Genomic DNA, 55,512 nt, shown 5'->3' with positions numbered 1-55,512 from the left:
GCAAGGCCTTGCGCGCCAATGAAGCCAACAAGCTCAAATTTGAAAGCCAGCGCGCCCAGCTTGAGGCCCGCAATCTGGAGCGCAAGTCGGAAGCCCAAGCTGTTGCTGAAAAGCTTGACGGCACCACCTTCATCGTCGTGCGCTCGGCTGGTGAAACCGGCCAGCTTTATGGTTCGGTCTCGACCCGTGACATTGCCGACATCCTGACCGAAGAAGGTTTTAACCTTTCCCGCAATCAGGTTGAACTCAACCACCCGATCAAGACCATCGGCCTGACCAACATCGCCATTGCGCTCCACCCGGAAGTGGAAGTCACGATCACGCTCAATATTGCCCGTTCAACCGATGAAGCTGAACGTCAGCAACGCGGCGAGACGCTGACGACTGCCGAAGCCATTTATGGCGATGACATCAATGAAAACGCCCGCCCTGACAATTTCTTCGATCCGAATGAAGAGGGTGAGGAAGAGGCATAATTTTACCTCCTCTGCCCAAGCATTTTGTGAGTACAGATAGAATCATCTGACGTCGCAACAATGCGGCAAGAAAAAGAAGCTGGAGCAGCGGAAGCTGCGTTCGTCAGAACGCCCGCTGCTCAAGCATTTTGCACTTAGACGATCTATCTGCACTGACAAAACGCTCTCAAAAATCAGAACCCGGGCCAAGGCCCGGGTTTTTTATGTTAAAATGGAACTTTTCAAACCGTTCAGATTTCTGCAAGATTAGAGAATTTCCTGTTTATCGGGAAATAGCCAAAATGCTTTAAGCTCTTGTTTTAGCCGCATTTGTGCGACGCCGGATGATCCAGCTTTTGCGCACACAATGCTCCGGCCCTTATCCGGACCTGTGCAGGCACGAGGTTGATGATGAATATGTTACTGCAACATCTGATCGAAAAAATTATTCATACCGGCAATCTTACGGTGACAGGGCCGAAAGGCGCCACCCGCACTTTCGGCGACGGCAGCGGCGACAAAACCCATATTGTTATTCACACCAGCCGCGCGGAACGCGCCATTGCCCTGCACCCTTCACTGGCTATTCCCGAAGCCTTCATGGAACAGGAACTCGACTTTGTTGAAGGCGATGTGTTAAGTTTTCTGCATCTGGCCTATCAAAACATGGGCATTAGCTGGACCGATTCAAACTGGGGCAAGCTGCTCAACACCGCCCGCCTTGCCTTCAGACCCTTGCAGCAACTCAACACACATCGACGCTCAAAGAAGAACGTCGAGCATCACTATGACCTGTCTGGCGAATTGTACAAACTCTTCCTCGACGAGGACATGCAATATTCCTGCGCCTATTTCGAGCGCCCCGACATGGGGCTGGATGAAGCCCAGCTTGCCAAGAAGCGGCACATCGCGGCCAAGATGAATATCAGGCCCGGCCAGAATGTGCTCGATATTGGCTGTGGCTGGGGCGGCATGGCCCTTTATATTGCCCGGGCTTTTGAGGTTCACGTGCTGGGCGTGACCCTTTCCAGTGAACAGCATCAGCTTGCAAGCGAACGCGCCCAGGCAGAGGGGCTGGAACACAATGTCCACTTTGAAATCCGCGACTATCGCGACCTGTCAGAGCGCTTTGACCGCATTGTTTCGGTTGGCATGTTTGAGCATGTCGGCGTCACCCAATATCAGACTTTTTTCGACAAATGCGCCACGCTTTTGAAACCTGACGGGGTGATGCTGATGCACACAATTGGCCGCACAGCACCGCCCACCACCACCAATGCCTTCATCCGCAAGCATATTTTCCCCGGCGGTTATATTCCGGCCCTTTCAGAAATCATGCCCGCAATTGAAAAAGCCGGACTTGCCATCACCGATATCGAAATCCTGCGGCTGCATTACGCCGAAACGCTGAAACACTGGCGTGAACGCTTTCTGGCCAATCGCGACAAGGTCAAGGAAATCTATGATGAACGCTTCTGCCGCATGTGGGAATTTTACCTGTCAGGCTCGGAAGCCTCATTTCGCTGGCAGGATCTGGTGAATTTTCAAATACAGCTGACCCACAAGAACGACGCACTGCCAATCACCCGCGACTATATTTTTGAATGTGAGAAAAAACTGCAGGCCTCTGAAACTGCGCATGACCCAAAAAACCTGCAAGACCAGCCCGCGCCCATAAAAACATCCAAACCCCGACGCGGCAAAATTACCGGAAAATCATGACGCGCATTCTTGCAATCAGGCTTGCCAGCCCCGGACCATACGGGCTTTAAACCTCTCAGGGATCGGCAGGAAGCAAAAATGGTCTATCTGATTTACAGCGCAGCAGCCCTGGCTGAAATTGCCGGCTGCTTTGCCTTTTTTGCATGGTGGCGGCTTGGCAAATCAGCCCTGTGGCTGGTTCCGGGCCTGATGTCACTTATCCTGTTTGCCTGGCTGCTGGCGCAAGTGGACAGTGTTGCCGCAGGGCGCATCTATGCCGCCTATGGTGGCATTTATATTGTCGCCTCACTTGGCTGGCTGTGGTTTGCCGAAGGTCTGCGCCCCGATAAATGGGACCTTATGGGGGCTGCAATCTGTCTTGCCGGAGCATCCCTCATCCTGCTTGGGCCGCGTGGGGTTTAAAAAACTAAACCGATGCCTGAACCGGGACGATTTATTTTCTGAGTGAAGACAAACAATGTTCCTGATATGTTCAGCAAACATCATTGCGATTCGAGGCTGAATTTCAGGAGTCAATTCTGTTTGGCTAAAAAAGGCTCGCAACCATCATCCTCTTGTGGATGACATGAAGGGGCTGTGAATCATGGGTGCAGCGGGTACATTATAAGCGCAATACCTGCTCAAGATGCATGCGGTCTGCTAACCAAGGGTAGCGGAAATCCGAGGGAATCATGGCAGAGGCAGTACACAGGCTGGCAACGACAGAAACGCCGCTTTACCGCGAGGCGCCCAACAATATTGAGGCCGAGCAAGCGCTTCTGGGTGCATTGCTGGTCAATAATGACGCCTTTTACCGCGTTTCGGACTTCCTCAAGGCCAGTCATTTTTACGAGCCGCTGCATCGCAAGATTTTTGAAGTGGCTTCGGACCTCATCCGCATGGGCAAGATGGCCAATCCGGTCACCATGAAAACCTTTCTGCCTGCCGATGCCAAGGTGGGCGACATGACCGTGGGACAATATCTGGCCCGCCTTGCCGCAGAAGCTGTCACCGTCATCAATGCCGCCGATTATGGTCGCGCCATTTATGATCTGGCCACCCGCCGCTCCCTCATCACGGTTGGCGAGGATATGGTCAATGTCGCTTATGATGCACCCGTTGACATGTCACCATCAGCCCAGATTGAAGAGGCCGAGCGGCGGTTGTTCGAGTTGGCCGAGACGGGCCGCTACGATGGTGGGTTTGAAGATTTTTCAACCGCGCTGAAAACCGCCATCGACATGGCCAGTGCGGCCTATATGCGCGATGGCGGCCTGTCGGGCATTGCCACGGGCCTGCGCGATCTCGACAAGCGCATGGGCGGCCTGCAACAGTCTGACCTGATCGTGCTGGCTGGCCGTCCGGGCATGGGCAAGACCTCGCTTGTCACCAATATCGCTTTCAACATTGCCCACGCTTATGAGCCGGAACAACAGGCCGATGACACATTCAAGGCCAGAAATGGCGGTGTTATCGGCTTTTTCTCCCTTGAAATGTCGGCTGAACAGCTTGCAACCCGCATCATTTCCGAGCAGGCGGAAGTTCCCTCCTCAAAAATCCGGCGCGGCGATCTGACCGAAGCCGATTTCGACAAGCTCGTGCACTGCACCCAGACGCTGCAGCGCATTCCGCTGTTCATCGATTCCACTGGTGGCATTTCCATTGCCCAGCTTGCCGCACGCGCCCGTCGCCTCAAGCGCCAGCGCGGGCTTGATGTCATCATCATCGACTATATCCAGCTCATGCAGGGCTCTTCAGCCAAGGCCAGCCAGGGGCGTGTGCAGGAAATCACCGAAATCACCACCGGGCTGAAAGCGCTGGCAAAAGAACTGAACACACCCATCATCGCGCTGTCGCAGCTTTCACGTCAGGTTGAAAGCCGCGACGACAAGCGCCCGCAACTTTCCGACCTTCGCGAATCCGGCTCGATCGAGCAGGATGCCGACGTTGTGATTTTTGTGTATCGTGAAGAATATTACCTGAAAAATCAGGAGCCAAAGCCGGGTACGGACGACTATATCAAATGGGAAGGCATGATGAATGATGCACGCGGCAAGGCCGAAGTCATCATCGCCAAGCAGCGCCATGGCCCGACCGGCACCGTCCAACTCGGCTTTGAAGGGCAGTTCACCCGCTTTTACGATCTGGCCGAGGAAGGCCATTTGCCGGAAAGGTTTGAGTAAGCCCTTGTTGCACCTCCCCAGCCTGATCCTGTGCAGCCATGGCTAAGGCGCCTCGCACCCAGTTCATTTGCCAGAATTGCGGCGCAGCGCATCAGCGCTGGGCGGGAAAATGCGATTCCTGCGGTGAATGGAACACGCTGATTGAAGATGGCACGGCCAGCGGTATTGGCGCGGGCCCCGCCTCTTTGCGCAGTTCCCGCAAGGGCCGCGCCGTAGCGCTGACCTCGCTGGCTGGCGACATTGAAGATGCTCCGCGCATCATTTCCGGCATCAGCGAACTTGACCGCGCCACTGGCGGCGGCTTTGTGCGCGGCTCGGCCCTGCTGGTTGGCGGTGATCCGGGCATTGGCAAATCCACACTGCTGACACAGGCGGCCGCTGCCCTTGCCAGTCAGGGTCATCGCATCGTCTATGTCTCGGGCGAAGAGGCGGTGGCCCAGATCAGGCTGCGCGCCCAGCGGCTGGGGGTCGCCCATACACCGGTTGAACTGGCGGCTGAAACCAATGTCGAAGATATTTTGGCAACCATTGCCGATGGCAAACGGCCCGATCTGGTCATTCTCGATTCGATCCAGACCTTATGGACCGATCTTGCCGATTCTGCGCCGGGCACCGTCACACAGGTGCGCGCCTCCGCACAGGCGCTGATCCGCTATGCCAAATCCACAGGCGCGGCCATTGTTCTGGTTGGCCATGTCACCAAGGAAGGGCAGATTGCCGGGCCACGTGTGGTGGAACATATGGTCGATGGTGTGCTTTATTTTGAAGGCGAAGGCGGCCATCATTATCGAATTTTGCGCACCGTCAAAAACCGTTTTGGTCCCACCGACGAAATCGGCGTGTTTGAAATGTCGGACAAGGGCCTGCGCGAGGTCGACAATCCTTCAGAACTGTTTTTGGGCGAGCGCCATGCAAAGGCGCCCGGAGCCGCCGTCTTTGCCGGAATGGAAGGCACACGCCCCGTTCTGGTCGAAATTCAGGCGCTGGTTGCCCCCTCGCCGCTTGGCACCCCGCGGCGCGCGGTTGTCGGCTGGGACAATGCCCGGCTTTCCATGGTGCTGGCGGTATTGGAAGCCCATTGCGGTGTACGCTTTTCGCAGCATGATGTTTATCTCAATGTTGCCGGTGGCTACCGGATTTCCGAACCGGGTGCTGATCTTGCGGTTGCTGCTGCACTGGTTTCCTCTCTGACCGGCCTTGCCCTGCCCGCCGATTGCGTCTATTTCGGCGAAATCAGTCTTTCGGGAGCCATCAGGCCGGTTGCCCATGCACAGCAGCGCCTGAAGGAAGCCGAGAAGCTGGGCTTTTCAAAAGCGGCGCTGCCGCCAGCAGGAGCCAGAAACAGCGAGGACGCAGACAGTCCGGGCGAAAATTATTTTCGACCGTCTGAACTTGCCGATCTTGTGGCACGCATAGCCGGTACACGCCGCAGCCATGCACCGGACGACGGATGATAAAGCACATAAATTGGGGCAAAACAAACCATGCCTATAACACTGCTTGACGGAATTCTCATTGGCTTCACGCTGGTTTCAGCGATGCTGGCCATGGTGCGCGGCTTCTCACGCGAGGTTTTGTCAATCGCCTCCTGGGCTGCATCAGCGGCGGCTGCCTATTTCTTTTACAAGCCGGTCCTGCCCTTTGTGCAGCCTTATATCGACAATGAAAAACTGGCCATGGCAGCCGCAGCCGCTATCGTATTTCTGGTGGCGCTGGTGGTGGTGACCATCATCACCATGAAGATTGCAGATTTCATTATCGATTCCCGCATTGGCGCCCTCGACCGGACACTGGGCTTCCTTTACGGAGCCGCGCGCGGAATCCTGGTGGTTTCGGTTGGTCTTTTGTTTTTCAACTGGCTGGCCGGTGAGCGCAGCCCCGACTGGATTGCAGATGCCAAATCACGCCCGCTGCTGGAATCGGTGGGAGAAAAGCTGGAAAGCCTGCTGCCGGAAGACCCTGAAAACGCCATCTTGAAGCGGCTCCAGAATGAGCGTGAAGCACAAGGGGCCGCCCCTACGGACAGTGCCAACTGATCGGCCAGCGACCTAACGGACCAACTTCCACATTGCTCCGCAACTGCTGAGGCCCTATATAACCTTTTTAGAGCGCCACGGGCCTTGCAGGGCGCATAGAAGGCGCTCTAGAGCACTTTGAATGGGCATCACGATGATCTGAAAACCACCTCCGGTTTTTGATGTGATGCTTCAGGAGCTTGAATCTATGGCAAATGAACCCGGTGCGCTTATGGCTGAAGCCGACGACCATTTTCATGATGAATGTGGGGTGTTTGGCATATTCGGCCGGCAGGATGCGGCAGCCATCGTCACACTTGGCCTGCACGCCCTCCAGCATCGCGGACAGGAAGCTGCCGGCATTGTTTCTTTTGATGGCAAGCAATTTCATATCGAACGCCATGTCGGTCTGATCGGCGACACGTTTACCAAGCAAGATGTGCTGGACAGGCTCAAGGGCAGCCGCGCCATCGGCCATACGCGCTACCCCACCAGCGGCGGTGCGGGCCTGCGCAATATCCAGCCCTTTTTTGCTGAACTGGCGGATGGCGGCTTTGCAGTCGCCCATAATGGCAACCTCACCAACGCCATGACCGTGCAGCGGGTTTTGCAAAAGCAGGGTTCAATCTTTTCCTCGACCTCCGATACCGAGACCATCCTGCATCTGGTGGCCACCAGCAAGGAGCGCGATCTCAATTCACGCTTCATCGAAGCCATCCGCCAATTGGAAGGCGCATTTTCACTGGTGGCGCTGACCTCCAAGAAAATGATCGGCTGCCGCGACCCGCTGGGCATTCGCCCGCTGGTGCTGGGCGATCTCGACGGCGCATGGATTCTTGCCTCCGAAACCTGCGCACTCGACATTATTGGTGCGCGTTTTGTGCGTGACGTCAAACCGGGAGAAATGGTCGTCATCACCTCTTCCGGCGTTGAAAGCCTGTTTCCGTTCGAGCAACAGAAAAGCCGCTTCTGCATCTTTGAATATGTCTATTTTGCCCGCCCTGATTCCATTGTCGAGGGCCGCAACGTCTATGATATACGCAAGCGTATTGGCGTAGAGCTTGCCCGCGAAAATCTGGTCGAAGCAGATCTTGTCGTGCCGGTGCCTGATTCGGGCACACCGGCGGCCATCGGCTTCAGCCAGGAGGCGAACCTGCCCTTTGAACTGGGCATCATCCGCAACCATTATGTGGGCCGCACCTTCATTCAGCCCGGCGATTCCATCCGTCATATGGGCGTCAAGCTCAAGCACAACGCCAACCGCCAGATGATCGAGGGCAAGCGCGTCGTGCTGGTCGATGATTCCATTGTGCGCGGCACCACCAGCCAGAAGATCGTGCAGATGGTGCGCGATGCCGGCGCTAAAGAGGTTCATATGCGTATCGCCTCTCCGCCGACACGCTCATCCTGCTTTTATGGCGTGGATACGCCTGAAAAATCAAAGCTGCTGGCCTCGCGCATGTCGGTGGAAGAGATGGCGGATTTCATCCGTGTTGATTCGCTCAGCTTCCTGTCGATTGAAGGGCTTTATCGCGCCGTCGGCGAAGCAACCCGTAACTCTGAACAGCCGCAATTTTGCGATGCCTGTTTTACCGGCAACTATCCCACCCGCCTGACCGACTTTGAAGCTACCGATAATGTGCGCACACTTTCACTGCTGGCGGCAGGCGGCACCTGACATTTCTTGACTTATCGAAAGTTTTTTCATGACGCTCTCATCTGATCTGACCGGCCGCACAGCCGTGGTTACCGGCGCTTCGCGCGGCATTGGCTATCATATCGCCAAACACCTGGCAGCCAGCGGCGCCCATGTGATTGCTGTCGCCCGCACTGTTGGCGGACTTGAAGAGTTGGACGATGAGATCAGGGCCGAAAAAACACGCGGCGGCAAGGGCGAAGCAACACTGGTTCCGCTTGATCTGGCCGACATGGAAGGCATTGACCGTCTTGGCGGCGCCATTCATGAACGCTGGGGCAAACTCGACATCATGGTCGCCAATGCCGGTATTTTAGGAGTGATTTCGCCGATTGGTCATGTCGAGGCCAAGGTTTTTGAAAAAGTGATGACCATTAACGTCACCTCGACATGGCGTCTGATCCGTTCCCTCGACCCGCTTTTGCGCCAGTCCGATGCAGGCCGTGCGATTTTAATATCCTCAGGGGCAGCCCATTCAGCGCGCGCTTTCTGGGGGCCTTACGCCGCCTCCAAGGCAGCGCTGGAGGCCATGACCCGCTCATGGGCGGATGAGACACGCAACTATCCCTTGCGCATCAATGCCGTGGACCCCGGGGCAACCCGCACCGCCATGCGCGCCCTTGCCGTTCCCGGAGAAGACCCCGACACGCTGCCGCACCCTTCCGAGATTGCCGCCCGCATCACCGCTCTGGCCAGCCCGGAACTGACCCGCACCGGCGAAATTTATCAGGCCCGCCACGACCGCTGGGTTTCTTATCGGATGCCGGAATAGTTTTTTGACAACAGCTTGCCGTTCATAGAAGCATTTCCATCTGACTGCAAAATTGCTTATGTTAGCCGCATTTATACGACGTCAGACGATACCGTCTGACTGCAAAATGCTCTAACTTCCGGACCTGATCAGTCCCAATTTAAAAACATGGCGGGGGCACATGGTTTTCATTCTCGCGCTATTGGCTGCCATTGCATTGATCTGGTGCCTGAGCGCAATCACCGAGAAAATACGGCTGGGTCTCAGCCTCTCGCAAGCTCTTCTTTATGCACCCTTCAAACTGTTCTACCGCATTTGTGATTCACGCATTCAACTGGCCCGCAATGCGCAAGCACCGCTAATCTATGTGGTCACACATCAGTCACGCATCGATCCGGCCCTGATGCTGTCGCTGCTGCCTGACGATACGCTGCATATTCTGGACAGTGTTACCGCAAAATCCATCTGGATGGAGCCATGGCGGGAACTGGCGCGCACCATTGCCTTCAATGCCGAGCATGTTTTTGTCTCACGGCGTCTGGTGCGCGCGCTCAAAGGCAAAGGACGGCTGGCGGTCTATATTCCTGCCAATGTCGAGCCGGATTTGCGTTCATTCCGGCTCTACCGGGCGGTGATCCGCATCGCCATACAAGCCAATGCCCGTATTGTGCCGATCTTCATTGGCGGTGCACAAACGCTTCCCTTTCAGGCTTCCGGAAAAGCCCCGGCAACACGCCACTGGTTTCCCCGCCTGAAAATCTCGGTTCTGGAGCCGATGAATGCGGCTGAACTGCTGGCGCGCAATGGCAGCCCGGCCAACAGAAATGCCCATGCGCTGTTTGATCGCGTGGCTGAAGCCCGGCTGGCCGCCACAGATGAGGATCAAAGCCTGTTTCAGGCGGTCCGCAACGCCGCAGAAAATTTTGGTCCAGGCCGCATTGCTCTGGAAGACGCCACTGGCAGCAAGCTCAGCTATCGCAGATTGCTGACAGGGGCGCGTGTTCTTGGCCGCGATATTGCCGGGCGCACCCGACCCGGAGAATCGGTGGGCATCATGCTGCCCAACGCCAATGCCACGGTGCTGGCCCTGCTGGGTATTGCCTCGGCAGGCAGGGTTTCGGCACTGGTCAATTTTACCGCTGGCCCTGCCAATATCGAAGCGGCAATGAACACCGCAGTGGTGCGCATCATTGTCTCCTCACGCAGCTTTGTTGAAAAAGCCAGGCTTGAAGAGATCGTTCAGGCGCTGGAAGCTGTCGGCATGGAATTTTTGTGGCTGGAAGATTTTCGCGCCAGCGCCACATTGCGTGAAAAACTGTGTGCAGCGCTTTTATGGCGCTATCCTCTCATTCGGCAGGACGCACAAAAACCAGCCGTCATCCTGTTCACCTCAGGCTCGGAAGGCCTGCCCAAAGCCGCCATCCTGTCGCATCGCAATCTGATTGCCAACGCCATGCAGGCCGAAGCGCGCGTTACCATCAGCACCGATGATATTGCGCTTAATGTGCTGCCAATGTTTCATTCCTTTGGCCTGACTGCCGGAACGCTTTTGCCATTATTCAATGGGATCAGACTGTTTCTCTACCCCTCTCCGCTGCATTACAAGCTCATTGCGCAGCTTGCAGGGCGCATAAAACCAACCGTCATGTTCGGCACTGATACATTTCTTGCCCAATATGGCCGTGCGGCTTCTGACGGCGATTTTTCAAGCCTGCGCTTTGCCGTGGCCGGTGCCGAAGCTGTCAGGGATGAAACCCGCAAGCTCTGGCGCGAGCGTTTTGGAACAGCCATTATCGAAGGCTATGGCCTGACCGAGGCAGCCCCCGTGGTTGCGGTCAACACGGCCATTCATGGGCGCGAAGGCACCGTCGGCCGTCTTTTACCGGGCATGGCCATGCGTATTGAAAAGGTGGATGGTGTGGCCGAGGGCGGGCGGCTGTTTCTTGCCGGACCCAATGTCATGATGGGCTATATGACCGCTGAGCGACCGGGTGAATTGCAGCCGCTTGAGGAAGGCTGGCATGATACGGGCGACATTATCACAGTCGATAATGAAGGCTTCATCACCATTACCGGCCGGGCAGCGCGCTTTGCCAAAATTGCCGGTGAAATGGTGCCTTTGGGTATCCTTGAAGTTCTGGCGCAAGATTTGTGGCCGCAAGAGCGCCATGCCGTTATCTCCATACCAGACAGCAAACGCGGTGAGCGCATTATTTTAGTCACCACCGCATCCAAGGCCAATGTGGAAAGCCTGCGAAAGGCTGGCAAGCAGGCAGGTATTGCCCCGCTTGCCATTCCCGCAACCATCATCAAGGTCGAAGAAATTCCAGCCCTTGGCTCAGGAAAAACCGATTATCGGCACACCCGGCAACTGGCTCTGGAAGAACTCGGCAGCAGCAAAAAATAAAAAAATAAAAAAATTAATCGCCGTTGCGGGCATCCACATCAGGCGGCAGCAGCACCTCACCCTCCAGCCTGGCGCGGCGTATATAGGCCAGTGCGCTTAACGGCAAAAACAGCAGATAGCAGATGACCGAAGCGGTCAGCGTATACCAGGGATAAGACACCAGAAGCAGGAAATAGAGCACGATCGCCAAAATGACCAGCAAAGTGCGATCACCCGGTATTTTCAGGCTTTTTCCTGAATAGACCGGCAGGCGGCTGACCAGAAGAAAGGCCACGATCACGGTAAAGGCGGAGGCCAGAAAAGCTCCGTAAACGGTTGGTTCAAAGCCGATAAAGGATAAGTAAAGCGGCAGCATCACCACAGCCGCACCCGCAGGTGCTGGCACTCCGACAAAATATTCGCCCTGCCATGTCGGGCGATCCTGCGCCTCTTCCAGCACGTTGAAACGCGCCAGCCGCATAGCGCAGGCAATGGCAAACAGCAGTGCTGCAATCCAGCCGGGTGAACCGGCGCGATCCAGTAAAAACGCATACAACACCAATGCAGGTGCGACTCCGAAATTGACGATGTCGGCAATTGAATCCATCTGCGCGCCAAATTTGGAGGTGGCTTTCAAAAACCGCGCCACGCGCCCGTCAAGACCATCGAGAAAGGCAGCAATCAGCACCATCACCACCGCTGTCTCAAAGCGCCCTTCAAAGCCAAAGCGAATGCCCGACAGGCCAGCGCAGATAGCCAGAACCGTCAAAAGATTTGGAAACACCATGCGCAGCGGGATTTCGCGAATGCGCGGTCCCCCCGAACCATGCGCTTCAAACTTCTTGAAAGGTGGGGTCATCGGCCTGCTATCAGGAAATATGCACGACAGGAGCGCTTTCCTGCCCGCCAAATACGGCCAGAACCGTTTCACCGCCAATCGCGGTCTGGCCCACGGCAACACGCGCCACAGCCCCTTGCGGGAGATAGACATCAACACGCGAACCAAAGCGGATCAGGCCAAAACGCTCACCGGCGTCAATGTCGGACCCGACCTTGCTCCAGCACAGGATGCGGCGCGCCACCAGACCGGCAATCTGCACGACACCAATGGTTCCATTTTTTGTCTCGATCACCAGACCATTGCGTTCATTTTCGCTGCTGGCCTTATCCAGATCGGCATTGAGAAACTTTCCGGGGCGGTGCTCGATAAGGGTGATATGGCCGCGCATCGGCGAGCGGTTCACATGGCAGGAAAATACATTCATGAACACGGAAATGCGGGTCATTTCCTCCGGCCCAAAGCCCAGTTCAGCAGGGGGCACTGCCGGGCCAACCGCCGAGACAACACCATCGGCGGGGCTGATGACCCATTGATCATCAATGGGGGTAACGCGCTCAGGATCGCGGAAGAAATAGATACACCAGACGGTCAGCAAGGCACCGACCCAAAGCAGAAAACCCGAAAAATAGCCAAGCACCAGTGTTACCGCCGCAAAAATGGCGATGAAGGGATAGCCTTCCTTATGGATCGGCACGAATGTTTTTCTGATCGTGTCAATGAGATGCATTGTCTAAACCGGCTCCGCTTTCAGGAGATCAGGCTTTAAACGAAAGACACCACAGCCGCAATGTTGCATTGCGACTGCGGCTTGTTAGCTTAAAGCGTGTTGCAATCTTTCAGATTCACGCGACCCGCTTTAAGGTTTTGTTTTTACGCATGTCTTTATCTCGAGACTGGTTCCCAAGTCTCGAGAGACAGGCTTTAGAGCATCTCTTGTTTTAGCCGCATTTCTGCGACGCCAGACGATTCCGTCTGACTGCAAAATGCTCTAGATAATTTCAGGGGTGCGCTGGCGCACAATTACTCCCATTTCATCCGTTTCACGGGCAATGCGCAGCCGCTCTTCGGCTTCGGTGGCCTCACGCTGACGATCCCACATTGACGCATAAAGCCCGCCTTGCGCCAGAAGCGCTGCATGGGTGCCGCGCTCTTCAATATTGCCTTCCTTGAGCACAATGATTTCATCGGCGGAAATTACGGTGGAAAGCCTGTGCGCAATAACAATAGTCGTGCGATCACGGCTGACCAGATCAAGTGCGGACTGAATTTCCTGCTCGGTATGGGTATCAAGCGCTGATGTCGCCTCATCAAGGATCAGGATTGGTGGGGCTTTCAAAATGGTTCGGGCAATGGCCACACGCTGCTTTTCACCGCCTGAAAGTTTCAAACCGCGCTCGCCAACCATGGCCTCATAGCCTTCCGGCAGACCTTCGATGAAGGTGGTGATCTGCGCCAGTTCGGCAGCCCGGCGCACTTCTTCCTCAGATGCAGCGATACGGCCATAGCGGATATTATAGGCAATGGTGTCGTTAAACAGCACCGTATCTTGCGGAACCATGCCGATGGAACTGCGCAGGCTTTCCTGCGTCACCTCGCGCACATCCTGCCCATCAATGAGGATCGAACCGGATTGCACATCATAAAAGCGAAACAAAAGCCGCGAGATCGTTGATTTTCCGGCCCCCGAAGGGCCGACAATGGCCACGGTCTTGCCTGCCGGAACCTCAAAGCTGATGCCTTTGAGAATCGGACGGTCCGGCTCATAGGAAAACTGAACGTCACGGAATTCAACCTTGCCTGCCTTGATCCTCAAAGGGGCAGCGTGTGCGCTGTCGATGACTTCGGCCTTCACGTCAAGCAGATCAAACATCTGCTCGATATCAGTCAGCCCCTGCCTGATCTCACGATAGATAAAGCCAATAAAATTGAGCGGAACGGCAAGTTGCATCAACATGGCATTGATGAATACAAAATCACCCACCGTCTGCGTTCCGGCCTTCACCTCAATGGCAGACATTGCCATGATAATCATCATGCCAATGCCAAAGATTACACCCTGCCCGAAATTGAGCCAGCCAAGCGAAGTCCAGATACGGGTGGCAGCCGACTCGTAGCGCGCCATGGCACGATCGAAGCGCCTTGCCTCCATCGCCTCATTGCCAAAATATTTGACCGTTTCAAAGTTAAGAAGGGAATCAATCGCCTTGGTGTTGGCATCCGTATCGCTGTCATTCATGTCGCGGCGAATATCAATGCGCCAGTCACTCGCCTTGATCGTAAACCAGATGTAGAGCCAGACGGTGATGGCCACTACAGCCACATATTTCCAGCCATAGGCAACAGCAAAGATGACCGCCGTCAGGGCAAATTCCAGAACGGTTGGAATACTGTTGAGGACAGTAAAACGTACAATGGTTTCAATGCCTTTGGTGCCGCGCTCAATGATACGCGAAAGCCCCCCGGTGCGCCGCTCCAGATGGAAGCGCAGCGAAAGTTCATGCATGTGAACAAAGGTGCGATAGGCAAGCTGGCGCACCGCATATTGGCCGACACGGGCAAACAGCGCATCGCGCAACTGGTTGAAGCCAAGCTGAATGATGCGCATCAGATTATAGGCCACCACCAGCATGACCGGCGTCGCCAGAAAGGCGGGCAGCAGCCACGGGGAATGTGCATCATCGGCAAGCGCATCCGTTGCCCATTTGAAAAAATACGGAACCGCAATCAGAGTGAGCTTGGAAGCAATCAGAAACACACTGGCCCAGACCACCCGCATCTTGAGATCGGCACGCTCTGAGGGCCACATATATGGCCATAGATTGACCAGCGTTTTGAATGTTGAGCCAGAATCGGCAGAGACGGTTTTTCCACTCACAAGAACAAGACCTTAAAGAAATTTAAAACGGCTGATACCGCAGATATAAATCAACGCTCGACGCAGCAGGCAGAGGCAAAGCAAGCCAGTTCATCCGCCACCGCCTGCAATACCTGACGGTTGATAGCGTATCGGGAGCGCGGGCCATCGGCTTCAAAACACACCAGCCCGGCTGCGACCAAAACCTTGAGATGCTGCGAAACGGTTGACTGCGCCAGATCAAGCTGCCCAACCACCTCCCCGCAACAGGATGTTTCCGTTTGGGCAAGGTAGCGTAATATGCCAATCCGCGCCGAATGTGACAGGGCTGCCAATTGTGCGCCAAGTTCAGCGTCATCAAGATTTTTGCGTTGCTCAGCGCAATGGGATACATCCTTCATCGTAAATCGACGATATACGATGAAGGATTTTCATGCAACTGCGCTACAGATAAATAACGCCTTGCCTGCGGCAAGTTTTAAGGCTGAACGGTAATCTGATCGCCCAGCGACTGGAAATCAGCCGGTTCCCCATCATTTGACGTTTCCGGTACCTTGAACAATTGCCCCGGCCAGATGCGGTCAGGATCGGCAATCTGATCCTGATTGGCCAGATAAATGGTCGAATAGCGGATGCCATGGCCATAAACGCGGCGTGAAATATGCCACAACGTATCGCCACGCCGGATGATGACCGAACCTTCGGTCTGTTGCAGCTTTGGAGCCGTTGTAATGGCAGGCTGTTCTTCTTCGGTCTCCACTTGAGCAGAGGTTTCCGGGGCAACAGGGGTGACAGATGCAGGGGGGACAACTGGAACAACAGGAGCGGCTGCAACTGTTTCATCTGTTTCATCCGTTCCGGCCGGCGCAGTATCGCTGCTGTTTTCATCCTCTGGCGCCACCGCTGCAATCACTTCACCCGGCTCCCGCTGGAACGGCACCTGTGCGCGGGCCACAACCTTGTCACTGGCTAAATCCAGCGCATCAACCCGGATGATATATTCGCCCACGGCAAGATCATGGCTGGTTTCAACCAGAAAATGCCCATCGGGCGACGTGATGGCTTCGCCCAGCAAAATTTCATTGGCATAGACACGCACCTTGCGGCCAGCATCGGCGCGCCCGGCAATGAAGATTTTTTCACCGTCGATCTCGACTGCCGCAACAGAAACCTGAGGGCGGCTTGCTTCAACAGCAGGCTTTTGAACCTCTTCCGGTTGTTCATCTGCGGTCACGACAGGGGCTGGCGCAGCTTCTGCCTGTGCCTGTTTTGCGTCATCCGTACCGGCTGGTTCAACTTCTGCCGTATCAACAGGTGCTGGTTCTACTTCTGCCGTATCAGCAGGCGCTTCTGCCGTGTCGGCAGGCGCCTCTCCCGTATCAAACGGCTCCGGCACAGTCAGAAGCTGCGCTGGCTTGCCCGGCTCTTCCACCATAGCCAGCACCTGTCCATCCGGCTGTTCAGGGATCGCAACCACGGCAGTCTGCACCGAGGTCACAACCGAGCCATCCGGCGCTGTTGCGCGCAAGGTGATCTGATGATCGCCCGCTTGCAGCGGGTTATCGAGCACAATGACAAACGCACCGTCCGGTCCGGCTATGGCCTTGCCCAGCGCCGTCGTGCCGTCAGAAAGCTCAACCGTTGCGCCCGCAGCCGCTTTTCCGGCAACGACGATCGAACCATCCCCCTCAACACGCAACACATCAAAGGCAGGTGTGGTGTCCTCTTGCCGCGCCATTTCATCAGAGTCGACCTGATCAGGCTCAGCCTGTTGCTGCGTAATTTCTTCTGCCGGCGCCTGATTTGTCTCTGTCTCAGAATCTGTTTCAGCAGCTTCAATCTCCGGCGCTGCAGCTTCAGGTTGGGCGGCTTGCGTCTGGGTAGCTTCCGGCGTCTCCTCAATTTCTTCGGGGGTGTTTGCAGGAATACTGGTTTCCTGCTGTGTCACTTCGGCTGGTTTGCGACCCAGATATAAATCAAAAGCGCCCGACACATAGCCGATAAAGCCAGCAATTATGGCAGCTATGCCTGCAAGTACATACGCCCTGACACTGTTATTCTTCATTACCTGTCCGTTCCCCGATTTTTCACAGCCTGACCAATTTGCACACAAATGTCATCCCGCTTTATTTCATTGCCCAGACAGGATCTTTTGTGAAGCTGTTTCTGTGATGACAGGGCGCTCTGTCTGTTGTTTTAAAACAAACTCGTGAATCTAAAAGATCACAACACTTAAAAAACACCAATGAACACTTGACCTGAGCGCCATGCGCCATCACCAATCTTTCATGAACACGATTCGATCCGTCTGCGTTTATTGCGGCTCTTCGCCGGGCCAGAACCCTGCTTATATGGAAGCCGGGCGCATAGTTGGCCGTGCTCTTGCGCATTCAAATCTGCGCCTCGTCTATGGCGGCGGCACCAAAGGTATCATGGGCGCCGTTTCGGATGCGACCTTACGCGCCGGGGGCAAGGTGCTTGGCATTATTCCCCGTTTTCTCATGAACAAGGAAGCAAGCACGAGCAGCCTTGAACGACTGGACGAGGTTGTGGTCACCGAAAACATGCATCAGCGCAAACAGCGCATGTTTGAAGAATCAGACGCCTTTGTTGTCTTGCCCGGCGGCATTGGCACCCTGGAGGAAATCGTCGAAATGATGACCTGGGCGCAGCTTGGGCATCACCGCAAACCCATGATATTTGCCAGTATAAACGGTTTTTGGGGCCCCATGATGGCGCTGCTTGATCATATGCGCGCCCAAGGCTTCATCCACACTGCCCATCAGGTGCAACCCCTGGTGGTCAATGAAGCTGAAGCCATCATACCAGCAGTCCTGTCAGCCGCCTCGGCCACGGCCACGCCTTCCCAAGGTGTGGCGGCAATCATCGAGAAGATGTAACCACACAACCATTCACATCTTTACAGGCAAAAACACCGTGCACCCGACAGGACGCACGGCGCTCTAGACTGCAAAATGCTCTATTTTTTGCGCAAGCTCGACCAGGTGTAAATCGCCAGCCCTGTCCAGATCAGCATGAACGCAACCAGTTGCGATATCCCAAACGGCTCACCAAAGACAAAGACTGCAATCAGGAATACCATCGTCGGGGCAAAATATTGCATCAGCCCCAGTGTCGACAGGCGCAAAGCCTTGGCTCCATAAGCAAACATCAGCAGCGGCACCGCCGTGACCGGTCCGCAACCAATCAACAACACCGTATCCATCCAGTCGCCTGACAGAAAATGATTGCTGCCATCAACCACCAGCCAGATGACATAGGTCAGCGCCGGAACCGCCAGAATAACGACTTCAAGCAAAAAGCCCTGACTGGGGCCAATGGGCAGGGTCTTGCGCAGAAAACCATAGCAGCCGAAAGACAGCGCAAGACAAAGCGAAACCCAGGGCAGGCTGCCATTTTCATAAGTCAGCATGATCACGGCAACACCAGCCAGAACCACCGCGGCAATCTGGACCCGGTTCAGCCGTTCGCTGAGCACCAAAGCCCCAAGCATGACATTGACCAATGGATTGATGTAATAGCCAAGCGCCGTTTCCAGCGTGCGGTCAACGGCAATTGCCCACACATAGATGCTCCAGTTGATGGTGATGACAAGAGCCGTTAATGCGGCCATGCCCAACATGTGTGGTGTGCGCAAAGCCGTCTTGAAATCTGCCGTGCGGCCCTGCCAGATGAGAAAACCGGCCGCAATTGGCACCGACCATAAAATACGGTGCGCAACCACCTCCATAAGCGGCAAATGCGCCACCCATTTCATGTAGAATGGCAATAGCCCCCAAAGAAAATATGCGCCAAATGCCAAAAAGAAACCATGCCTAAGCGTGGCTTTGGCGTTACTGCCTTTTTGGATCACATCACTTGTCATGCTGTCCATATGAACCTGCCTGAGCAACAGAACCGCTCTGGAGCATTTTGTGAGTACAGATGGAACCATCTGACGCAAGCACAATGCGGCTAAAACAAGGGCTTAGAGCATTTTGCAGCCAGATGGTTACATCTGGCGTCGCATAAATGTGGCTAAAACAAAAGCTTAGAGCATTTTATCCGTTTTTCATGGAAACAAGAAATGCTCTATTTTTTTTATTTATGCGCATGATCTTATCTGAAAAGTCTGCAACTTTTCAGATAAGATCATGCTCTAATTGTCTTTATTCTCGATGCAAGAAACTATTCTGCGGCGACCTGTCCGGCCAGTTCGCGATTTTTCATCAATTTAAAAACAATGGAATCCATCAGCGCCTGAAATGATGCGTCGATAACATTGTCAGAAACACCCACCGTCCACCAGCGCGCACCGCTGCCATCCTGCGACTCGATCAGAACCCGCGTGATCGCCTCGGTGCCACCATTGAGGATGCGGACCTTGTAATCCACCAGTTCCAGATCCTCGATCTCTTCCTGATAGCGGCCCAGATCCTTGCGCAGGGCAAGATCAAGTGCATTGACCGGCCCATGGCCTTCTGCAACGGACATGTGCACCTGCCCCTCCACCACGATCCTGACGATGGCTTCGGAGACGGTCTTGATCTGGCCATTGGCGTCAAAACGACGCTCGACCATGCAACGAAAACTCTCAACCTTGAAGAAATCCGGCACAATGCCAAGGGTACGGCGCGACAACAGCTCAAAACTGGCATCTGCACCTTCATAGGCATAGCCTTGCGCCTCACGCTCCTTGACCAGCGCAATCAACTGGTCAAGGCGCGGATCATCACGCAAGACCGCAATGCCACGCCGCTTCAATTCCACAATGAAATTGGCCTTGCCGCCCTGATCCGACACCATGACCTTGCGCCGGTTGCCGATGCTTTCGGGCTCCACATGCTCATAGGTACTCGGCTCCTTTGCCAGAGCCGAAGCATGGATACCGGCCTTGGTTGCAAAAGCCGAGGCTCCGACATAGGCCGCCTGCATATTGGGAGCGCGGTTGAGCAATTCATCAAATGAGCGGGAAAGATGAGTAATGGTGGCAAGGCGTTCCGGCGTGACGCCAATCTCAAAGCGATCGGCATAGACTGGCTTTAGCGCCAGCGTGGGAATGAGGGTCACAAGATTGGCATTGCCGCAGCGCTCGCCAATGCCGTTCAATGTGCCCTGAACCTGGCGCACCCCTTCCTCGACTGCTGCCAGAGAATTGGCGACCGCCTGGCCGGTGTCATCATGGGCATGAATGCCCAGATGACTGCCGGGAATGCCCGCCTCGATCACCTTGCCCACAATCTGGCGGATTTCTGCTGGCTGGGTGCCGCCATTGGTATCGCACAACACAATCCAGCGAGCGCCAGCCTCAAAAGCTGTGCGGGCGCAGGCCAGCGTATAGTCAGAATTGGCCTTGAACCCGTCAAAAAAATGCTCGCAATCAATGATGGCTTCCTTGCCTGCCGCAAGGGCTGCCTCAACGGTCTGACGAATGGCCTCAAGATTTTCCTCATCCGTACAGCCCAGCGCCACACGCACCTGATATTGCGAGCTTTTGGCAACAAAGCACGCGACATCTGAAGCCGATTGCAAAATCAAGGCCAGCCCCGGATCGTTGGATGCCGAAACACCGACACGCTTTGTCATGCCGAAAGCAGCAAATTTTGAACCGCTTGTGTGCTTTTTCCTGAAAAATTCAGTATCGGTGGGATTGGCGCCCGGATAACCCCCCTCGACATAATCGAGACCGAATTCATCCAGCATATGGGCAATGGTGATCTTGTCTTCGACCGAAAAATCAATGCCCGGCGTCTGCTGGCCATCCCGCAGCGTCGTGTCGTAGAGATAGATGCGCTCTTTCATGACATTATCCATTGCCTGCCCCGGACGGTCAAAAGCCCGAAGTTGGTAAAAATCCAGATCTCAGACCTAGGGTCAGGACCGGTCTGCCTATTCTGGCTGATGGCAGACAGCCTCGATATTGTTGCCATCAGGATCAAGGACAAAAGCCGCGTAATAATTGGGATGATAATGCGCACGGATACCCGGCGCACCATTATCCCGACCGCCAGCCGCAAGGGCTGCCTCATAAAATTCATCAACTTCCGAGCGCTTGTCGGCCATGAAGGCATAATGGCGGCCGGGGCCGGTTTCTTCTGCCTCATGTAGCCAGAATTGCGGACGGTCATACCCATAGCCGCCCACATTCACGCCATTGGTGTGCTCTTTCGGCACCAGCGTCACCAGCGTGGCGCCAAGCGGGGCAAGGGCTGCGTCATAAAATTCCAGCGAAGCATCAAAATCGTGTACAGCTATTCCGGTATGGTCGATCATCGCCTTACCTCCCATGTTGTAATGCGCTCACCCGTTGACGGATCCTTGCCGTCCTTCAACTGAACGCCCTGCGCCAGCAGATTATCGCGGATGCGGTCGGCTCCCGCCCAATCCTTGTCATGAATGAGGGCAAGACGGGCTGCAATGGCTTCCTCCACCGCCTGTCTGTCCACTTCAACACTGACATCAAAGCCCAGAAATTCCAGTGCTGCGCGCAAGGAAGAAGCCGCCTGTCTGTTCCCCTCCAGCGCCTCATTTGCCAATTGTGTCATTGCCTGAAAGGCCGGATAGGTTGCCAGATCATCGCAAAGCGGGGCGATAATGTCTTCTGGCGTCTGCGCAGCCGCAATATCGGCCAGATCGGCAGCGCGCTTCCATTTGCGCAATGTGTTTTCGGCCTCTTCCAGCTTGCGCACGGCAAAGTCGATCGGCTCGCGATAATGGGTCATCAGCATGGCCAGACGCAGCACCTCGCCCGGCCATTTGCGCCCCCCGAAATTTTCACTTTCCAGCAATTCATGGATGGTGAGAAAATTGCCGAGGCTTTTTGACATTTTCTGGCCTTCCACTTGCAGGAAGCCATTATGCAGCCAGTAATTGGCCATTACTGCCGTACCATGTGCACAGCGCGACTGGGCAATCTCGTTTTCATGATGGGGAAAGATCAGATCCAGCCCGCCACCGTGAATGTCAAACACTTCGCCAAGATAGGCCGCCGACATGGCCGAACATTCAATATGCCAGCCCGGACGCCCCTTCGGCTTGCCCGCCCACCCGGCTTTTTCCCATGCCTCCTGTCCCCACGGGCTTTCCCAGCCCGGCTCTTCCGGTGAAGACAATTTCCACAAGACAAAATCCTGCGGGTTTTTCTTATGTGTATCAACCGCGATACGCACCCCCGCCTGCTGCTCATCCAGCGGGCGCTTCGACAGCTTTCCGTAATCGGGCATGGAGGCTGTATCAAACAGAACTTCTCCTGCCGCTTCATAGGCATGGCCGCGTTCGATGAGAGATTGAATCAGGCTGATCATGTCGGTGCGCCCGTCTTTCCGAGGCTGCACAAACTCGGTAGCGCGCGGCTCAAAATCCGGAGGCAAACACCCCAGCGATTTTACATCCTTGTGAAACTGGTCAGCGGTTTTTTCCGTCACCCGGCGGATGGCATCATTCAGGCTCAGGCGACCAGCAGTAATATCTTCACCAAAATCGCGCAAGGCTCGCGCATTGATCTTGTCATCGACATCGGTGATGTTGCGCACATAGGTGACGTGATCGGCACCATAAAGATGGCGCAGCAAGCGGTAGAGCACGTCAAAAACGATGACCGGCCGCGCATTGCCGATATGGGCAAAATCATAAACGGTCGGGCCGCACACATACATGCGCACATTCAACGCATCGATCGGAGAAAAATCCTCCTTCGTGCGGGTCAATGTGTTGGTCAGGCGCAAAGTTTCAGCTTTCCCGCTCATTCAATTTCTTTCCAGTATTTTTTACCCGGTATTTTTTGCCCAGTATTTCTTGCCAGGCATTTTCCGTTTCAAACAGACACACCATCATGGTCTGTCACAGAAAAATACAGGGCCTTTCAATCGCACTCTGGCGCTCAAAACAAGCTCATCTGCTGGTCATCGGACGTTTTTGACGCAAGCGTGCCCTGTTTTTCTTCATCCACAGCCACAGGCTCCTGAACTTCAGGCCCCATATTCGACACTTTGTTGACACGCCCCGACACCGGGATTGCTTCAAAAAAATCTGCATGGGCTGCTTTCAGGAGATCAGAAACATCACGCGGTTCCTGCCCGCGGCAATCGAGCCAACGTGCAAAATCCTGTTCCTCAATCACAACCGGCATACGGTGATGGATAGAGGCAAGGGCCGCATTGGCAGCCACAGTCAGCATGGCGCCCGTGTCAATTTCCGAACCATCTGCCCCGGCCCATGTTTCCATCAGCCCTGCAAAGGCAATCAGCCCGCCATGCCGCGGTCTGATCCAGTAAGCCTGCCCCTTGGCAGGACCGTTCTGGCACCACTCATAAAAGCCGGAAGCAGGCACCAGCGCACGGCGATGGCGCATGGCGCTGCGAAAAGAGGGCTTGATCGCCGCCTCTTCCGAGCGGGCATTAAACAAAAGTGGAAAGCCACGCATATCCTTCACCCAGCCCGGAACAAGCCCCCAGCGCACCAGTTGGGCTTCACGATCCGGCAAATTGGAGCCGGGCGGGCGCGATGGCGCAGCAACAGCCATGAGGATGGGCTGTGTTGGCGCAATATTATAACGTGCAGGAAACGCTTCCAGTTCTCCCACACCAAGGAAAGCTGCTGTCTGGTCCGTTGAAGCGGTCAGCGCAAAGCGTCCGCACATAAAAACCCCCTTTTCCATTACCTGCTCAAGGTGGGTATGGATCATAAGCCATACAACTGCTTAAAGCCCGTTGCGATCTTTCAGATTTGCTTGCTCCGCTATAAGCTCTTACAAATCTTCCATTTACAAATCAGCGGCCTGCCATGTCATCCTTACCGGAAATACCTGCTGTTTCAGTTGCGCTGTTGCGCGGTGACCGGGTGCTGCTGGTTGAGCGCGGCCGAGCCCCCTCACAAGGGCTTTATGCCTTTCCCGGCGGCAAGGTCGAGCCGGGTGAAACGCTGGAAGAGGCCGCCCGGCGCGAACTGGCCGAAGAAACCGCGCTTGAAGGGGCAGCCTATCGCCCTGTGCGCACCCTCTTCATTGAAGGCGAAAACAATGGCCATATCCCGCCCTACCGGCTGACCGTCTTTGCCGCCCGCTATATCAGCGGCGAGGCTATAGCCGGTGATGACGCTGCAAAAGCGGAATTTTATTCGCTGGCGCAAATGCGCACCCTGCCCCTTGCCGATTCCGTTCTGGATGTCGCACAAGACTTGTTTGCCGCAAACTCTTTGCCAAGCCACATATTGCCTTGCGAAAAAACCTCATGAAAAACGCACTGCTTGCTGTCTTTTTGCTGGTTGGCCTGTCTGCTACCCCGATCAAAGCCGCGGAGGCCCCATTCGAGGCTGGCCTGATGCGTCTGGCTGAAATTCTCGGCTCCCTGCATTTTCTGCGCAATTTATGTGGTGAACAGGGTTCTGACTGGCGCGATCAGATGGAAAGCCTGCTCGAATCAGAAAACCCCGATCCTGAAAGGCGCGCCCGCTTCATCGCTTCCTTCAATCGGGGCTACCGCTCCTTCAATGAAAGCTATAAGGACTGCACACCTTCCGCCATTGCAGCCATTGACCGCTACATGAAGGAAGGCGAGGCATTGACCCGCGATATTGCCTCCCGCTATGGCAATTAGCCAAATATTAACTTTTCCATCAATCTGCGTCTCGCAAAACAGAAACCGCATGGTAAAGTTCTTAATAGGACATTAAAAGGGCGCCTCAACTTTGATCCTCATTGTAAGGATCGGTGTTTGAACAGAGTGAGTGTTGCGTATGGAACACAGTATCAGTGACATTGATGCTATGGTCAGGGAAGAAAAGCGCCTGACGGCTGTCGAAAGCCACAATGAAGCCTGGGCAGAGGGCCTGTCAGCCGGTATCGAGCCGGAAATCATTGCCGAAGCCGCTCTTGAAACCGCATTTCATGAAATGCTGCGCACCCATGGTGAAACTGCGGCACTGGCCCTGCTCGACCATATGCGCGAAAAGGTTGTGGGCGGCGCTTTTGATCCACATCGCCTGCGGCATTAGAGCCGGACAGGCTTTGACGCGCTGGCAGGGGTGAGGCATCATCCGGCTGCGATGGAGATGTGGACTGTGAAGTTGCAAACTTTGGATTTTGCTGGCCTGCTTAAAATCAGCCTTTGTGCGCTTGCACTTTCAGCAACAATGTTTGCTGGCCTTGGCCTCATGTCGCAGCCAGCAGCAGCGCTGAGCGAAATCCAGCGCCAGGACTTGCCGCCCCCGCTTGCACCTGCCGCTGCACCCGATGATTTTTCCCCCGGTGCAGTGCCTTTGCCCGATCCGATCCAGACGTCACAACCACCTTCGCGCGACACGGCCTCACCAGAAGATGAGCAACCGGAAAAGCAGCTCGATCCCAGGGACACACCAAAACATCCACTGACAGACACCATGGATGAATTGCCCGAGGTAATCTATGATCTTGACCGCCTGCCCGAACCTGTCAGGCGTATGCATGGCCTGATCCTGCAAGCCAGCAAAAGCGGAGACATCAACCAGTTGCGGCCGCTGGTTGGCACAGGTGACAGCGCCACCCAATTATCGCTGATCGAAATCGACGGCGACCCGGTTGATTTTCTCAAAAGCCTCTCCGGCGATACCGAGGGGCAGGAAATTCTTGCCATCATGGAAGAGGTGTTGAGCGCCGGCTTTGTTCATCTTGATGCAGGCGCCCCGGAAGAGCTTTATGTATGGCCCTATTTCTTTGGCCTGCCGCTCGACAGGCTCAGCGCCCCCCAACGGGTGGAATTGTTCAAGATCGTCACGGCTGGCGATCTGGAGGACATGCAGCAATTTGGCGCCTATATTTTCTACCGGCTCGGCATCACGCCGGAAGGACACTGGGCCTTCTTCGTAGCCGGAGATTAGGATCAGGCACTCACACGGCCAGAGCATTTTGTGAGTACAGATGGCACCATCTGGCGTCGCAACAATGCGGCTAAAAAAGAAGCTGGAGCAGCGGAAGCTGCGCTCATTAGAACGCCCGCTGCTCTAGCCAGACCGCTTGCGAGGACACATCAGGCGGACTACCTAAGAAGAACAATCAGATTCAGGCCCGCTGCACCCATGCCCTCCACATCACTCCACGATCGCGCTATCATTCTTGTTTCTGGCCCGGAAGCCGAGCATTTTTTACAAAACATCCTCACTCTTGATGTGGAGGCTTTGCAGCCTGGCGAGGTAAAGCCGGGGGCATTGCTGAGCCCGCAAGGCAAGATCCTGTTTGATTTCTTGATCTCCCGCACCTCCGCCAATTCCGGAAAAGACGCATTTCAACTGGAATGCCGTACGGCAATTTCTGACGATTTTCATCGGCGCCTGCTGCTTTACAAATTGCGGGCCAAGGTCGAAATTTCCAAACCGGAACAAAGCGTTGTCACCATTTTCTGGGGAGATGATTCATCTTTTTCAGAATCTGATCCAAGCCTCCTGAACGATACCCGCTTCAAAGATGGCCTGGTCAAACGCAGTTATGCCCCGCCCCCGGCAACCGGCAATGAAGATGCCTGGCATGAATTTCGCATTGCCAGCGGCATTGCCGAAAGCGGCTCTGACTTTCAGCCCGGCGATGCTTTTCCTCATGATGTGCTGCTCGACCAGACCGGTGGCATCGGCTTTACCAAGGGCTGCTATGTCGGGCAGGAAGTCGTGTCGCGTATGCAGCATCGGGGAACCGCCCGGCGGCGTGTGCTGATTGCAACCGCATCTGCCCCCCTACCCCCCACCGGCACGGAACTGACCGTCGATGGTCGGCCTGTTGGCGCACTTGGTTCGGTTTCAGGCAAGCAGGGATTGGCCATTGCCCGTATCGACCGGGTGAAAAAAGCCATGGATGCGAAAAAGCCGATCCTTGCCGACACGATAGAAGTTGTGCTTTCCATCCCTGACTGGGCCGGTTTCAGCTTCCCGGAGGATGCTTCACCGGCGGGCAAAGACTGATGGCTGATCGCCCCGGTGCAGCGCCGCGCGCCTGGCAGCGCATGTTGTCGGGTCGCAGGCTGGATCTGCTCGACCCTTCACCGCTGGATGTCGAAATTTCCGACATTGCTCACGGCCTTGCCCGTGTTGCCCGCTGGAACGGCCAGACCATTGGCCCGCACGCTTTTTCCGTTGCCCAGCATTCCTTGCTGGTGGAAGCCATTTTTTCGATGCAATCCAAAGCCCCCTCACCTCAGGCGCAACTGGCAGCCTTGCTGCATGATGCCCCTGAATATGTGATCGGCGATATGATCTCGCCATTCAAATCGGTGGTTGGCGGCGGCTACCGGAATTGTGAAAAACGTCTGCAAGGGGCAATTCATCTGCGGTTTTCACTGCCTGTGGACTTGTCAGTGGCACTGGTGAAAAATATCAAACGCGCCGATCAAATTGCTGCCTATTTTGAGGCAACGCATCTGGCCGGATTTTCCACACAAGAAGCCACCAGGCTTTTTGGCCGCCCACGCGGTCTTAGCCCCGATCATTTCGACCTGACCCCGCAACCGGCTTTTTTGGCGCAGGAAGCCTTTTTGCAGCGCTTTGCAGAACTTGAAAATTCAATCGCAAGAAGCAGAAGAAAAATGCCGGCGTAGCGCGGTCAAAAATCCGGCGCGCGCATCAGGTGGCTCAAGACCGCGCGGCTCATAAACATGGCGGTTCAGAAAAAACGCCGACAGGCAAAAAGCCTCTTCAAGCCCTGAAATATCAGCGCGCCCCCCCACCTCCTGCTCCAGAAAAGCCGGTAAGGCCAGCATTTTGTCGTGCCATGGCAAGCCTGCCGCCCGCGATACGGCGCGCCCGGATTTTGGCGAAACATAGACCAGATCATCGCGCTGGCCGGTGGCCGCACATTGGCTGAAATCAAGGCCATAGCCCAGTTCTTCCAGCACCAGAAGTTCAAAGCGCGCCAGCAATTCGCCTGCCGCATCGGGGTCATCAAGATGGGCAATCATCACCAGCAATGTCTCATAAAGCCCATGATGGACGTCACGCTCGGGCAACAGGCGCACATGAGCTGCCAGAAGCTGAAGGCCATAAATGGCGATGGCGCTGTCCATCAGCCGCGCTGCATTCATTTCCAGCGCCTCGGCCTGAAAGGTGCCCAAATGCTCATCAAGGCGCGCGCGCCAGATCAGTTCCACCCGGTTTCCGGGCTGCAGCATGGGTTGAAGCCGGCGCGAGCGGCCCCCTCTGACAAGGCCAAGATGACGACCATGCGCCCGCGTCATCACCTCAAGAATGGCGCTGGTTTCACCATGCTTGCGGGTTCCTAAAATGATTCCCTCGTCTTTCCATTCCATGATGCAGGCTTTTCACCGCTCAAGCGCAGAATTTCAGCTATCCCCTCGGAAAATCGAGACCCATTTCTCTATAACGTTCCGGATCATCGCCCCAGTTACCACGCACTTTCACAAACAGGAACAGATGTACTTTCTGATCAAGGATCTCACCGATTTCCTTGCGCGAGGTTTCACCAATGGCGCGGATCGTCTCCCCCTTATGGCCAAGCACAATCCGCTTCTGGCTGTCACGCTCGACATAGATGACCTGCTCGATACGCACCGACCCGTCCTTGCGATCCTCCCAGCTTTCCGTCTCGACATGCGAGGAATAGGGAAGCTCCTGATGCAGGCGCAGATAAAGCTTTTCGCGGGTAATTTCGGCTGCAAGCTGGCGCATGGGCAGGTCTGAAATCTGCTCTTCCGGGTAATACCACGGCCCTTCCGGCAAAATCTGCGCCAGATGATCAAGCAGATCCGCGCAACCCGAACCGGTCAGCGCCGACACCATGAAAGTGTGCTCAAACGAAGCCCGCTCATTCACCTCAGCCGCCAGCGCCAGCAGGCTTTCACGCTTGACGCGGTCCACCTTGTTGAGCACCAGCACCTTGGGCTGGCGCACATCGGCAAGCCGTTCGAGAATGATTTCAGCATCCCCCCGGATGCCGCGCTCGGCATCGATCAGCACCAGTACGATGTCGGCATCTTTTGCGCCACCCCAGGCGGTGCTGACCATGGCCGTATCCAGCCGACGACGCGGGATGAAAATACCGGGCGTATCGACAAACACGATCTGTGCAGCGCCATGTGTGGCAATGCCGCGCACCAGCGCCCGTGTTGTCTGCACCTTATGGGTGACGATCGAGACTTTTGCGCCGACCAACTGGTTGACCAGCGTGGATTTTCCGGCATTGGGCGCGCCAAGCAGCGCCACAAAGCCGGAACGGGTGGCAGGCAGGCGTTCAGTTTCGCTCATATCGTCTTTTCCTCATCATGCCACACATTTTCACGCAGCAGCATGGCGGTAGCGGCCGCTTGTTCGGCCTCGCGCCGGGAGCGACCTTTACCTTGCGCAGCCGCCAATGTGCCTACCGTGACACTGATGGTAAAGACCGGATCATGATCAGGCCCTTCTCGGCCCTCAATCACATAAGACGGGCTGCTTGATGTTGCCTGATGCGCCCATTCCTGCAATTCGGTCTTGGGGTCGCGCCGCGCTTTCGCCATGGCTTGCGCGCGCGGCTGCCAATAACGGTGGATAAAGGCGCGCGCCACCTCCAGCCCGCCATCGAGATAAAGCACGGCAATCAGCGATTCCAGCGCATCGGCGCGCAGATTGACACGCTTGCGTCCAGCCAGCTTATGCACATCTGCGCCTGCCCGGATCATGTCGCTCAAACCGATCTGCTCGGCAATTTCCGACAAGGTTTCGGCATTGACCAGAGCATTGAGCCGCAAGGAAAGTTCGCCTTCCACCGCATCGGGATAGGCGCTTAACAGCATATCGGCCACCACCAGCCCTAAAACGCGATCGCCAAGAAACTCAAAGCGCTCATAGTCAAGGCCGGCATGGGCGCTGCGGGCGCTGGCATGGGTCAGCGCCCGTTGCAGGCGCTGCACATCGCCAACCATATAGCCGGTGGGCGCATAAAGCGCCACGGCAAGCTGTTCAGCGGTCAATCGCTTGGGCGCGGCCATGATCTAGCGAATAAAGTCAAACAGGCGACCAAAGCGGACTTCGCTCGGCCATTTCCAGATTTCCAGCGGGCTTGCGCCACCGGCAATCGAGAAGAAGATGATGTTGGCGCGCCCAACCAGATGATCATAGGGCACAAAGCCGACATTAAAGCGGCTGTCGGCGGAATTGTCGCGATTGTCGCCCAGCATGAAATAATGGCCTTCGGGCACAATAAATTCGCGCGTGTCGTCGCCGATGCCGTTTTGTGTCAGGTCGAATGTCTCATAGCTCACGCCATTGGGCAGCGTCTCACGATAGATATCAACGGGGCGCGAAACTTCGGTGATGTCACGATTGTCAACCTGACCGATCATTTCACGCGCAACCCCCTCATCATTGATGAAAAGCTGGCCACCACGCATCTGGATCTTGTCACCGGGCAGCCCTACAACGCGCTTGATATAGTCAATCGACGGGTTTGGCGGGAATTTGAACACCACAACATCGCCGCGTTCCGGTTCACTGCCCCAGATGCGCCCGGAAAACAGATCGGGCGAAAACGGCAATGAATAGCGCGAATAGCCATAGGCCCATTTGGTGACGAACAGATAATCACCTTCCAGAAGGGTTGGCCGCATCGAGCCTGAAGGAATCGAAAAAGGCTGAAACAGCAAAGTACGAATGACCAGCGCCAGAAGCAGCGCCTGAACGATGACGCTGACGGTTTCGCCAAGCCCACCTGATTTTTTCCCGGATGTGTCCGCCACGCTCATCTTGATCCTTGTTGACAGGTTGGTTCTATACGGGCTGGAAGCGCTGCGGGCAATGTCCGTTGAGCAATGTCCATTGACCGGCCATGACAGCGCATGAATGATAGATAACCGATATCATCATGGCTGATGTCCGGACAAGGCGCGCGGCCTTTGGCTCTCTGGCAGAGCCTCGATAATGACAAAAGCCTGCGCCAGCGGATAATCATCGGTAATGGTCAGATGGATCACCGCGTCATGGCCCGCAGGCACCATGCTGGCCAGTCGCGCAGCAGCCCCGCCCGTCAGCGCCATGGTCGGCTTGCCACCGGGCAAATTCACCACGCCCATATCACGCCAATAGACACCATGGGAAATGCCGGTACCCAACGCCTTGGAACAGGCCTCCTTGGCCGCAAAACGCTTGGCATAAGAGGCTGCCCGCTCGCGGCGCCGCTCGGACCGGGCCTGCTCAATATCGGTATAGACACGGGCAATAAAACGCTCACCATAGCGCTCAAGCGTCTTTTCCACGCGCCGAATGTCGATCAGATCGCTGCCAATACCGATAATCATGGCGACCTCAGATATTACGACTGCCGGGCTTGACCGCAGGAATGGCGGCAAGCTCGGGCGGCAGGGCATCAGCCGGATAGGCTGGCACTTCATATTCGGCCAGCGCAATCAGCGGCACGCCAACATCTGTTTTGCCCGCAGAACGGTCAATGATACAGGCCGCCGCCACGACCTCGGCCCCCAGATCGCGCAGACAGGCAATGGTTTCGCGGATCGACAGGCCGGTAGTGACAATATCTTCGACAATGACGACGCGCGCGCCCTTTTCCATGTCAAAACGGCGCAGCTTGAAAACGCCCTGCTCGCGCTCCACCCACACGGCCCGGACGCCAAGATGGCGCGAGGTTTCATAAGCGGGAATGAGGCCGCCAATGGCCGGGCCGACAACATAGTCGATCTGACCATCAACGCTTTCGCGAATACGCTTTGCCAGCGCCCTGCACAGTTTTTCAGTCTTGTCGGCATGCATGAAAACACGGGCTTTTTGCAGAAAAACCGGGCTGCGCAAGCCGGAAGTGAGAATAAAATGCCCTTCCAAAACCGCTCCCGCAGAGCGAAACACATCCAAAACGTCATCAGTATTCATTTTTCTTGCAATTCCATTTCAGCCATTGACCCGCACTGCGGTGCTCACACTCGGATTTTCCTTCAACTGCGACAGCAGCCGGTTCAGATGTTTGACGTCCCAGACTTCAATGTCGATCAGCATTTCAGTAAAATCAGGCGCGGTGCGCACCATCGACAAGGTATGGATGTTCGCATCATTGGAGGCAATCACCTGGGTCATATCAGCCAAGGAACCCGGCGCATTGATGGCTGACACCGAAATTCGCGCCGGAAAGCGCTCCCGATTGTTCTCGTCAATATCCCAGCGCACGTCGATCCAGCGTTCGGGCTGATCATCGAATGCAGTCAGTGACGGTGACTGGATCGGATAGATGGTGATGCCGGAACCGGGCTGGAGGATACCGACAATGCGATCTCCGGGCACGGCTCCTTCAGGTGCAAAACTGACAGGCAAATCACCGCGCACCCCACGGATCGGCACCGCTCCGTTTTTGGGCTGGCTCGGCTCTGTGCGCGGGGAGCGGCCCGGCAATTGAAACAACATGCCCGCCGCATTGCGAATGCGCGACCAGCCTTCCTCACGCTGCTTGGGCATGGGTGCTGTGACGCGTTCATCCTTGTAATCGGGAAACACTGCCTTGATGACATCAGCAGAAGACAATTCACCGCGCCCGACCGAAGACAGCACATCCTCAATATCCTTGCGCGCCAGACGCGACAAAACCGGCTTGAGACTGTCCTTTGAAAATGTTTTTCCGGTGCGCTCGAAAGCGCGCTCCAGAATGCGTGTTCCAAGACCTGAATATTGCTTGCGAATGGCATTTCGGGTGGCCCGGCGGATGGCGGCGCGGGCCTTGCCGGTGACAACGATTGATTCCCAGGCGGCTGGCGGCACCTGTGCCTTGGAGCGGATGATTTCCACCTCATCGCCATTTTTCAGCACAGTCATCAGCGGCATGATGCGGCCATTGACCTTGGCCCCCACGCAACTGTCCCCGACACCGGTGTGAACGGCATAGGCAAAATCAATCGGTGTGGCTCCGCGCGGCAGCGCAATCACCATGCCTTTGGGGGTAAAACAAAACACCTGATCCTGAAACAGTTCCAGCTTGGTGTTTTCCAGAAAATCTTCCGGATTGTCTCCTTCGGCAAGCTGCTCAATGGTGCGACGCAACCAGGCATAGGCGCCGGTTTCACTGGTAAGGTCTGATCCGGTGCTCTTGTTTGAGCCTCCATCCTTGTAGATGGAATGGGCCGCAACACCATATTCGGCCACCTCATTCATCTCATGGGTGCGGATCTGCAATTCCACGCGCTGGCGCGAAGGGCCGACAATCGTGGTGTGGATCGAGCGATAGCCATTCTGTTTCGAGGTCGAAATATAATCCTTGAAGCGTCCGGGCACCATCGACCATGTGGTGTGAATGGCCCCCAAAGCCTGATAACAATCTTCAATTGTATCAACGATAACGCGAAAGCCGAATATGTCGGAAAGCTGCTCAAAGGACAGCGCCTTGCTTTCCATCTTGCGAAACACCGACCACGGCTTTTTCCGGCGGCTGGTGACATCGGCCTTGATGGCGTGTTTTTCAAACAATTGAGAAAGCGCATCTTCAATATCGGTGAGCACATTTTGTGCGCGTTCAGAAATTTCCGACAGGCGCTGTGTCACCATGCGGTGGGCTTCCGGGTTGATATAGCGAAAGGCAAGTTCTTCCAGCTCTTCGCGCATGCCCTGCATGCCCATGCGCCCGGCCAGCGGCGCATAGATTTCCATGGTTTCTTCGGCAATGCGCAAGCGCTTGTCTTCACGCATATGGCCAAGGGTGCGCATATTGTGCAGCCGGTCGGCCAGCTTGACCAGAAGAACGCGCACATCTTCCGAAATCGCCAGCAGCAGCTTGCGCAGATTTTCAGCCTGTTCAGCCTTGCGCGACACAAGATCGAGCTTCTTAAGCTTGGTCAGCCCTTCCACCAGCTTGCCCATTTCAGGGCCGAAAAGCTCGTCAATCTCGGCGCGAGTGGCAGATGTGTCCTCAATCGTATCATGCAAAAGCGCAACCGCAATCGTCGCCTCATCAAGACGCATCTCGGTCAGAATAGCTGCAACTTCCAGCGGATGGGAAAAATAAGGGTCGCCAGAGGCCCGCCGCTGGTGGCCATGCTTTTGCATGGCATAGACATAAGCCTTGTTGAGCAATGCCTCATTGACGTCCGGCTTGTAGCGCTGGACGCGCTCGACAAGCTCATATTGACGCATCATGGGCAAACTCTCTCAGCACGAAACAGAACATGCGCGGCTATCAAGCAGCGCATGTTATAAATAGCTGGGAAAGAACGCTGGCGAAAGAGCCGAAATCCGTGTCTTGAATATCAGAAATCGTCGCTTTTTTCCGGCGCAACAAGACCCTCGATACCAGCCAGAAGGTCATCTTCCGACATGCGATCAAACGTGATGTTTTCTTCCGGCGCATCGGCAGATTCGTCATGGACTTCATCCGACTGCGCTGCAATAACATCCATTTCCGGCTCGTCCACCTCAACATGCTTTTGCAGCGAGTGGATCAGATCTTCCTTAAGATCGCCCGGTGACAGGGTTTCCTCAGCAATTTCACGCAGCGCCACGACAGGATTTTTGTCATTGTCGCGCGGAACGGTGATGGAGGCGCCCTGACTGATCAGACGGGCACGGTGACCGGCCAGAAGAACCAGCTCAAAGCGGTTCGTAACCTTGTCGATGCAATCTTCAACGGTGACGCGGGCCATAGATGCCCCTTTCATGCGAAGGATTTGATGGAAAACTGGAGCGCTTCTTAACCTGCATTTCAAAAAAACACAAGTGATACCCGTCCTGCCTGACAGACAGGCATGAGCGCAAGGGCTGTAAGTATATCAATTTTCCGATATGATGCAAAGGCAGGATTTGGCCGCCATGAAGCTGACGTTATTTTCATCACAACCTGATTTCACGGGCTGATTTTGCGGACTGACTTTGCAGGGGCGTTTCAGTTTGATTTGAAAAGAAACACCCCGCAGGCCCTTATTTTATCAACAGATCATTTTCGACAAGGACATATTCACAATGTTTGACCAGCGCGAAAAGATTGCTCTTTTTATCGACGGCGCTAATCTTTATGCAACCTCACGCGCACTTGGTTTCGACATAGATTATCGAAAATTGCTGGGCTGGTTTAAAAATCAGGGTTATCTGTTGCGCGCCTATTACTATACGGCACTGATGGAGGATCAGGAGTATTCTTCGATCCGCCCGCTGATCGACTGGCTGGACTATAATGGCTACAAGGTGGTGACCAAGCCCGCCAAGGAATTTATCGATGCCGCGGGGCGGCGCAAATTCAAGGGCAATATGGACATCGAACTCACCGTCGATGCATTTGAACTTGCTGATGTGATTGATCATTACGTCATCTTTTCAGGCGATGGCGATTTCCGTACTCTGGTGCAGGCATTGCAAAGACGGGGCCGCAAGGTCTCTGTGGTTTCCACCATGGCCTCGCAATCATCCATGATTTCCGACGAATTGCGCCGTCAGGCAGACCATTTCATCGATCTGATGTCCCTAAAAAACGAGGTTGGCCGTGCACAAGCGCCGCGTCGACCAGAATCGGAACAGATGGACGATGACGGGGAAGAGGATGAATAAGGCGAGCAATCTGTTGCAGGCTCCCACCGATCCCGACCCCGACTGCCCAATCTGCCCCCGGCTGCATGATTTTATTGCACAATGGCGCATTCAAGAACCCGACTGGTTTAATGCACCAGTGCCACCCTTTCTGCCGCTGGATGGCCGAAAAACCGTGCGCCTGCTCATTGTCGGGCTGGCGCCGGGCTTGCGCGGAGCCAATCGAACCGGACGCCCCTTTACCGGTGACTATGCGGGCGATTTGCTTTATTCAACGCTGATCCGGTTTCATCTGGCGCGTGGCCGTTTCGAGGCGCGCCCCGATGACAGCCTTGAACTGATCGATACAGCCATCGTCAATGCGGTGCGCTGTGTGCCGCCGCAAAACAAGCCGACCGGGCCTGAAATCACCAACTGCCGGGCTTTTCTCATCCCCACCATTCAAAGCTTTCCCAATCTGACTGCGGTGCTGGCATTGGGCACAATTGCCCATCAATCCATGGTGCGCACGCTGGGCGGCAAAGTGTCAGCCCATCCTTTCAAACATGGAGGCCGCTATGAAATCGGCGGGCTGACGCTGTTTTCCAGCTATCATTGCTCACGCTACAACACCAATACAGGTGTGTTGACGCCGGAAATGTTTGCCAGCGTGTTTCGTGATATTGCCGATTTTCTGAACATCCGGCCAGAACAGGTTTTTTAGAACATTTTGTTCCGGTCGCATTCTTGCGACGTCAGATGCAAGCATCTGACTGCAAAATGCTTCAGCCGCGCTCTTTAAGCAGGCGGCCCTTTTCCCGGTTCCAGTCACGCTGTTTTTCGGTTTCGCGCTTGTCATGCAGTTTTTTGCCGCGCGCCACCGCAAGCAGCAGCTTGGCGCGGCCGCGATCGTTGAAATAGATTTTCAACGGCACCAGCGTCATGCCTTCGCGATCAACGCTTTGCCACAGGCGCGACAATTCTCGCTTCGAGACCAGCAGCTTGCGGCGGCGGCGCGGCTCATGATTAAAGCGATTGGCCTGAAGATATTCCGGCAGATAGGAATTGATCAGCCACAATTCACCGCCTTCCACCGAAGCGTAAGATTCCTGGATATTGGCATGGCCACCGCGCAAGGACTTGACCTCGGTGCCGCTCAGCACCAGGCCGGTCTCGAGCGTGTCGAGCACCTCATAAGAATAGCGTGCCTTGCGGTTTTCCGCGGCAACCTTGTTATTGGGATCGGCTTTCCGGTTCTGGCTCATAATGCGCAAATGGCGTATCGGCCTCAGTTTATCAAGCCGGCACTTTTCATGGCCGCATCGATCTGTGCCTGCGCCTCAGCTTCAGCCGTCATAAGAGGCGAGCGTACGACATTTTCAATATGGCCCAGTCTTGACAGCCCATATTTGGCCCCGGCAACACCCGGATCAAGAAAGATCGCCTTATGAAGCGGCAATAAAATATCCTGCAATTCCAGCGCGCGCGCCATGTTTCCCGACAATGTCGCCTGCTGGAACTGCGCACATAAGCGCGGCGCGACATTGGCAGTCACCGAAATGCAGCCAACGCCACCATGGGCGTTAAAACCCAGCGCCGAGGCATCCTCGCCCGAAAGCTGAATAAAATCCTTGCCACAGGTCGCGCGCTGTTCCGAAACGCGCTCCACCTTGCCGGTTGCATCCTTGACACCGATAATATTTGTAAAATCATGCGCCAGCCGCCCCATCGTCTCGGGCGTCATGTCAATCACGGAACGCGGCGGAATGTTGTAGATGATGATCGGCAATGTCGTGGCTTGCGCAACCGTGGCAAAATGCTCGTAAAGCCCGCGCTGGGTCGGCTTGTTGTAATAGGGTGTGACCACCAGAACCGCATCGGCGCCAACATTTTGTGCATGCTGGACCAGTTCGACAGCTTCCTTGGTGTTGTTGGAACCGGCCCCGGCAACAACCGGAACGCGCCCCTTTGCCACCTCGACGCAAAGCTCGACCACACGGTGATGCTCCTGATGCGAAAGCGTTGGCGATTCACCTGTGGTGCCGACAGGCACCAGCCCTGTCGTGCCTTCTTCGATTTGCCATTCCACAAGTTTGCGAAAGGCTTTCTCGTCGAAATTCCCGTTCGTGTCGAACGGCGTGACGAGCGCGGTGAGCGAGCCTCTCAGCATGAAATCCAACTCCTTGGAAGTTTCTTTTAAAAACCCGGTGATCGGGCAAGATGATGGCTTCTAACGCAAACCCTGCCAAGGCACCATAGGACAGGCTCCAGAAATTATTCTTTTAAGGCCAGGACCTGTTCAAGAGACAGGCTTTATCTTTCCCTGTTTCTTGAAATCCTTGCATAATTCTATATCCGTTTTGTTGTTTTAGAGCGCCGTGCGTCCTGTCGGACGCACAAAGGACGCTCTAACTCTTTGAATCAGCATCGGAATTATCCAAAAACCGATTCCACTTTTTGGTCCGATGCTCTAATTTTGCATGTCTGCTGCGCAAGTCAGGAATAATGACCATGAACACAACCGAACCCATTCGTATCGCCATTGTCGGCCATGGAAATCTTGGGCGCGGAGTTGAAGCGGCCATGAAACATAATCACGACATGCGCCTGACCGGGATCTATACACGCCGCCCCCCTGCCCGGCTTAAGCCGCTAAACCCTGAAACACCTGTCTTTGCCATTGAAGAGCTAGACCAGCACACCGACCGCATTGACGTTCTGATCTTGTGTGGAGGCTCCAGACAGGACCTGCCGCAACAGGGCCCAAAATATGCGACCTTGTTCAATACGGTTGACAGTTTTGACACCCATGCGCGCATTCCCGATTATTTTTCAGCCGTGGATGCAGCCGCAAAACCCAACGCCAAGACAGCGCTGATTTCGGCAGGATGGGATCCGGGCATGTTCTCCATCAACCGGGTGCTTGGCGAAGCGCTTTTGCCCAATGGGGAAACGCACACTTTCTGGGGTGACGGCTTGAGTCAGGGTCATTCCGATGCCCTGCGCCGCGTTCCCGGTGTTGCAGGCGCTGTGCAATATACACGGCCCGTTCCAGCAGCAGTCGAACAGGCGCGCAGCGGCTTGCGCTTGCCCCTCACCACCCGCGAAAAACACAGGCGCGACTGTTTTGTTGTGCTGGATGAAGGTGCCGACCCGGAAATTGTGCGTCAGGCAATCGTCACCATGGAGCATTATTTTGTCGATTATGACACAATAGTGAACTTCATCAGCGCCGAAGAACTGGCCCGCGACCATTCTGCAATGCCCCATGGCGGCTTTGTCATCCGCAGCGGACACACTTCTGAAAACATCACCCAGACAATTGAATACAGCCTCAAGCTTGAGAGCAATCCGGAATTTACCTCAAGCATTCTGGTTGCCTATGCCCGTGCCGTGCACCGCCTGCATGCTATGGGCCAATATGGGGCCAAAACAGTGTTTGACGTGCCCCCCGGGCTGCTTTCTGTCAAAAGCGCAGAACAATTGCGCGCAGACTATTTGTAACTTTTCAAGAGACGATATTTTCAAAGCAGGCTCGTGAATTTTCAGATTCATGAACCTGCTTTAAGACTTTGTTTTTACGCATGTCTCTCGAACTTAAAGCCTGTCTCCCGAGCTGGGAACCAGTTTCGGGGTAAAGACATGCGTAATAATAACTTAAAGCGTGTCGCGTGAATCTGAAAGATTGCGACACGCTTTAAGAACCAGTTTCAAGAATCTTCAACAGGGCGTCTTTTTTCCTGTAATATAACCGTCAAACAGCAAGCCTATTTCTGACCTTGAACACCAATGCGAATCAAGGTCTGCACCAGTGGTCTGGCCCCCTGATCGCAGGAGGGCTGGCTTGTGAAAATTGCAATTATCGGTACCGGATATGTTGGGCTGGTTTCGGCCGCCTGCCTTGCAAGCTGGGGACATGAGGTCGTCGGCATCGACAAGGATGCAGGCAAGATCGCCAGTTTGCGGCAAGGCATCATGCCGATTTATGAGCCGGGCCTTGAAGAATTGATCAGTCAGGCCGTCGGACAAGGGCTGCTTTCCTTTACAACCAGTGCCGCGCCCGCAATTGCGGGGGCCGACATCGTCATGATTGCGGTGGGAACCCCGCCAAGGCTGCGCGACGGTGAAGCCGACCTTTCCTTTATCTATGCGGCAGCAAAAGAGATTGCGGCATCGCTCAATGGCTTTACCGTGGTGGTGACCAAATCCACCGTTCCCGTCGGCACCGGCGATGACATTGAGCGCATCATTGCCAGAACGCGCCCCGATGCCCGTTTTGCGATTGCATCAAACCCGGAATTCCTGCGTCAAGGCAGCGCCGTTGCCGACTTCCAGGCACCTGACCGCGTGGTCATTGGCGTTGATGACGAGCGGGCGGGCGTCCTGTTGCAGGAGCTTTACGAGCCGTTGCGGCTTCAGGGCATTCCGGTCATGACCACGCAGAGGCGCACCTCCGAACTGATCAAATACGCCGCCAATGCCTTTCTGGCGGTAAAAATCTCCTACATCAACGAAATGGCGGACCTGTGCGAGAGCGTTGGGGCAGATGTGCGCGATGTGGCGCTTGGCATGGGGCTCGACCGGCGCATCGGTGCGGCATGTCTTCATGCCGGTCCCGGATATGGCGGCTCCTGCTTTCCAAAAGACACGCTTGCCCTGCTTCGCACCTCGCAGGACCATGGGGTGTCGCTGCGCATCATTCAGGAATCAATCGTTGCCAATGATGCGCGCAAACGGCGCATGGCGCTAAAAGTCCTGAATGCGCTTGGCGGAAATTCAGAGGGCCGCAGCGTTGCCATTTTAGGCCTCACCTTCAAACCGGAAACCGACGATATGCGCGAGGCAGCCTCGATCCCGCTGATCGAGGCCTTGCAAAGGGTCGGCCTGCATATCCGCGCCCACGATCCTCAGGGCATGGCCAATGCACGCAGCCTGCTGAACGATGTTGAATTCTTCGATGATCCTTATGAATGCGCTTCCGGTGCCGATGTCGTGGTGATGATGACCGACTGGAAGGCGCTGAAACGGCTTGATCTGGGCAGGCTGGCGCAGGTGGTAAGAAACCGGGTGCTGGTTGATTTTCGCCATGTCTTTGATCCTGTCGAAGCGCGCCAGCACGGCTTTTCATTGAGCACGATCGGTGTGCAGCAAGAAGCAGCCCCCGAAATGACAAAACAGGCCCCGCCTGTTGTCACCCGCATCCGCCATCACACTCCTGTCATGCAAAACAGGTGATATGCCGCTCATGGAAACTTCTGCCAATGACAAATCACCCCCCATGCCGGAAGGCCGCAAATACCGGGCCTTGTTCATTTCCGACCTTCATCTGGGCATGCGCGGCAATCAGGCCGAGGCACTGCTGGAATTTTTGAAACATCATGACGCCAGGACCATCTATCTGGTCGGCGACATTGTTGATGGCTGGAAACTGCGCTCAGGCTGGCACTGGCCGCAAAGCCATAATGACGTTGTGCAAAAATTGCTGCGCAAGGTGCGCAAGGGCACCAGAATCATCTATATTCCCGGCAATCATGATGAATTCCTGCGCGAATTTTACGGCCTGCATTTTGGCGGCATCGAGGTGCAGGAAACAGCGGTGCACGAGGCAGCCGATGGCAAGCGCTACCTCGTCATTCATGGCGATATATTCGATGTGGTTGTGCGCCATGCCCGATGGCTGGCCTATCTGGGCGACTGGGCCTATGAGGCGGCGCTCAAGCTTAGCACCTATGTCAACCTGATCCGGCGCAAGCTCGGCTTCACCTACTGGTCCTTGTCAGCCTGGGCCAAGCACAAGGTCAAGAATGCCGTCAGTTTTATCGGAAAATTTGAAGAGACACTGACTGCCGAAGCACGGCGCCATGATGTCGATGGTGTCATCTGCGGCCATATTCACAGCGCCGCCATGCGCGATTTCGACGGTTTTACCTATATCAATACCGGTGACTGGGTTGAAAGCTGCACAGCCGTAGTCGAGCATGAGGATGGGCGGATGGAAATCATCCAATGGGCGACAATGAGCCGGTTGCTCAATGAGCAGCGTTCGCTTGTTCTTGCGCCCTGGCGGCGGCGGGCGGCGTAAACGATATGCGTATTCTTATCGTCACCGATGCCTGGCGCCCGCAAGTCAATGGCGTGGTGCGTACCCTTGAAAAACTTGCCGAGGCGCTGCACCAGCAGGGCGTCGAGGTGGAGTTCCTGACACCTGAAGGCTACCCGACGCTGCCGCTGCCGTCTTACCGGGAGATCAGACTGGCGCTGGTCACGCCACGGCAGATTGGCAGGCGCATCAAGGATGTCGCGCCCGACATCATCCATATCGCCACAGAAGGTCCGTTGGGGATTTTGGCACGGCGCGCCTGTCTTGCCAGCAAAAAACCATTCACCACCAGCTATCACACGCGGTTTCCTGAATTTTTGAGCGCCCGAACGCCGGTGCCGGAAAGCTGGAGCTATGCCTGCATGCGCCGCTTCCACAATGCCGGTCAGGGGATGTTGGTGGCGACACCCTCGCTGGAAATGGAACTGGACGCAAAAGGCTTCACCAATCTCAGGCTGTGGACACGCGGGGTGGATACGCAGCTTTTCAACCCCGCAAAAAGAGTTGAGCTTGATCTGCCACGCCCGATTTTTTTGAATGTTGGCCGCGTTGCGGTGGAAAAAAACCTGCCGGCTTTTCTTGATCTCGACCTGCCGGGCAGCAAGGTGGTGGTGGGCGATGGCCCCGACATGGCCCAGTTGAAAGCACGCTATCCAGACGTGCATTTCCTTGGCACGCGCCTCGGCGAAGAACTGGCGGGCATTTATGCGGCAAGCGATATTTTTGTTTTTCCCAGCCGCACCGACACATTTGGCAATGTGCTGCTGGAGGCTCTGGCCAGCGGCTGTCCGGTTGCGGCCTATCCGGTGACCGGCCCCATCGATATTGTCAGCAATTTCCAATGTGGCGTGCTGTCGGATGATTTGCGCGTGGCCGCACTCGCAGCCCTTGATATACCACGAGAAAACGCCCGCAACCGTGCGCTCGCCTATAGCTGGGCGGAATGTGCCGCACAATTTCTGTCACATCTTCGACCCGGCGCAAATCAGGCGGCAGCCTGAATTTCCCAAGAGGACACACCCGATGTCAGGCGCTCTCACTTTTCACAAGGCGGCGACAGACCCGAATGGACCGACAAGGCTTGACAAGGCCGTGCGGCAAAACCCGCTTTTCTCCGAAGCAGGCCTGTCTGAACGGCTTTTTGCTCATGTTTTCAAAGGGCTGGTCTATCCACAAATATGGGAAGACCCCGATGTGGACATGCAGGCCCTCAAGATCAGGCCCGGCGACCGCATCGTCACCATCGCCTCAGGCGGCTGCAATGCTCTTTCCTACCTGATTGCCGATCCGGCAAGCGTCGAGGCGGTTGACCTCAACACGGCGCATGTTGCCTTCAACCGGCTGAAACTGGCTGCGGCCACCCATTTTGACGACTATGAGACCTTCTACCGCTTTTATGGCAAGGCAAACGATAAACAAAATATCGCCGCCTATCAGCGCTTCATCCGGCCGCATCTGGATGCAACAAGCCGGGCCTATTGGGAGAAGCGGACCTTGTCTGGCCGCCGCCGCATCTCGATATTCTCACGCAATTTATACAGGCACGGCTTGCTTGGCGACGCCATCATCGACCGCGAAACGTGGGACCGCGTACACGCCATTCTGCAGGAAAGCCCGCGCAAGCGCGCCGCCCGCACCCGCGCCGCGACGCCCGCGTTGCTGAAGGGACTGCTGTTCGGCCCCGATGGCGCAGCGTTTTCGCCGACGCACACCCGCAAGGGCGACAGGCTCTACCGCTACTACGTCAGCCAGACGTTGTTGAAGCATGGGGCCGGATCCTGCCCCATCGGCCGCGTGCCCGCGGGCGAGATCGAGGCCGCGGTCTTCGACCAGCTGCGCGCCGTGTTCCGCCAGCCCGAGATCGTGGCCGGGACGTGGGAGGCGGCGAGCGCCCACGCCAGCGACATCACCGAAGCCGACGCCCGCGCCGCCCTGCAGCAGATCGACCCGCTGTGGGACGAACTCTTCCCCGCCGAGCAGGCGCGTATCGTGGCGCTGCTGATCGAGCGCGTGGACATCGGCACGGATGGACTCAACGTCCGGCTGCGCATGGATGGTCTGGGGAGCCTCGCCCGCGAGATGCGGGCTGGAGACATGGGAGCGGCCGCATGACCCGCGAGCCGCCGATCCCCGAGACCATGACGCTCCACGTTCCGTTCCGCATCGTGAAGCGCGGCGGGCGCAAGGAGATGCAGCTTCCCCATGGCGTACGGCCAGACCGGAGGACGGACAACACGCTGGTCAAGGCACTGGCCCGCGCGTTTCGCTGGAAGCGTCTGCTGGAGTCGGGTGAGTTCGCTACCATCGCCGAACTGGCCGAACGCGAGGGGATCGCGACGTCCTACATGACCCGCGTCCTACGGCTCACGCTGCTCGCGCCTGACATCATCGACGCGATCCTGGACGGGAAGCAGGGGCCGGAGGTGACGCTGGCGCGGGTACTTGAGCCATTTCCGACGGATTGGGAACAACAGTGTTCAATATGGATGCCAAATGATCGTCATGCGGTTAATAAATGAAATGCCATAATTCAACTTGCATCCTGACACTCACATTCTTTTCGGCGTGGGCGAGGTCCACCTGTACGAACGCTGCTGGGCAATCAATCAAGTGGCGGAGGGAAAGGGACTGCGATCGAACCTTCTCCGTGATAAGTGCTTGTTTTTCTTCCATAAATTATACGCCGGCACCACAAATCCTGTATAGACAGAATAGAGTGTCCTAAGTTTAAATGATACGTCCTCCGCCAGATCAGCTTGGGTCCAGCGGAGGATGGCGTTCAGTGGCTCAGGCCCGCGGCTATCATGCCCGCACCTCCTGCCGCTGGAACACGACATAGGCGAGCGTGAACAGGACCAGCATCGCGGCGATCAGGCCGGAGATCTGGGGCCAGACGATCAGCAGGCTCTGCATGGTCGGTAGCGGTGCGCCGATCACCGCGCCCTGCATCTGGTGCATGAATAGTGGCCCGACGGAGCGCGCGGCCGGGTCGAGCAGCAGCCCCGTTATCTCTCCGTAGAGCGTCTGTGGCGAGACGCGGGCAATCGCCTGCTGCCACTCAAAGCGGTTGAGCACGCTCGTCGGATCAAACGGGTCGATCGGCGCGACGATGCCGGCCAGCAGCGGCGCGATCATGCCCCAGAACACCGTCAGCACCAGCCAGACCGACAGCGCCGCCAAGGCCGAGGTGGCAGGCGAGCGGATGACGGTCGAGAATGCGATGGCAAGCGCGAGCCAGACACCGGCATAGGCGACCGTCGCGGCAAGCCACGAGATGCCGCGCACGATATCCGCGCCCGACGGCGGCAGGCCTAGGAAAAGCATGCCGAGCCCGACCATCATCAACCAAAGCGTCAGCAATGCGATTGCGATGACCAACAGGCCGCCAAGGAATTTTCCGAATAGCACGGCGTCGCGATAGATCGGCTGGGCAAGCAGCCGGCTCATGGTGCGCCGGTTGAACTCGCCGTTGATGGCGTCGAAGCCGAGCGCGATCGCTACTAGCGGCAGCAGGAAGCCGAGGAAGGCGGCAAAGGACGGCAGCGGTTCACGCGCCACGGTGAACAGCTTGAGGAACAGATAGGCGTCCTCGGCGGTTGTCTCGCGGATTCGGTCGATGGCGCCGTACACCGCGCCGATCGCGGTGAGAAGCACCAGTAGCATGATGAGATGCATGCGGGCGCTGGTCATATGATCGGCGGCTTCCTTGAGCGCGACCGTGCCGACGCCCCTGAACGGAGAATCTTCACGCTGCATTGGCAACCTCCCTGAAATAGCGGTTGTAGGCGTCGTCGAGGCGGGCGCGGCGCAGGTCGAGGTTCTTCAGTCTGCCGCCGGCCTCGACCACGAGTTTTGCAAGATCGGACCGCACGTCACGCGTCGCCTCGACCTGCCAGAGGCCGTGGGAGGCGGCTGCAACCGACGTCACGCCGTCGGTCTTGTCCGCGAGTTGGCCGAGGTCGATCCCATCGGCCTCAACATCGATGACGAAGGAACCGTGCCCGATCTTCGTGGCCAGTTCCTCGATGGTGCCGAAGAAGCCGATGCGCCCCTTGTTGAACAGCGCCACGCGGCTGCATATCGACTGCACCACGTCGAGCATATGCGAGGACAGCAGGATGGTCATGCCGCCGCGCGACAGGTCGAGGATGAGGTCGAGCAGTTCCTGCGTCGATTGCGGATCGAGGCCCGAGGTCGGCTCGTCGAGGATCGCTATCCTGCAGTCGCGCATCAGCAATTCGGCAATGCCGAGGCGCTGGCGCATGCCCCGCGAATAGGTGGCGACCGGACGGTCCGCGCCTTCCGTCAGCCGCACCTTGTCGAGTGCTGCCGCGATGCGCTCCTTCGCCGGTTCGCGCGACATGCCGGCGAGCTTCGCCGTATAGGCGAGGTTTTCCCTGCCGGTCATCGTGTCGTAGAAGCCGACGGAGTCCGGCAGGTAGCCGACCTCGCGCTTGACCTCCAGTGGCCGGCGCAGCGGGTCCTTGCCGAGAATGCTGACGCTTCCTTCGCTTGCTTCGGTCAGACCGAGCAGCATCAGGATCGTCGTGGTCTTGCCGGCGCCGTTTGGGCCAAGCAGGCCGATCACCTCACCCTGGTTGACGGAGAGGTCGATGCCGGCCACGGCCACCGCGTCGCCATAGCGCTTGGCAAGGCCCTTCGCTTCGAGAACGATCGTACTCATCGCCGCCCATACCTCATGACTGCACCGCCCAGCACCAGAACCGCGACGGCGATCACGCCAAGCCCGGCAGCGCCCCACAGGGTGGAGGTCTTCACAGTAACGCGGAACTGCACGTTTTCGGAGACGGTGTCGTTGGAGGCCCGCACCGACACCATGTAATCGCCGGCGATCGCCTGTTCAGACGGGGTGATTTTTACATTGACCTCGCCGGTGGAGTTCGGCGCGATCTGGGCAACTTCCTTCGGCTCGAACTCGACGGTCCAACCGGAGGGCGGCGTGGCGGAAAGCTCCAGATCGGTCGCGGGAGCAGTTCCGGTGTTGACGAGCGTGAAGGTGAAGCTCGACTCCCTGCCGGCTACCGCCTCGCCAGACAGGCGCTCCTGCGGGCCGACGATGGCGAGTTGCGGTTCGCCTGTTACGTCGAGACTGAGCTGGGTGGTCCCGGAAAGCCCTTCGCCGGAAACCTCGAACCCGGCTTCATAGCGCCCGGCCGCGACCCCACGCGATGGGATCACCTCCATTGTCACCGTCTCCGTGGCGCCTGCGGCGATGGGCAGGCCGGTGATCTCTTCCGAGCCATAACCCTTCTTGAAGCGTGTCTGGAAGCCGGCCGGCACGCTGGCTGTCAGATTGAACAGCCCGTCTTCCGCACCTTCGTTCTTCACCTTGATCTTGAAGGAGAAGGTCGAGCGCGCTGTGCCGCGTAACGCAGGCAATTCGGGCTCAAGCGAAAGGCCGGAGGCGGCCTCCTCGGTTTCCGACAGGCGTACCACAAGCGGCAGGGTCACCGTCTCAGTTGCGGTGCGGGCGCGGACCTCGATGGCATGTTCGCCGTCGGTGGAAGCACCTTCCGGCGGGGTGAGTTCGAGCGTCAGCCGCTCGGTCGAATCCGGCGAGACGATCGCTGCCGTCACCTCGCGGCCGCCGCCCTTCAGTGACCACGCCCAGCCTTCCGGCACGCCCGACACTTCGATCGTGGCGCGCTGGGGCGGCAGCTTTTCATTGCGCAACGACAGCGAAACCGACTGTGTTTCGCCCGGCTTGATGGTCATCTCGGGCCAGGACGTCGTCAGCCAGAAGCCGCTGAGTTCGGCAGATTGCTGCGCCGCAGGAGTTTCCTGTGCGCCAAGCGGCAGCGGCGCCATCAGCGTTGCGCCGAGCGCGGCTGCCATCAATGTTGCGGTAAATGTCCTCATCATGTTCTCCCCTATTCACAACGAACAGTCAGCAAAGCGGAAGGCACGCCCTAACGAATGACGAGCAGGAGCCGCGCCCCTCCGCGGAAAAGTTCGAACGCGATTGTGCCGCGCGTTTCGCCGAGCAGCCGCGTCAGTTCGGCCACGGTCCCGACCGGCCGGCGGTTGACGGCGACGATGACGTCGCCGGTGCGCAGACCTGCCTGTGCGGCGGGACTGCCCGGAGCCACGTTAGCGACCAGCACGTTGCCGGACGCATCCTGGAAATCCGCACCGGCCAGACGGTCGGGCATGGCTCTCGCCGAGGCGCGCGAGGGACCTGTTTCGCCACTCACCGTCATGGTGGCGGTCTGGCGGATGCCCTCGCGCAGATAGGCGATCTCCACCCGCGAGCCCGCGGGCGACAGGCCGATGCGGTTGCGCAAATCTGCCGAACCTGCGATCTCGCGCCCGTCGACGGCGACGATAATGTCACTGGCCTGAATGCCGGCTTCGGCAGCGGGCGAGCCGTCTTCAACGCTGGCGACAACGGCGCCGAAGCTGGCATCGATGCCCAGAGCCTCGGCAAGGTCGGGCGTCAGGTCCTGGATCGAGACGCCGATGCGTCCGCGCCGGACCTCGCCATGCGCGATTAGCTGCGTCATCACCGCCGATGCCATGTCGATGGGAACGGCGAAGCCGATGCCGACATTGCCGCCGGCCGGCGCGATGATCGCGGTGTTGATACCGACAAGCTGGCCGTTCGCCGTCACCAGCGCGCCGCCCGAATTGCCGGGATTGATCGAGGCGTCGGTCTGGATGAAGTCTTCATAGCCTTCGACGTTCAGCCCGCTGCGGCTCAGCGCGCTGACGATGCCGGAGGTGACGGTCTGGCCGAGCCCGAACGGATTGCCGATGGCGACCACATTGTCGCCGACGCGCAGACGCGACGGATCGCCCAGCCGCAGGGCGGTCAGGTTTGACGCATCAACCCTGAGCAGGGCGATGTCGGTCGCCTTGTCGCTGCCGACCAGTTCGGCCGTGAAGCGGCGGCGATCCTTCAGCGTCACCGCGATCTCGCTCGCGCCGTCGACGACATGGTGGTTGGTGAGAATGTAACCCTTGTCCGCGTCGACGATGACGCCGGACCCGGCGCTCATGCGGGGCCTTTGCTGCGGCATCTGCGGCAGGTCGAAGAAGCGCCGGAAATAGGGATCGTTGAAGAGCGGGTTGGTTTCGGCAGACGCGCGAGACGTGACCGCGATGTTGACCACCGCGGGCGTGATCTCCTCCAGAACATCGGGCAACGAACGCTCGACACGCACGCCGGATGCCACATCCTGTGCGGCAACGGGCGGCACAGCGCCACCGGAAAACGACAATGCAAGGCACGTGAGAAGGATGGCGACAATCTGCGGGGCGCGAGGCAGGCCGATGAACATTGTCGATCTCCCGATATTTTTCCTTCGTGTAGGATACGGCGCTGCCGTCGCACCGGAAGAGATCTTCCGCCGCCGGTCATTCCCGCGCCTGGTTCGATTGGAAATGAACCCCGCCCGGAGGCGAGGTTCCCGGATCATTGTGGCCGGCCGTCTCGCGAGAGGGACGACACCTGCGCCGCCGCATGGAACATCAGCGCCGAGGCCGCCGTGCGCCGATCCCATCCAGCCATCACCAGCCTGTCGAGCAAAGATTCGAACAGCGGGGCCAATGCCATGCGCGCTTCCGCATCGTGCGACAGGAACTCGGCCGGGGGATGATGCGGCACAGGCACACGGTCAAAGTCTGGCATGAGGCTCATGTCAGTCTCCAATCTATGCTTTGCTCCTGACCGCTCCCGACATGGGAGCGGTCACTTTCAGCGCGAGATGGTCAGAAGTCCATGCCGCCCGCGGGCATCGCCGGGGCTGCTTCCTTCTTCGGCTTTTCAGCGATCATCGCCTCGGTGGTCACCAGCAAGCCGGCGACGGACGCCGCGTCCTGCAAGGCAGTACGCACCACCTTGGCCGGGTCTATGACCCCCTGTGCGAAGAGATCGCCATACTCGTCGGTCTGGGCGTTCCACCCGTAAGCAAAATCGGGCTTCTCCCGCAGCTTGCCGACGATGATCGAACCTTCGGCGCCGGCATTTTCGGCGATCTGGCGCACCGGCGCCTCGATGGCCCGGCGCACGATCTCCACGCCGTGCTTCTGGTCGACATTGTCGGTCTGGATACTGTCGAGTGCCTTCTGCGCACGCAGCAGCGCCACGCCGCCGCCCGGCAGAATACCCTCCTCAACAGCCGCGCGGGTCGCATGCAACGCGTCATCGACGCGGTCCTTCTTCTCCTTGACCTCGACCTCGGTCGCACCGCCGACGCGGATCACCGCGACGCCGCCGGCGAGCTTGGCCAGCCGCTCCTGAAGCTTCTCGCGGTCGTAATCGGAGGTCGTCTCCTCGATCTGCGCCTTGATCTGCTTCACGCGGCCTTCGATCTCGGCTTTTGAACCAGCGCCATCGACGATGGTGGTGTTCTCCTTCTCGATGACGACCTTCTTGGCGCGGCCGAGCATCTCCAGCGTGACATTCTCCAGCTTGATGCCGAGATCCTCGCTGATCGCGGTGCCGCCGGTGAGGATGGCGATGTCCTCCAGCATGGCCTTGCGGCGATCGCCGAAGCCCGGCGCCTTGACGGCCGCGACCTTCAAGCCACCGCGCAGACGGTTGACGACCAGCGTGGCCAGCGCCTCGCCCTCGACATCCTCGGCGATGATGACCAGCGGCTTGCCGGACTGGACGACCGCTTCGAGCACGGGAAGCATGGCTTGAAGGTTGGAGAGCTTCTTTTCATGGATAAGGACATAGGGATCCTCGAACTCGACCCGCATCTTGTCCTGATTGGTGATGAAGTAGGGCGAGAGATAGCCGCGGTCGAACTGCATGCCCTCGACCACTTCCAGCTCGGTCTCAGCAGTCTTGGCTTCCTCGACGGTGATGACGCCCTCATTGCCGACTTTCTGCATCGCTTCCGCGAGGAAACGTCCGATCTCGGAATCACCATTGGCGGAGATGGTACCGACCTGGGCGATCTCGTCGTTCTTCGAGATCTTGCGCGCATTGGCTTTGAGTTCGGCGACAACCGCGTCCACAGCCTTGTCGATGCCACGCTTCAGGTCCATCGGGTTCATGCCCGACGCGACGGCCTTGGCGCCTTCCTTGACGATGGCCTGCGCCAGAACGGTCGCGGTCGTGGTGCCGTCGCCGGCCAGATCGTTGGTCTTGGAGGCAACTTCGCGAACGAGCTGCGCGCCCATGTTCTCGAACTTGTCCTCGAGCTCAATTTCCTTGGCGACGGAAACGCCGTCCTTGGTGATACGCGGCGCGCCGAACGATTTGTCGATGACGACGTTGCGTCCCTTGGGGCCGAGCGTCACCTTGACGGCATTGGCGAGAATGTCGACGCCGCGCAGCATCTTCTCGCGGGCTTCGGTGTTGAATTTGACTTCTTTGGCAGCCATTGGATCACTCCTTCTATAGGCAGCTTTCATTGACTGGTTGATGATCGAAGAATCCGTCAGGCGGCCTTCTTCAGCGTGGCGGTCTGCTCGATCACGCCCATCACGTCGCTTTCCTTCATGATGAGCAGGTCTTCGCCGTTCAGCCGGATCTCGGTGCCGGACCATTTGCCAAACAGGATGCGGTCCCCGACCCTGACGTCGAGCTCAATGATCTTGCCCGCATCGTCGCGGGCACCGGGGCCGACCGCGATCACTTCGCCTTCGCTCGGCTTTTCCTTGGCAGTGTCAGGAATGATGATGCCACCGGCCGACTTTTCTTCGGCTTCGATGCGGCGGACCAGGATACGGTCATGCAATGGACGGAACGTCATATCGTTCTCCTTTCAGGACAAACAGATTGTGAGAGGTCCCTGCGCTCCGGTCCGCTGAGAACCAGAGCGAGGCCGCGCAACCCTTAACGGCGTTACGCGCATATCGATCTGGTTTCGATGAATTGAGATTTCAAGAGGAAAGAATAAAAAATTATCACTCACCTCGACCGGCTGCTAGCAGCATGAAAACATGTAATAATTTGCTTGTCGGGCATAACAGATATCTTGAAATTTTGTGCATATGAGCCAAAATCCTTTCATCAGCGTGCATCATGCGCACGCCTGGCAATCTTGAGACAGATCGGAGTTTTGGAACAACACGACAGGAAGGAGGGCAACGATGCGTAGAAGCGGTTTTTCGATGATCATTCCATCACTCGCGCCACGAGCCGAAGACATTGCGCTAGACCGGCTCTTGTCGCCAGCCTGCCACTACCGGCATCCCGAGGATGTGCTGCGCGACGACACGCTCGAACGCAGCGAAAAACGCGCTATCCTGGCATCATGGGCATCTGATGCGTGCGCTGTTGAGTCAATGCCGACGCTACGCCAGCCGCCGGGTGCGGATAAGCCAGTTTCGTTCGATATCATCATGGACGCGCTGCGGCGTCTTGATCGCGACGACATCGGGGCGGACGATGCCGTATGCGGATCCGCAGACCATCACCATCGTCTTCACGCATGAAACGACAAAGGAGAGACATATGCCAGCGATCGTCAGTCGTGAATTCCGGATGCAGATGGAAGGCTACGGCCTGACCACAGCCGAAATCCACTATCACCTGCCGGATCACCCGAGCCTGTTGCAGGTCTATGTCTGGCAGGATTACGACCTCGCCCCGAAATTTCCCGAACTGCGCGGCTTTCTGGACTACTGGACCGAGACGCTGGAGGGCGCGCTGCACTCCGTGCGCGTCGCCCACCACCGTCTGATCCAGCCATCAGAATGGAAAGCCGTCGACGGGATCATATCCGTTCACTGAAGCCCGGCGGGAATTCCCTGATAGCTACCGAGAGTACCCCGAACTCGCGTGCGTCGTGCTCCCTGAACGAGGCCCGCTCGCATTGCAGCCTTCATGAAGCTCCGGCGCGCCTCCTTCGCAGAGCGCCATCCGTCGAGTGCGTCCCGACAGGCAGCAATGGCATTCCGCCAACGACGTCCACGTGCCCAGTCCGGCCATTCGCGCTCAAGGCATTCCAGTGCTTCGAAGCTTGTGGCCACTTTCCGAAATCCGGTATGTGGCATACGCAGAATTACTGGCTCAGTGAACATAATGTCAGCCATTACTTTCTCCTTGTTTTCTGATCGTCTTTTAAGAGCAAGCAACTGATCGTTCTGAACGATCATGGATGATCTGGGCATCCCAACGTGCCTCTTCAACCCTCCATCCGCAGCTCAGTCCAGGCCGTCATCATCAGGTTCAAGCAGATCGATGAGTTGGCCGACGCGCGTGCCCGGCAGCGGTCGCCCTTCGCTCATCAACGCCTCATCATTGTGGAGCCAATTCCAGGCCTCGCGAAGTTCATCCGCGCTTGCCCCGGTTGCGACAAGCGTGGCAGCCAGATCGTCATCTATATGGCCAAGGACTGAAACGATGTCTTCATAGGTCATGGCAGGTCTCCATTCATATTAACAACCAACTCATCAGATGGTGGAGTTGTTCTCAAATTCCAGCAGGCTGAAATCGCTGTAGAAATTTTCTGCCGTCACCCTCTTGAAACTCTGAAATGAAGGAACCAGATCGATTGTGCGCCGCTGCCACTACGGGGCGGCGCCGGCCAAAAGCCGTACAATCTTGTACCCATGTTGCTTCAAGGAGGATGTGGCTATGAGAACCACTTTCGATTTTTCTCCCCTGTTCCGGTCGAGCATCGGCTTCGACCGTCTGGTCAATGCGCTGGAGGCAGCCAGCCGCGCCGAGAGCATCGACAACTGGCCGCCCTATGACATCGCAAAGACTGACGAAGAGGACTACCGCATCACCATGGCGGTGGCCGGCTTCAGCGAAGACGAGCTTTCCATCACGCAGGAGCAAAACATGCTTCTCGTGGCGGGCAGCAAAACCACCGACGAGAATGCGCAGTATCTGCATCGCGGCATTGCCGGACGCTCGTTCCAGCGTCGCTTCCAGCTCGCCGACCACGTACGAGTTGAAGGCGCGACTCTCGTCAACGGCCTCCTGACAATCGATCTTCGGCGTGAGATCCCGGAGGAGATGAAGCCTCGTCGGATTGCGATCTCGTCGCAGGAGAAGACGATGCAGATTGAATCCTCTTCGCACACCAACGAGCAGATCGCAGCCTGACGCTTTTGTCAGTCTACGGATCGCCAGCGCCGGGCCACGCGTCCGGCGCCATCGGCGAAGCTGTGTCCAATTGTTCAGAACAGAAGGAGAGTAACCATGAACGTACGTGACCTGATCCCCTGGGGCCGTGACACGAGCAGCAATCAGGCTCCCGCTGTCTATCGTGAAGAGGACCGCAATCCGTTCCTGTCGCTGCACCGGGAAGTCAATCGCCTGTTCGATGATGTCTTTCGCTCGTTTGATCGAAACCTGCCAGCTTTTGACTCTCTGGCTTCCTTCGGACGGGGGTGGCCAAGCCTCGAAATCTCCGAGACTGAAAAGGAGGTCCGCATAACCGCGGAAGTGCCAGGTCTGGAGGAAAAGGACATCGAACTGGTTCTGGATGACGGTGTGCTGACGCTAAGAGGCGAAAAGCGATCTGAGACCGAGGACAAGGACAAGCAGTTCTCGGAACGCTTCTACGGCCGTTTCGAGCGCCGTATCCCGGTTGGAAGGGAAATCGTCGAGGACAAGATCGACGCCAGGTTCAGGAATGGCGTGCTCAACCTCGTCCTTCCCAAGACCGAAAAGGCACAGTCGCAGGTAAAACGCATAGCGATCAAGAGCTGACGACGGTTTCTGCGCCGGCGGGTTCGTTGCGCCCGTCGGCGCCGACCTTCACCGATCACGGAGGAAGAACCATGAACATTGCTGCAAGAAGGACATCAATGGCAGATGGTCCTGTCGACCGGGCCGTGCCGGGAGCCAACGACAATCGTCGCACGATGCTGTCAATGGGACGCTCCTTATTCCCCAGCGATGCCGTGGCCAGGATCTACCGCCCATCTCGCTCGGCGACTACCAGTGCTCCGCCGCGCGATCAATGGAAGCTCGTGCTCGAGGCGCGCAGCCCGTCTTTTATCGAACCGCTCATGGGCTACACCGGCAGCCGGGACACACTGAAGCAGGTCGATCTTAAGTTCCCGACGCTGGCGTCTGCGATCCGTTACGCGCAGCGGCAGGGTCTTTGCTATGTCGTGGACGTACCAAAGGATAAGGCTAGGATTACCATGGATAAGTCTGGAGAAAAGCGAAACACATTCTCCGATGCGACGCTCGGCAAGCTTGGCCTCGCCGGGCTTTCGGACAAGTACCGTCGGGCCATGTCGAATGACGCCAATCGCAATGATGGGGATGGCGGCTGGGCTTCGCCGATTGATGTCGTGACTGACAACCGGCTCTGGTAGCGATTTTCCGGGCCGATAAAATGTTGTTGGACAACCTCTAGGTCTTAAATCCGTTTTGGCAGCATCACAACGGAATCGACGGCTTCGAAGATTGGGAGGAGAAATTCAGGAGTGCGTCGCGAACCTTTACGCAGGCCTTTCAGGCCGGCGATACTGCCAAGGTCCTGAGCTTCGTGTTCGACAGGCTATATGTTCTACGAAATCAGCTTGTGCACGGTGGCTCCACTTGGAACAGCGGTGTAAACCGGGCACAGGTACGGGACGGCGCTGCCATCCTTGGTTTCCTAATGCCTGTTTTTGTTGATCTGATGATGGACAATCCTGAGAAAGATTGGGGCAGGCCATTCTATCCAGTGATTGATTAATCCCTCGGGAAGCCAAGGTGTGGCCTGGTCATGTCACCCTTCGATCATCCTCCTCACATCCTGCACCGCACATACGATCTGGCGCCGTAACAGCAACGCGATGATGAGGCCGCCCAGCGCGAGCGCGCCGATGGCGATGACAGTCTGCCAGTCCATGCCGGCGAGCGCTGCAAGTCCGGCACCACCCGACCCGAAAATGGTGGTGATCCAGCTCCACTGATCGGTACGCTTGCGGATTTCAGCTTCGACGCTGACGGGAAGGACGGGCTTGTCGATTTCTTTCTCGACCACAATTTCGCGTGCAGGTTGGCTGGCGCCATGACGTTCTCGGACCTCGGCCAACACCTCACGCACGCGATCTGGGCTGACGGCAACATTCTGGCCAGCATATGCGCCGTCGCCGGAGATTGTTGGCAGAGACGCCCATTCATGGGCAAGGTTGTTGATCAGCGTATCTTCTGAGAGCCGGCCT

General features: G+C 56.8%; 58 protein-coding genes and 1 pseudogene (1 of these 59 only partly in view). 29 read left to right on the top strand and 30 right to left on the bottom strand.

Features of this window, described 5'->3' with window-relative positions; all coding sequences use genetic code 11:
- The 9 genes from rplI to ACFPLB_RS07085 all read left to right on the top strand — a co-directional run.
- Window positions 1-476, top strand: partial view of a 50S ribosomal protein L9 gene (gene rplI, locus ACFPLB_RS07125; protein ID WP_378228675.1) — the 3' portion only. It extends 100 nt beyond the left edge of the window; only the last 476 of its 576 coding nucleotides appear in the window; the start codon falls outside the window, past its left edge; the stop codon is at window positions 474-476.
- Between the two features lie 390 nt (window positions 477-866).
- Entirely contained in the window at window positions 867-2,177 is a 1,311-nt protein-coding gene (locus ACFPLB_RS07120) for a class I SAM-dependent methyltransferase (RefSeq protein ID WP_378228766.1), read from the top strand.
- A gap of 78 nt (window positions 2,178-2,255) precedes the next feature.
- Window positions 2,256-2,579 (top strand): YnfA family protein, encoded by a 324-nt coding sequence (locus tag ACFPLB_RS07115; protein WP_378228674.1) that lies wholly within the window; start codon window positions 2,256-2,258, stop codon window positions 2,577-2,579.
- A 269-nt stretch (window positions 2,580-2,848) separates the two neighbouring features.
- Window positions 2,849-4,339 carry a replicative DNA helicase gene (locus ACFPLB_RS07110; protein WP_378228673.1) on the top strand — a complete coding sequence of 497 codons (1,491 nt, stop codon included), beginning with the start codon at window positions 2,849-2,851 and terminating at the stop codon, window positions 4,337-4,339.
- 38 nt (window positions 4,340-4,377) lie between these two features.
- On the top strand, window positions 4,378-5,793 hold the full coding sequence (gene radA, locus ACFPLB_RS07105; RefSeq protein WP_378228672.1) for a DNA repair protein RadA: 1,416 nt from the start codon (window positions 4,378-4,380) through the stop codon (window positions 5,791-5,793).
- Window positions 5,794-5,823: 30 nt separating this feature from the next.
- Window positions 5,824-6,375, top strand: a complete 552-nt coding sequence (locus tag ACFPLB_RS07100; protein WP_378228671.1) for a CvpA family protein — start codon at window positions 5,824-5,826, stop codon at window positions 6,373-6,375.
- A 187-nt stretch (window positions 6,376-6,562) separates the two neighbouring features.
- Window positions 6,563-8,032, top strand: a complete 1,470-nt coding sequence (gene purF, locus ACFPLB_RS07095) for an amidophosphoribosyltransferase (RefSeq protein WP_378228670.1) — start codon at window positions 6,563-6,565, stop codon at window positions 8,030-8,032.
- Between the two features lie 28 nt (window positions 8,033-8,060).
- Window positions 8,061-8,822: an SDR family NAD(P)-dependent oxidoreductase gene (locus tag ACFPLB_RS07090; protein WP_378228669.1), complete on the top strand. Its 762-nt coding sequence runs from the start codon at window positions 8,061-8,063 to the stop codon at window positions 8,820-8,822.
- A 160-nt stretch (window positions 8,823-8,982) separates the two neighbouring features.
- Window positions 8,983-11,208, top strand: a complete 2,226-nt coding sequence (locus ACFPLB_RS07085; RefSeq protein WP_378228668.1) for an AMP-binding protein — start codon at window positions 8,983-8,985, stop codon at window positions 11,206-11,208.
- A gap of 13 nt (window positions 11,209-11,221) precedes the next feature.
- Here the strand turns inward: ACFPLB_RS07085 and pssA are convergent, their stop codons facing one another.
- From pssA to ACFPLB_RS07060, 5 genes are all read right to left on the bottom strand, one after another.
- Entirely contained in the window at window positions 11,222-12,046 is an 825-nt protein-coding gene (gene pssA / locus ACFPLB_RS07080; protein WP_378228667.1) for a CDP-diacylglycerol--serine O-phosphatidyltransferase, read from the bottom strand.
- Window positions 12,047-12,056: 10 nt separating this feature from the next.
- Entirely contained in the window at window positions 12,057-12,755 is a 699-nt protein-coding gene (locus ACFPLB_RS07075; RefSeq protein WP_378228666.1) for a phosphatidylserine decarboxylase, read from the bottom strand.
- 261 nt (window positions 12,756-13,016) lie between these two features.
- Window positions 13,017-14,903: an ABCB family ABC transporter ATP-binding protein/permease gene (locus tag ACFPLB_RS07070; protein ID WP_378228665.1), complete on the bottom strand. Its 1,887-nt coding sequence runs from the start codon at window positions 14,901-14,903 to the stop codon at window positions 13,017-13,019.
- 50 nt (window positions 14,904-14,953) lie between these two features.
- On the bottom strand, window positions 14,954-15,283 hold the full coding sequence (locus ACFPLB_RS07065; protein WP_378228664.1) for an ArsR/SmtB family transcription factor: 330 nt from the start codon (window positions 15,281-15,283) through the stop codon (window positions 14,954-14,956).
- Window positions 15,284-15,360: 77 nt separating this feature from the next.
- Complete coding sequence (locus ACFPLB_RS07060; RefSeq protein ID WP_378228663.1) at window positions 15,361-16,947, bottom strand: LysM peptidoglycan-binding domain-containing protein; 1,587 nt, start codon at window positions 16,945-16,947, stop codon at window positions 15,361-15,363.
- A 223-nt stretch (window positions 16,948-17,170) separates the two neighbouring features.
- Here ACFPLB_RS07060 and ACFPLB_RS07055 point away from each other — a divergent pair, with 223 nt between their 5' ends.
- Window positions 17,171-17,782, top strand: a complete 612-nt coding sequence (locus tag ACFPLB_RS07055) for an LOG family protein (protein WP_378228662.1) — start codon at window positions 17,171-17,173, stop codon at window positions 17,780-17,782.
- Window positions 17,783-17,862: 80 nt separating this feature from the next.
- Here the strand turns inward: ACFPLB_RS07055 and rarD are convergent, their stop codons facing one another.
- From rarD to ACFPLB_RS07030, 5 genes are all read right to left on the bottom strand, one after another.
- Window positions 17,863-18,768: an EamA family transporter RarD gene (gene rarD, locus ACFPLB_RS07050; protein WP_378228765.1), complete on the bottom strand. Its 906-nt coding sequence runs from the start codon at window positions 18,766-18,768 to the stop codon at window positions 17,863-17,865.
- Window positions 18,769-19,070: 302 nt separating this feature from the next.
- Entirely contained in the window at window positions 19,071-20,684 is a 1,614-nt protein-coding gene (gene cimA, locus ACFPLB_RS07045) for a citramalate synthase (protein WP_378228661.1), read from the bottom strand.
- An 87-nt stretch (window positions 20,685-20,771) separates the two neighbouring features.
- Complete coding sequence (locus ACFPLB_RS07040; RefSeq protein ID WP_378228660.1) at window positions 20,772-21,155, bottom strand: VOC family protein; 384 nt, start codon at window positions 21,153-21,155, stop codon at window positions 20,772-20,774.
- Window positions 21,152-22,627: a cysteine--tRNA ligase gene (cysS, locus tag ACFPLB_RS07035; RefSeq protein ID WP_378228659.1), complete on the bottom strand. Its 1,476-nt coding sequence runs from the start codon at window positions 22,625-22,627 to the stop codon at window positions 21,152-21,154. The genes ACFPLB_RS07040 and cysS overlap by 4 nt, the downstream gene beginning before the upstream one ends.
- Before the next feature lie 134 nt (window positions 22,628-22,761).
- Window positions 22,762-23,520, bottom strand: coding sequence for an SOS response-associated peptidase (locus tag ACFPLB_RS07030; RefSeq protein ID WP_378228658.1), 759 nt, complete (start codon window positions 23,518-23,520; stop codon window positions 22,762-22,764).
- A 143-nt stretch (window positions 23,521-23,663) separates the two neighbouring features.
- Here ACFPLB_RS07030 and ACFPLB_RS07025 point away from each other — a divergent pair, with 143 nt between their 5' ends.
- From ACFPLB_RS07025 to ACFPLB_RS07000, 6 genes are all read left to right on the top strand, one after another.
- Complete coding sequence (locus tag ACFPLB_RS07025; RefSeq protein ID WP_378228657.1) at window positions 23,664-24,113, top strand: NUDIX hydrolase; 450 nt, start codon at window positions 23,664-23,666, stop codon at window positions 24,111-24,113.
- Window positions 24,110-24,475 carry a TIGR02301 family protein gene (locus ACFPLB_RS07020; protein WP_378228656.1) on the top strand — a complete coding sequence of 122 codons (366 nt, stop codon included), beginning with the start codon at window positions 24,110-24,112 and terminating at the stop codon, window positions 24,473-24,475. Before ACFPLB_RS07025 ends, ACFPLB_RS07020 begins: the two co-directional genes overlap by 4 nt.
- A gap of 139 nt (window positions 24,476-24,614) precedes the next feature.
- Window positions 24,615-24,872, top strand: coding sequence for a hypothetical protein (locus tag ACFPLB_RS07015; protein WP_378228655.1), 258 nt, complete (start codon window positions 24,615-24,617; stop codon window positions 24,870-24,872).
- Between the two features lie 138 nt (window positions 24,873-25,010).
- Entirely contained in the window at window positions 25,011-25,733 is a 723-nt protein-coding gene (locus tag ACFPLB_RS07010) for a hypothetical protein (protein ID WP_378228764.1), read from the top strand.
- Window positions 25,734-25,931: 198 nt separating this feature from the next.
- Window positions 25,932-26,804 carry a CAF17-like 4Fe-4S cluster assembly/insertion protein YgfZ gene (ygfZ, locus tag ACFPLB_RS07005; RefSeq protein WP_378228654.1) on the top strand — a complete coding sequence of 291 codons (873 nt, stop codon included), beginning with the start codon at window positions 25,932-25,934 and terminating at the stop codon, window positions 26,802-26,804.
- Window positions 26,801-27,436: an HD domain-containing protein gene (locus tag ACFPLB_RS07000; RefSeq protein WP_378228763.1), complete on the top strand. Its 636-nt coding sequence runs from the start codon at window positions 26,801-26,803 to the stop codon at window positions 27,434-27,436. The genes ygfZ and ACFPLB_RS07000 overlap by 4 nt, the downstream gene beginning before the upstream one ends.
- On the opposite strand, the gene recO is transcribed toward ACFPLB_RS07000, so the two are convergent.
- The 8 genes from recO to rpoZ all read right to left on the bottom strand — a co-directional run bounded on the left by recO (window position 27,401) and on the right by rpoZ (window position 34,459).
- A complete protein-coding gene (gene recO, locus ACFPLB_RS06995) occupies window positions 27,401-28,144 on the bottom strand; it encodes a DNA repair protein RecO (protein WP_378228653.1) in 744 nt (247 codons plus the stop codon). The two genes, ACFPLB_RS07000 and recO, sit on opposite strands and share 36 nt — an antisense overlap.
- A gap of 37 nt (window positions 28,145-28,181) precedes the next feature.
- Complete coding sequence (gene era / locus ACFPLB_RS06990) at window positions 28,182-29,099, bottom strand: GTPase Era (protein WP_378228652.1); 918 nt, start codon at window positions 29,097-29,099, stop codon at window positions 28,182-28,184.
- A complete protein-coding gene (gene rnc / locus ACFPLB_RS06985) occupies window positions 29,096-29,821 on the bottom strand; it encodes a ribonuclease III (protein ID WP_378228651.1) in 726 nt (241 codons plus the stop codon). The genes era and rnc overlap by 4 nt, the downstream gene beginning before the upstream one ends.
- Before the next feature lie 3 nt (window positions 29,822-29,824).
- Complete coding sequence (lepB, locus tag ACFPLB_RS06980; protein ID WP_378228650.1) at window positions 29,825-30,574, bottom strand: signal peptidase I; 750 nt, start codon at window positions 30,572-30,574, stop codon at window positions 29,825-29,827.
- Window positions 30,575-30,691: 117 nt separating this feature from the next.
- Complete coding sequence (gene acpS, locus ACFPLB_RS06975) at window positions 30,692-31,126, bottom strand: holo-ACP synthase (protein WP_378228649.1); 435 nt, start codon at window positions 31,124-31,126, stop codon at window positions 30,692-30,694.
- A gap of 7 nt (window positions 31,127-31,133) precedes the next feature.
- Window positions 31,134-31,712 carry an orotate phosphoribosyltransferase gene (gene pyrE / locus ACFPLB_RS06970; protein ID WP_378228648.1) on the bottom strand — a complete coding sequence of 193 codons (579 nt, stop codon included), beginning with the start codon at window positions 31,710-31,712 and terminating at the stop codon, window positions 31,134-31,136.
- 18 nt (window positions 31,713-31,730) lie between these two features.
- Window positions 31,731-33,956, bottom strand: coding sequence for a RelA/SpoT family protein (locus ACFPLB_RS06965; RefSeq protein WP_378228647.1), 2,226 nt, complete (start codon window positions 33,954-33,956; stop codon window positions 31,731-31,733).
- A 110-nt stretch (window positions 33,957-34,066) separates the two neighbouring features.
- Window positions 34,067-34,459 (bottom strand): DNA-directed RNA polymerase subunit omega, encoded by a 393-nt coding sequence (gene rpoZ, locus ACFPLB_RS06960; RefSeq protein WP_378228646.1) that lies wholly within the window; start codon window positions 34,457-34,459, stop codon window positions 34,067-34,069.
- A gap of 316 nt (window positions 34,460-34,775) precedes the next feature.
- Between rpoZ and ACFPLB_RS06955 the strand changes: the two genes are divergently transcribed.
- Complete coding sequence (locus ACFPLB_RS06955; protein ID WP_378228645.1) at window positions 34,776-35,357, top strand: LabA-like NYN domain-containing protein; 582 nt, start codon at window positions 34,776-34,778, stop codon at window positions 35,355-35,357.
- Window positions 35,350-36,039 carry a uracil-DNA glycosylase gene (locus ACFPLB_RS06950; RefSeq protein ID WP_378228644.1) on the top strand — a complete coding sequence of 230 codons (690 nt, stop codon included), beginning with the start codon at window positions 35,350-35,352 and terminating at the stop codon, window positions 36,037-36,039. The genes ACFPLB_RS06955 and ACFPLB_RS06950 overlap by 8 nt, the downstream gene beginning before the upstream one ends.
- 61 nt (window positions 36,040-36,100) lie before the next feature.
- Here the strand turns inward: ACFPLB_RS06950 and smpB are convergent, their stop codons facing one another.
- Together smpB and dapA are read right to left on the bottom strand one after the other, a co-directional pair.
- Window positions 36,101-36,580, bottom strand: a complete 480-nt coding sequence (gene smpB / locus ACFPLB_RS06945) for an SsrA-binding protein SmpB (protein WP_378228643.1) — start codon at window positions 36,578-36,580, stop codon at window positions 36,101-36,103.
- Window positions 36,581-36,603: 23 nt separating this feature from the next.
- Window positions 36,604-37,485 (bottom strand): 4-hydroxy-tetrahydrodipicolinate synthase, encoded by an 882-nt coding sequence (gene dapA, locus ACFPLB_RS06940; RefSeq protein WP_378228642.1) that lies wholly within the window; start codon window positions 37,483-37,485, stop codon window positions 36,604-36,606.
- A 341-nt stretch (window positions 37,486-37,826) separates the two neighbouring features.
- Between dapA and ACFPLB_RS06935 the strand changes: the two genes are divergently transcribed.
- The 6 genes from ACFPLB_RS06935 (at window position 37,827) to ACFPLB_RS06910 (ending at window position 43,934) form a co-directional block, all read left to right on the top strand.
- The gene (locus ACFPLB_RS06935) at window positions 37,827-38,819 is read left to right on the top strand and encodes a diaminopimelate dehydrogenase (protein ID WP_378228641.1); all 993 of its coding nucleotides are present in this window, start codon (window positions 37,827-37,829) and stop codon (window positions 38,817-38,819) included.
- Window positions 38,820-39,161: 342 nt separating this feature from the next.
- Window positions 39,162-40,550, top strand: a complete 1,389-nt coding sequence (locus tag ACFPLB_RS06930; RefSeq protein WP_378228640.1) for a UDP-glucose dehydrogenase family protein — start codon at window positions 39,162-39,164, stop codon at window positions 40,548-40,550.
- A gap of 10 nt (window positions 40,551-40,560) precedes the next feature.
- Complete coding sequence (locus ACFPLB_RS06925) at window positions 40,561-41,397, top strand: UDP-2,3-diacylglucosamine diphosphatase (RefSeq protein ID WP_378228639.1); 837 nt, start codon at window positions 40,561-40,563, stop codon at window positions 41,395-41,397.
- Window positions 41,398-41,402: 5 nt separating this feature from the next.
- Complete coding sequence (locus ACFPLB_RS06920) at window positions 41,403-42,416, top strand: glycosyltransferase family 4 protein (protein ID WP_378228638.1); 1,014 nt, start codon at window positions 41,403-41,405, stop codon at window positions 42,414-42,416.
- 22 nt (window positions 42,417-42,438) lie between these two features.
- The gene (locus ACFPLB_RS06915) at window positions 42,439-43,527 is read left to right on the top strand and encodes a DUF3419 family protein (RefSeq protein ID WP_378228637.1); all 1,089 of its coding nucleotides are present in this window, start codon (window positions 42,439-42,441) and stop codon (window positions 43,525-43,527) included.
- Window positions 43,524-43,934: a hypothetical protein gene (locus ACFPLB_RS06910; RefSeq protein ID WP_378228636.1), complete on the top strand. Its 411-nt coding sequence runs from the start codon at window positions 43,524-43,526 to the stop codon at window positions 43,932-43,934. Before ACFPLB_RS06915 ends, ACFPLB_RS06910 begins: the two co-directional genes overlap by 4 nt.
- A 283-nt stretch (window positions 43,935-44,217) precedes the next feature.
- Here ACFPLB_RS06910 and ACFPLB_RS06905 read toward each other — a convergent pair whose 3' ends face one another.
- From ACFPLB_RS06905 to ACFPLB_RS06875, 7 genes are all read right to left on the bottom strand, one after another.
- A complete protein-coding gene (locus ACFPLB_RS06905; protein ID WP_378228635.1) occupies window positions 44,218-45,171 on the bottom strand; it encodes an ABC transporter permease in 954 nt (317 codons plus the stop codon).
- Window positions 45,161-46,099 (bottom strand): ABC transporter ATP-binding protein, encoded by a 939-nt coding sequence (locus tag ACFPLB_RS06900; protein WP_378228634.1) that lies wholly within the window; start codon window positions 46,097-46,099, stop codon window positions 45,161-45,163. The genes ACFPLB_RS06905 and ACFPLB_RS06900 overlap by 11 nt, the downstream gene beginning before the upstream one ends.
- Window positions 46,096-47,298: a COG1470 family protein gene (locus ACFPLB_RS06895; RefSeq protein WP_378228633.1), complete on the bottom strand. Its 1,203-nt coding sequence runs from the start codon at window positions 47,296-47,298 to the stop codon at window positions 46,096-46,098. The genes ACFPLB_RS06900 and ACFPLB_RS06895 overlap by 4 nt, the downstream gene beginning before the upstream one ends.
- Window positions 47,299-47,345: 47 nt before the next feature.
- Window positions 47,346-48,716, bottom strand: a complete 1,371-nt coding sequence (locus ACFPLB_RS06890; protein ID WP_378228632.1) for a DegQ family serine endoprotease — start codon at window positions 48,714-48,716, stop codon at window positions 47,346-47,348.
- 134 nt (window positions 48,717-48,850) lie between these two features.
- On the bottom strand, window positions 48,851-49,075 hold the full coding sequence (locus ACFPLB_RS06885) for a hypothetical protein (protein WP_109708004.1): 225 nt from the start codon (window positions 49,073-49,075) through the stop codon (window positions 48,851-48,853).
- A gap of 71 nt (window positions 49,076-49,146) precedes the next feature.
- On the bottom strand, window positions 49,147-50,772 hold the full coding sequence (groL, locus tag ACFPLB_RS06880; protein ID WP_378228631.1) for a chaperonin GroEL: 1,626 nt from the start codon (window positions 50,770-50,772) through the stop codon (window positions 49,147-49,149).
- A gap of 56 nt (window positions 50,773-50,828) precedes the next feature.
- Window positions 50,829-51,143, bottom strand: coding sequence for a co-chaperone GroES (locus ACFPLB_RS06875; RefSeq protein ID WP_378228630.1), 315 nt, complete (start codon window positions 51,141-51,143; stop codon window positions 50,829-50,831).
- A 340-nt stretch (window positions 51,144-51,483) separates the two neighbouring features.
- Between ACFPLB_RS06875 and ACFPLB_RS06870 the strand changes: the two genes are divergently transcribed.
- Entirely contained in the window at window positions 51,484-51,828 is a 345-nt protein-coding gene (locus ACFPLB_RS06870) for a hypothetical protein (protein WP_378228629.1), read from the top strand.
- 19 nt (window positions 51,829-51,847) lie between these two features.
- Window positions 51,848-52,126 (top strand): usg protein, encoded by a 279-nt coding sequence (locus ACFPLB_RS06865; RefSeq protein ID WP_109708007.1) that lies wholly within the window; start codon window positions 51,848-51,850, stop codon window positions 52,124-52,126.
- Here ACFPLB_RS06865 and ACFPLB_RS06860 read toward each other — a convergent pair.
- Both ACFPLB_RS06860 and ACFPLB_RS06855 read right to left on the bottom strand, forming a co-directional pair.
- Window positions 52,120-52,416 carry a DUF982 domain-containing protein gene (locus tag ACFPLB_RS06860; RefSeq protein ID WP_378228762.1) on the bottom strand — a complete coding sequence of 99 codons (297 nt, stop codon included), beginning with the start codon at window positions 52,414-52,416 and terminating at the stop codon, window positions 52,120-52,122. The two genes, ACFPLB_RS06865 and ACFPLB_RS06860, sit on opposite strands and share 7 nt — an antisense overlap.
- 123 nt (window positions 52,417-52,539) lie before the next feature.
- Window positions 52,540-52,755: a hypothetical protein gene (locus ACFPLB_RS06855; protein WP_378228628.1), complete on the bottom strand. Its 216-nt coding sequence runs from the start codon at window positions 52,753-52,755 to the stop codon at window positions 52,540-52,542.
- 217 nt (window positions 52,756-52,972) lie between these two features.
- On the opposite strand from ACFPLB_RS06855, the gene ACFPLB_RS06850 reads away from it, so the two are divergent.
- From ACFPLB_RS06850 to ACFPLB_RS06840, 3 genes are all read left to right on the top strand, one after another.
- Window positions 52,973-53,449, top strand: coding sequence for an Hsp20 family protein (locus ACFPLB_RS06850; protein ID WP_378228627.1), 477 nt, complete (start codon window positions 52,973-52,975; stop codon window positions 53,447-53,449).
- Between the two features lie 96 nt (window positions 53,450-53,545).
- Window positions 53,546-54,058, top strand: a complete 513-nt coding sequence (locus ACFPLB_RS06845; RefSeq protein WP_378228626.1) for an Hsp20/alpha crystallin family protein — start codon at window positions 53,546-53,548, stop codon at window positions 54,056-54,058.
- Window positions 54,059-54,129: 71 nt separating this feature from the next.
- On the top strand, window positions 54,130-54,675 hold the full coding sequence (locus ACFPLB_RS06840) for an NADH dehydrogenase ubiquinone Fe-S protein 4 (protein WP_378228625.1): 546 nt from the start codon (window positions 54,130-54,132) through the stop codon (window positions 54,673-54,675).
- Window positions 54,676-55,073: 398 nt separating this feature from the next.
- Here ACFPLB_RS06840 and ACFPLB_RS06835 read toward each other — a convergent pair.
- Window positions 55,074-55,512 (bottom strand): annotated as a pseudogene (locus ACFPLB_RS06835) (hypothetical protein); the annotation flags it as partial.

Source organism: Aquamicrobium segne (genome assembly GCF_042656785.1).
GTDB classification, from domain to species: domain Bacteria; phylum Pseudomonadota; class Alphaproteobacteria; order Rhizobiales; family Rhizobiaceae; genus Mesorhizobium; species Mesorhizobium segne.
This window is presented reverse-complemented; position numbering and strand designations above follow the sequence as displayed.

Coding starts and splice junctions, on each gene's coding strand:
- ACFPLB_RS06845 (WP_378228626.1), top strand. CDS start 53,546: ATGAACGTACGTGACCTGATCCCCTGGGGCCGTGACACGAGCAGCAAT.
- ACFPLB_RS06885 (WP_109708004.1), bottom strand. CDS start 49,075: ATGAGCCTCATGCCAGACTTTGACCGTGTGCCTGTGCCGCATCATCCC.
- ACFPLB_RS06935 (WP_378228641.1), top strand. CDS start 37,827: ATGAACACAACCGAACCCATTCGTATCGCCATTGTCGGCCATGGAAAT.
- ACFPLB_RS07100 (WP_378228671.1), top strand. CDS start 5,824: ATGCCTATAACACTGCTTGACGGAATTCTCATTGGCTTCACGCTGGTT.
- ACFPLB_RS06870 (WP_378228629.1), top strand. CDS start 51,484: ATGCGTAGAAGCGGTTTTTCGATGATCATTCCATCACTCGCGCCACGA.
- ACFPLB_RS06950 (WP_378228644.1), top strand. CDS start 35,350: ATGAATAAGGCGAGCAATCTGTTGCAGGCTCCCACCGATCCCGACCCC.
- ACFPLB_RS06875 (WP_378228630.1), bottom strand. CDS start 51,143: ATGACGTTCCGTCCATTGCATGACCGTATCCTGGTCCGCCGCATCGAA.
- ACFPLB_RS06920 (WP_378228638.1), top strand. CDS start 41,403: ATGCGTATTCTTATCGTCACCGATGCCTGGCGCCCGCAAGTCAATGGC.
- ACFPLB_RS06900 (WP_378228634.1), bottom strand. CDS start 46,099: ATGAGTACGATCGTTCTCGAAGCGAAGGGCCTTGCCAAGCGCTATGGC.
- ACFPLB_RS06855 (WP_378228628.1), bottom strand. CDS start 52,755: ATGACCTATGAAGACATCGTTTCAGTCCTTGGCCATATAGATGACGAT.
- ACFPLB_RS07120 (WP_378228766.1), top strand. CDS start 867: ATGAATATGTTACTGCAACATCTGATCGAAAAAATTATTCATACCGGC.
- radA (WP_378228672.1), top strand. CDS start 4,378: ATGGCTAAGGCGCCTCGCACCCAGTTCATTTGCCAGAATTGCGGCGCA.
- acpS (WP_378228649.1), bottom strand. CDS start 31,126: ATGATTATCGGTATTGGCAGCGATCTGATCGACATTCGGCGCGTGGAA.
- ACFPLB_RS06840 (WP_378228625.1), top strand. CDS start 54,130: ATGAACATTGCTGCAAGAAGGACATCAATGGCAGATGGTCCTGTCGAC.
- ACFPLB_RS06865 (WP_109708007.1), top strand. CDS start 51,848: ATGCCAGCGATCGTCAGTCGTGAATTCCGGATGCAGATGGAAGGCTAC.
- rpoZ (WP_378228646.1), bottom strand. CDS start 34,459: ATGGCCCGCGTCACCGTTGAAGATTGCATCGACAAGGTTACGAACCGC.
- ACFPLB_RS07060 (WP_378228663.1), bottom strand. CDS start 16,947: ATGAAGAATAACAGTGTCAGGGCGTATGTACTTGCAGGCATAGCTGCC.
- recO (WP_378228653.1), bottom strand. CDS start 28,144: ATGGAATGGAAAGACGAGGGAATCATTTTAGGAACCCGCAAGCATGGT.
- ACFPLB_RS07075 (WP_378228666.1), bottom strand. CDS start 12,755: ATGCATCTCATTGACACGATCAGAAAAACATTCGTGCCGATCCATAAG.
- dapA (WP_378228642.1), bottom strand. CDS start 37,485: ATGCTGAGAGGCTCGCTCACCGCGCTCGTCACGCCGTTCGACACGAAC.
- ACFPLB_RS06925 (WP_378228639.1), top strand. CDS start 40,561: ATGGAAACTTCTGCCAATGACAAATCACCCCCCATGCCGGAAGGCCGC.
- ACFPLB_RS07065 (WP_378228664.1), bottom strand. CDS start 15,283: ATGAAGGATGTATCCCATTGCGCTGAGCAACGCAAAAATCTTGATGAC.
- ygfZ (WP_378228654.1), top strand. CDS start 25,932: ATGCCCTCCACATCACTCCACGATCGCGCTATCATTCTTGTTTCTGGC.
- ACFPLB_RS07110 (WP_378228673.1), top strand. CDS start 2,849: ATGGCAGAGGCAGTACACAGGCTGGCAACGACAGAAACGCCGCTTTAC.
- ACFPLB_RS06860 (WP_378228762.1), bottom strand. CDS start 52,416: ATGTTCACTGAGCCAGTAATTCTGCGTATGCCACATACCGGATTTCGG.
- ACFPLB_RS07115 (WP_378228674.1), top strand. CDS start 2,256: ATGGTCTATCTGATTTACAGCGCAGCAGCCCTGGCTGAAATTGCCGGC.
- ACFPLB_RS07010 (WP_378228764.1), top strand. CDS start 25,011: ATGTTTGCTGGCCTTGGCCTCATGTCGCAGCCAGCAGCAGCGCTGAGC.
- ACFPLB_RS07090 (WP_378228669.1), top strand. CDS start 8,061: ATGACGCTCTCATCTGATCTGACCGGCCGCACAGCCGTGGTTACCGGC.
- ACFPLB_RS06915 (WP_378228637.1), top strand. CDS start 42,439: ATGTCAGGCGCTCTCACTTTTCACAAGGCGGCGACAGACCCGAATGGA.
- rarD (WP_378228765.1), bottom strand. CDS start 18,768: ATGACAAGTGATGTGATCCAAAAAGGCAGTAACGCCAAAGCCACGCTT.
- cysS (WP_378228659.1), bottom strand. CDS start 22,627: ATGAGCGGGAAAGCTGAAACTTTGCGCCTGACCAACACATTGACCCGC.
- ACFPLB_RS06905 (WP_378228635.1), bottom strand. CDS start 45,171: ATGCAGCGTGAAGATTCTCCGTTCAGGGGCGTCGGCACGGTCGCGCTC.
- ACFPLB_RS06850 (WP_378228627.1), top strand. CDS start 52,973: ATGAGAACCACTTTCGATTTTTCTCCCCTGTTCCGGTCGAGCATCGGC.
- ACFPLB_RS07015 (WP_378228655.1), top strand. CDS start 24,615: ATGGAACACAGTATCAGTGACATTGATGCTATGGTCAGGGAAGAAAAG.
- smpB (WP_378228643.1), bottom strand. CDS start 36,580: ATGAGCCAGAACCGGAAAGCCGATCCCAATAACAAGGTTGCCGCGGAA.
- pyrE (WP_378228648.1), bottom strand. CDS start 31,712: ATGAATACTGATGACGTTTTGGATGTGTTTCGCTCTGCGGGAGCGGTT.
- ACFPLB_RS07085 (WP_378228668.1), top strand. CDS start 8,983: ATGGTTTTCATTCTCGCGCTATTGGCTGCCATTGCATTGATCTGGTGC.
- ACFPLB_RS07030 (WP_378228658.1), bottom strand. CDS start 23,520: ATGTGCGGACGCTTTGCGCTGACCGCTTCAACGGACCAGACAGCAGCT.
- ACFPLB_RS07055 (WP_378228662.1), top strand. CDS start 17,171: ATGAACACGATTCGATCCGTCTGCGTTTATTGCGGCTCTTCGCCGGGC.
- cimA (WP_378228661.1), bottom strand. CDS start 20,684: ATGAAAGAGCGCATCTATCTCTACGACACGACGCTGCGGGATGGCCAG.
- ACFPLB_RS06890 (WP_378228632.1), bottom strand. CDS start 48,716: ATGTTCATCGGCCTGCCTCGCGCCCCGCAGATTGTCGCCATCCTTCTC.
- ACFPLB_RS07040 (WP_378228660.1), bottom strand. CDS start 21,155: ATGATCGACCATACCGGAATAGCTGTACACGATTTTGATGCTTCGCTG.
- ACFPLB_RS06965 (WP_378228647.1), bottom strand. CDS start 33,956: ATGATGCGTCAATATGAGCTTGTCGAGCGCGTCCAGCGCTACAAGCCG.
- pssA (WP_378228667.1), bottom strand. CDS start 12,046: ATGACCCCACCTTTCAAGAAGTTTGAAGCGCATGGTTCGGGGGGACCG.
- ACFPLB_RS06910 (WP_378228636.1), top strand. CDS start 43,524: ATGACCCGCGAGCCGCCGATCCCCGAGACCATGACGCTCCACGTTCCG.
- lepB (WP_378228650.1), bottom strand. CDS start 30,574: ATGAGCGTGGCGGACACATCCGGGAAAAAATCAGGTGGGCTTGGCGAA.
- rnc (WP_378228651.1), bottom strand. CDS start 29,821: ATGGCCGCGCCCAAGCGATTGACCGCTGAACAGCTTGCCGTGGCGCTT.
- ACFPLB_RS07020 (WP_378228656.1), top strand. CDS start 24,110: ATGAAAAACGCACTGCTTGCTGTCTTTTTGCTGGTTGGCCTGTCTGCT.
- groL (WP_378228631.1), bottom strand. CDS start 50,772: ATGGCTGCCAAAGAAGTCAAATTCAACACCGAAGCCCGCGAGAAGATG.
- ACFPLB_RS07025 (WP_378228657.1), top strand. CDS start 23,664: ATGTCATCCTTACCGGAAATACCTGCTGTTTCAGTTGCGCTGTTGCGC.
- era (WP_378228652.1), bottom strand. CDS start 29,099: ATGAGCGAAACTGAACGCCTGCCTGCCACCCGTTCCGGCTTTGTGGCG.
- ACFPLB_RS06955 (WP_378228645.1), top strand. CDS start 34,776: ATGTTTGACCAGCGCGAAAAGATTGCTCTTTTTATCGACGGCGCTAAT.
- purF (WP_378228670.1), top strand. CDS start 6,563: ATGGCAAATGAACCCGGTGCGCTTATGGCTGAAGCCGACGACCATTTT.
- ACFPLB_RS06895 (WP_378228633.1), bottom strand. CDS start 47,298: ATGATGAGGACATTTACCGCAACATTGATGGCAGCCGCGCTCGGCGCA.